Source organism: Anaerotruncus sp. 1XD42-93, assembly GCF_009917605.1.
Lineage (GTDB): Bacteria > Bacillota > Clostridia > Oscillospirales > Ruminococcaceae > Anaerotruncus.
Genome location: NZ_QZEG01000023.1, coordinates 1 through 43,147, shown reverse-complemented (window position 1 = coordinate 43,147; position 43,147 = coordinate 1). Strand labels below are relative to the sequence as shown.

General features: G+C 49.0%; 52 protein-coding genes and 5 pseudogenes. 49 read left to right on the top strand and 8 right to left on the bottom strand.

Features of this window, described 5'->3' with window-relative positions:
- A partial coding sequence (locus D5269_RS10000; protein WP_147407963.1) for a M23 family metallopeptidase occupies positions 1 to 441 on the top strand: 441 nt, incomplete at its 5' end.
- Between the two features lie 82 nt (positions 442 to 523).
- Here D5269_RS10000 and D5269_RS09995 read toward each other — a convergent pair.
- Complete coding sequence (locus D5269_RS09995) at positions 524 to 751, bottom strand: helix-turn-helix transcriptional regulator (protein ID WP_147407962.1); 228 nt, start codon at positions 749 to 751, stop codon at positions 524 to 526.
- A 737-nt stretch (positions 752 to 1,488) separates the two neighbouring features.
- Here D5269_RS09995 and D5269_RS09990 point away from each other — a divergent pair.
- The 21 genes and pseudogenes from D5269_RS09990 to D5269_RS09890 all read left to right on the top strand — a co-directional run.
- Positions 1,489 to 1,710: pseudogene (locus tag D5269_RS09990) on the top strand (IS3 family transposase); the annotation flags it as partial.
- 565 nt (positions 1,711 to 2,275) lie between these two features.
- The gene (locus tag D5269_RS09985) at positions 2,276 to 3,418 is read left to right on the top strand and encodes a hypothetical protein (RefSeq protein WP_120485244.1); all 1,143 of its coding nucleotides are present in this window, start codon (positions 2,276 to 2,278) and stop codon (positions 3,416 to 3,418) included.
- Positions 3,419 to 3,543: 125 nt separating this feature from the next.
- Positions 3,544 to 3,741, top strand: coding sequence for a hypothetical protein (locus D5269_RS09980; protein ID WP_120485243.1), 198 nt, complete (start codon positions 3,544 to 3,546; stop codon positions 3,739 to 3,741).
- A 389-nt stretch (positions 3,742 to 4,130) separates the two neighbouring features.
- Complete coding sequence (locus tag D5269_RS09975; RefSeq protein WP_147407961.1) at positions 4,131 to 4,688, top strand: hypothetical protein; 558 nt, start codon at positions 4,131 to 4,133, stop codon at positions 4,686 to 4,688.
- A gap of 30 nt (positions 4,689 to 4,718) precedes the next feature.
- The gene (locus D5269_RS09970; RefSeq protein ID WP_120485240.1) at positions 4,719 to 5,429 is read left to right on the top strand and encodes a hypothetical protein; all 711 of its coding nucleotides are present in this window, start codon (positions 4,719 to 4,721) and stop codon (positions 5,427 to 5,429) included.
- A 525-nt stretch (positions 5,430 to 5,954) separates the two neighbouring features.
- On the top strand, positions 5,955 to 6,890 hold the full coding sequence (locus D5269_RS09965) for a DUF932 domain-containing protein (protein WP_120485239.1): 936 nt from the start codon (positions 5,955 to 5,957) through the stop codon (positions 6,888 to 6,890).
- A gap of 83 nt (positions 6,891 to 6,973) precedes the next feature.
- Positions 6,974 to 7,918 carry a lambda-exonuclease family protein gene (locus D5269_RS09960; RefSeq protein WP_120485238.1) on the top strand — a complete coding sequence of 315 codons (945 nt, stop codon included), beginning with the start codon at positions 6,974 to 6,976 and terminating at the stop codon, positions 7,916 to 7,918.
- Positions 7,919 to 7,933: 15 nt separating this feature from the next.
- Positions 7,934 to 8,725, top strand: a complete 792-nt coding sequence (locus tag D5269_RS09955; RefSeq protein WP_120485237.1) for a hypothetical protein — start codon at positions 7,934 to 7,936, stop codon at positions 8,723 to 8,725.
- Positions 8,726 to 8,798: 73 nt separating this feature from the next.
- On the top strand, positions 8,799 to 9,338 hold the full coding sequence (locus D5269_RS09950) for a hypothetical protein (RefSeq protein ID WP_120485236.1): 540 nt from the start codon (positions 8,799 to 8,801) through the stop codon (positions 9,336 to 9,338).
- Between the two features lie 4 nt (positions 9,339 to 9,342).
- Positions 9,343 to 9,552, top strand: coding sequence for a hypothetical protein (locus D5269_RS09945; RefSeq protein ID WP_120485235.1), 210 nt, complete (start codon positions 9,343 to 9,345; stop codon positions 9,550 to 9,552).
- A complete protein-coding gene (locus D5269_RS09940) occupies positions 9,536 to 9,745 on the top strand; it encodes a hypothetical protein (RefSeq protein ID WP_120485234.1) in 210 nt (69 codons plus the stop codon). The genes D5269_RS09945 and D5269_RS09940 overlap by 17 nt, the downstream gene beginning before the upstream one ends.
- Positions 9,742 to 10,032, top strand: a complete 291-nt coding sequence (locus D5269_RS09935; RefSeq protein WP_120485233.1) for a hypothetical protein — start codon at positions 9,742 to 9,744, stop codon at positions 10,030 to 10,032. Before D5269_RS09940 ends, D5269_RS09935 begins: the two co-directional genes overlap by 4 nt.
- A gap of 16 nt (positions 10,033 to 10,048) precedes the next feature.
- Positions 10,049 to 10,420: a DUF3846 domain-containing protein gene (locus D5269_RS09930; RefSeq protein WP_243126765.1), complete on the top strand. Its 372-nt coding sequence runs from the start codon at positions 10,049 to 10,051 to the stop codon at positions 10,418 to 10,420.
- A gap of 75 nt (positions 10,421 to 10,495) precedes the next feature.
- On the top strand, positions 10,496 to 11,014 hold the full coding sequence (locus tag D5269_RS09925) for a hypothetical protein (RefSeq protein WP_120485231.1): 519 nt from the start codon (positions 10,496 to 10,498) through the stop codon (positions 11,012 to 11,014).
- A 16-nt stretch (positions 11,015 to 11,030) separates the two neighbouring features.
- A complete protein-coding gene (locus tag D5269_RS09920) occupies positions 11,031 to 11,261 on the top strand; it encodes a hypothetical protein (RefSeq protein ID WP_120485230.1) in 231 nt (76 codons plus the stop codon).
- 63 nt (positions 11,262 to 11,324) lie between these two features.
- Complete coding sequence (locus D5269_RS09915; RefSeq protein WP_120485229.1) at positions 11,325 to 11,528, top strand: hypothetical protein; 204 nt, start codon at positions 11,325 to 11,327, stop codon at positions 11,526 to 11,528.
- A 1-nt stretch (position 11,529) separates the two neighbouring features.
- Positions 11,530 to 12,774, top strand: coding sequence for a DUF3560 domain-containing protein (locus tag D5269_RS09910; RefSeq protein ID WP_243126764.1), 1,245 nt, complete (start codon positions 11,530 to 11,532; stop codon positions 12,772 to 12,774).
- A 1-nt stretch (position 12,775) separates the two neighbouring features.
- Positions 12,776 to 13,093, top strand: a complete 318-nt coding sequence (locus D5269_RS09905; RefSeq protein ID WP_120485227.1) for a hypothetical protein — start codon at positions 12,776 to 12,778, stop codon at positions 13,091 to 13,093.
- 14 nt (positions 13,094 to 13,107) lie between these two features.
- Positions 13,108 to 15,141, top strand: coding sequence for an NAD-dependent DNA ligase LigA (ligA, locus tag D5269_RS09900; protein WP_120485226.1), 2,034 nt, complete (start codon positions 13,108 to 13,110; stop codon positions 15,139 to 15,141).
- 37 nt (positions 15,142 to 15,178) lie between these two features.
- Positions 15,179 to 15,394: a hypothetical protein gene (locus D5269_RS09895; RefSeq protein WP_120485225.1), complete on the top strand. Its 216-nt coding sequence runs from the start codon at positions 15,179 to 15,181 to the stop codon at positions 15,392 to 15,394.
- A gap of 4 nt (positions 15,395 to 15,398) precedes the next feature.
- Positions 15,399 to 16,469: a DUF262 domain-containing protein gene (locus D5269_RS09890; RefSeq protein ID WP_158604930.1), complete on the top strand. Its 1,071-nt coding sequence runs from the start codon at positions 15,399 to 15,401 to the stop codon at positions 16,467 to 16,469.
- 137 nt (positions 16,470 to 16,606) lie between these two features.
- Here the strand turns inward: D5269_RS09890 and D5269_RS09885 are convergent, their stop codons facing one another.
- Positions 16,607 to 19,747 carry an InlB B-repeat-containing protein gene (locus D5269_RS09885; RefSeq protein ID WP_120485223.1) on the bottom strand — a complete coding sequence of 1,047 codons (3,141 nt, stop codon included), beginning with the start codon at positions 19,745 to 19,747 and terminating at the stop codon, positions 16,607 to 16,609.
- 143 nt (positions 19,748 to 19,890) lie between these two features.
- Here D5269_RS09885 and D5269_RS09880 point away from each other — a divergent pair, with 143 nt between their 5' ends.
- The 9 genes from D5269_RS09880 (at position 19,891) to D5269_RS09840 (ending at position 25,485) form a co-directional block, all read left to right on the top strand.
- Complete coding sequence (locus D5269_RS09880) at positions 19,891 to 20,250, top strand: hypothetical protein (RefSeq protein WP_120485222.1); 360 nt, start codon at positions 19,891 to 19,893, stop codon at positions 20,248 to 20,250.
- Positions 20,247 to 20,708: a hypothetical protein gene (locus D5269_RS09875; protein WP_243126763.1), complete on the top strand. Its 462-nt coding sequence runs from the start codon at positions 20,247 to 20,249 to the stop codon at positions 20,706 to 20,708. The genes D5269_RS09880 and D5269_RS09875 overlap by 4 nt, the downstream gene beginning before the upstream one ends.
- Before the next feature lie 15 nt (positions 20,709 to 20,723).
- On the top strand, positions 20,724 to 21,506 hold the full coding sequence (locus D5269_RS09870; RefSeq protein WP_147407960.1) for a hypothetical protein: 783 nt from the start codon (positions 20,724 to 20,726) through the stop codon (positions 21,504 to 21,506).
- Positions 21,506 to 21,901 carry a hypothetical protein gene (locus tag D5269_RS09865; RefSeq protein WP_120485220.1) on the top strand — a complete coding sequence of 132 codons (396 nt, stop codon included), beginning with the start codon at positions 21,506 to 21,508 and terminating at the stop codon, positions 21,899 to 21,901. Before D5269_RS09870 ends, D5269_RS09865 begins: the two co-directional genes overlap by 1 nt.
- A gap of 145 nt (positions 21,902 to 22,046) precedes the next feature.
- The gene (locus D5269_RS09860) at positions 22,047 to 22,610 is read left to right on the top strand and encodes a recombinase family protein (RefSeq protein WP_120485219.1); all 564 of its coding nucleotides are present in this window, start codon (positions 22,047 to 22,049) and stop codon (positions 22,608 to 22,610) included.
- Positions 22,607 to 22,864, top strand: coding sequence for a hypothetical protein (locus tag D5269_RS09855; protein ID WP_120485218.1), 258 nt, complete (start codon positions 22,607 to 22,609; stop codon positions 22,862 to 22,864). Before D5269_RS09860 ends, D5269_RS09855 begins: the two co-directional genes overlap by 4 nt.
- Positions 22,865 to 23,052: 188 nt before the next feature.
- Positions 23,053 to 24,021, top strand: coding sequence for a hypothetical protein (locus tag D5269_RS09850; RefSeq protein WP_120485217.1), 969 nt, complete (start codon positions 23,053 to 23,055; stop codon positions 24,019 to 24,021).
- A 12-nt stretch (positions 24,022 to 24,033) separates the two neighbouring features.
- A complete protein-coding gene (locus D5269_RS09845) occupies positions 24,034 to 24,705 on the top strand; it encodes a hypothetical protein (protein ID WP_120485216.1) in 672 nt (223 codons plus the stop codon).
- A gap of 12 nt (positions 24,706 to 24,717) precedes the next feature.
- The gene (locus D5269_RS09840; protein WP_120485215.1) at positions 24,718 to 25,485 is read left to right on the top strand and encodes a hypothetical protein; all 768 of its coding nucleotides are present in this window, start codon (positions 24,718 to 24,720) and stop codon (positions 25,483 to 25,485) included.
- A gap of 145 nt (positions 25,486 to 25,630) precedes the next feature.
- On the opposite strand, the gene D5269_RS09835 is transcribed toward D5269_RS09840, so the two are convergent.
- Positions 25,631 to 26,761, bottom strand: a complete 1,131-nt coding sequence (locus D5269_RS09835) for a hypothetical protein (RefSeq protein WP_166545167.1) — start codon at positions 26,759 to 26,761, stop codon at positions 25,631 to 25,633.
- An 820-nt stretch (positions 26,762 to 27,581) separates the two neighbouring features.
- On the opposite strand from D5269_RS09835, the gene D5269_RS09830 reads away from it, so the two are divergent.
- The 7 genes and pseudogenes from D5269_RS09830 to D5269_RS09800 all read left to right on the top strand — a co-directional run bounded on the left by D5269_RS09830 (position 27,582) and on the right by D5269_RS09800 (position 32,955).
- Positions 27,582 to 27,779: a hypothetical protein gene (locus D5269_RS09830; RefSeq protein WP_120485213.1), complete on the top strand. Its 198-nt coding sequence runs from the start codon at positions 27,582 to 27,584 to the stop codon at positions 27,777 to 27,779.
- Between the two features lie 180 nt (positions 27,780 to 27,959).
- Positions 27,960 to 28,469 (top strand): annotated as a pseudogene (locus tag D5269_RS09825) (hypothetical protein); the annotation flags it as partial.
- A 231-nt stretch (positions 28,470 to 28,700) separates the two neighbouring features.
- Positions 28,701 to 29,102: a hypothetical protein gene (locus D5269_RS09820; protein WP_120485212.1), complete on the top strand. Its 402-nt coding sequence runs from the start codon at positions 28,701 to 28,703 to the stop codon at positions 29,100 to 29,102.
- A gap of 9 nt (positions 29,103 to 29,111) precedes the next feature.
- On the top strand, positions 29,112 to 29,561 hold the full coding sequence (locus D5269_RS09815) for a MarR family transcriptional regulator (RefSeq protein WP_120485211.1): 450 nt from the start codon (positions 29,112 to 29,114) through the stop codon (positions 29,559 to 29,561).
- Between the two features lie 475 nt (positions 29,562 to 30,036).
- Positions 30,037 to 30,459, top strand: a complete 423-nt coding sequence (locus D5269_RS09810) for a sigma-70 family RNA polymerase sigma factor (protein ID WP_120485210.1) — start codon at positions 30,037 to 30,039, stop codon at positions 30,457 to 30,459.
- A 427-nt stretch (positions 30,460 to 30,886) separates the two neighbouring features.
- Entirely contained in the window at positions 30,887 to 31,153 is a 267-nt protein-coding gene (locus D5269_RS09805) for a DUF6870 family protein (protein WP_120485209.1), read from the top strand.
- A 116-nt stretch (positions 31,154 to 31,269) separates the two neighbouring features.
- On the top strand, positions 31,270 to 32,955 hold the full coding sequence (locus D5269_RS09800; RefSeq protein ID WP_120485208.1) for a recombinase family protein: 1,686 nt from the start codon (positions 31,270 to 31,272) through the stop codon (positions 32,953 to 32,955).
- Positions 32,956 to 33,166: 211 nt separating this feature from the next.
- Here D5269_RS09800 and D5269_RS09795 read toward each other — a convergent pair whose 3' ends face one another.
- Complete coding sequence (locus D5269_RS09795; RefSeq protein WP_120485207.1) at positions 33,167 to 33,508, bottom strand: helix-turn-helix transcriptional regulator; 342 nt, start codon at positions 33,506 to 33,508, stop codon at positions 33,167 to 33,169.
- A 144-nt stretch (positions 33,509 to 33,652) separates the two neighbouring features.
- Between D5269_RS09795 and D5269_RS09790 the strand changes: the two genes are divergently transcribed.
- The 11 genes and pseudogenes from D5269_RS09790 (at position 33,653) to D5269_RS09740 (ending at position 41,914) form a co-directional block, all read left to right on the top strand.
- Complete coding sequence (locus tag D5269_RS09790) at positions 33,653 to 33,841, top strand: transposase (RefSeq protein ID WP_066535524.1); 189 nt, start codon at positions 33,653 to 33,655, stop codon at positions 33,839 to 33,841.
- Positions 33,834 to 34,534, top strand: a pseudogene (locus D5269_RS09785) (response regulator transcription factor). Before D5269_RS09790 ends, D5269_RS09785 begins: the two are co-directional and overlap by 8 nt.
- Positions 34,531 to 35,454, top strand: a complete 924-nt coding sequence (locus tag D5269_RS09780; protein WP_120485206.1) for a HAMP domain-containing sensor histidine kinase — start codon at positions 34,531 to 34,533, stop codon at positions 35,452 to 35,454. The pseudogene D5269_RS09785 and the gene D5269_RS09780 overlap by 4 nt, the downstream one beginning before the upstream one ends.
- Positions 35,455 to 35,560: 106 nt before the next feature.
- Positions 35,561 to 36,484, top strand: a complete 924-nt coding sequence (locus tag D5269_RS09775; RefSeq protein ID WP_120485205.1) for an ABC transporter ATP-binding protein — start codon at positions 35,561 to 35,563, stop codon at positions 36,482 to 36,484.
- Positions 36,477 to 37,250, top strand: a complete 774-nt coding sequence (locus D5269_RS09770; RefSeq protein ID WP_120485204.1) for an ABC transporter permease — start codon at positions 36,477 to 36,479, stop codon at positions 37,248 to 37,250. Before D5269_RS09775 ends, D5269_RS09770 begins: the two co-directional genes overlap by 8 nt.
- Positions 37,251 to 37,263: 13 nt before the next feature.
- Complete coding sequence (locus D5269_RS09765) at positions 37,264 to 38,088, top strand: ABC transporter permease (RefSeq protein WP_120485203.1); 825 nt, start codon at positions 37,264 to 37,266, stop codon at positions 38,086 to 38,088.
- 24 nt (positions 38,089 to 38,112) lie between these two features.
- Positions 38,113 to 38,376 carry a hypothetical protein gene (locus D5269_RS09760; RefSeq protein WP_120485202.1) on the top strand — a complete coding sequence of 88 codons (264 nt, stop codon included), beginning with the start codon at positions 38,113 to 38,115 and terminating at the stop codon, positions 38,374 to 38,376.
- A 486-nt stretch (positions 38,377 to 38,862) separates the two neighbouring features.
- A complete protein-coding gene (locus tag D5269_RS09755; RefSeq protein WP_120485201.1) occupies positions 38,863 to 39,291 on the top strand; it encodes a sigma-70 family RNA polymerase sigma factor in 429 nt (142 codons plus the stop codon).
- Between the two features lie 6 nt (positions 39,292 to 39,297).
- Entirely contained in the window at positions 39,298 to 39,534 is a 237-nt protein-coding gene (locus tag D5269_RS09750) for a helix-turn-helix domain-containing protein (RefSeq protein ID WP_120485200.1), read from the top strand.
- A 437-nt stretch (positions 39,535 to 39,971) separates the two neighbouring features.
- Complete coding sequence (locus D5269_RS09745) at positions 39,972 to 40,136, top strand: transposon-encoded TnpW family protein (RefSeq protein WP_066535507.1); 165 nt, start codon at positions 39,972 to 39,974, stop codon at positions 40,134 to 40,136.
- A gap of 101 nt (positions 40,137 to 40,237) precedes the next feature.
- The gene (locus D5269_RS09740) at positions 40,238 to 41,914 is read left to right on the top strand and encodes a recombinase family protein (RefSeq protein ID WP_120485199.1); all 1,677 of its coding nucleotides are present in this window, start codon (positions 40,238 to 40,240) and stop codon (positions 41,912 to 41,914) included.
- 68 nt (positions 41,915 to 41,982) lie between these two features.
- Here the strand turns inward: D5269_RS09740 and D5269_RS09735 are convergent.
- The 4 genes and pseudogenes from D5269_RS09735 to D5269_RS18565 form a co-directional block, all read right to left on the bottom strand.
- A pseudogene (locus tag D5269_RS09735) lies at positions 41,983 to 42,162 on the bottom strand (recombinase family protein); the annotation flags it as partial.
- Positions 42,163 to 42,289: 127 nt separating this feature from the next.
- Positions 42,290 to 42,469 carry a hypothetical protein gene (locus tag D5269_RS09730; protein ID WP_120485198.1) on the bottom strand — a complete coding sequence of 60 codons (180 nt, stop codon included), beginning with the start codon at positions 42,467 to 42,469 and terminating at the stop codon, positions 42,290 to 42,292.
- A gap of 68 nt (positions 42,470 to 42,537) precedes the next feature.
- Positions 42,538 to 43,056 carry a DUF6551 family protein gene (locus tag D5269_RS09725; protein WP_199735720.1) on the bottom strand — a complete coding sequence of 173 codons (519 nt, stop codon included), beginning with the start codon at positions 43,054 to 43,056 and terminating at the stop codon, positions 42,538 to 42,540.
- Positions 43,043 to 43,147: pseudogene (locus tag D5269_RS18565) on the bottom strand (IS5/IS1182 family transposase); the annotation flags it as partial. The pseudogene D5269_RS18565 and the gene D5269_RS09725, both read right to left, overlap by 14 nt.

Genomic DNA, 43,147 nt, shown 5'->3' with positions numbered 1-43,147 from the left:
TTGACCGCCCGCACCTACCACCATGCAAGCGTCAAGATTAAGGCAGGAGACAAGGTGCGGCGCGGGCAGGTGATTGCCCAGTATGGCAACACCGGGGCCAACACCAGCGGCCCGCATCTGCATATTGAGCTGGACACCGACACTAAATACCCGACACTTGCGCCCGGTGTATCGGTGACGGCCAGCAACCGGATCATCAATACCCAAGCCGAGTATGCCAAGGCGGGAGGGCTGTCCGACAGCACAATCAACCCGGCAAAGGTCTGGTTTATCGGAGACGGGCAAAGTATCGCGGGCACATCGGGCGGTTGGTGTGCCCAGAGTGATCTGGCAGTTCCTAAGCTGCCCACAGAGACACCAGAGCAACCGGATTACAAGGCAAGGTATGACGCGCTGCGCGCAGAGCTTGTGGCGTTGGCCGCGAAGTATAAAGAAGGATAAACGACAAAATAAAGCCCCTCAGAAACGGAATCTTCTCCCGAAGACATACACGTTTCTGAGGGGCTTTTCCTATTTATGAACTTTATACTTCACCCTCCTCATCGAAGGTGAGAAAATATTCCATTGGCTTTTGAAATTCCTGACTGATGTTGTAAAGAAGAGAAGCAGAGATGGAAATATCTTCTTTTCTGAGGTTGCGTACATGCCGGACCGAGATGTCCAGATGCTCTGCAAGCTGTTCTTGCTTTATGCGTGATTCTTTGATTGAATTGTTGAATTTTTCATGATCCAATAATGCTTTTTTCGTCATAATATAACCCCCGTCTTTAAAGATCATGGTAGATGGAACGACTTTCCAGCTACCCTTGATATATAAAATACGGGAGATCAAACATGATAAAAAGGAATACAACTTCCGATTGTAGAATTTTGTCGTTTTTTCTGCAAAAATTATGCATATAGAACATAGTATGGCTGGCGTAATTCGTAAAAATAAAGAGCAGCCCGCATATGAACTGCCCCCCCATTTGTTAGACAGTATGGTATACTGAAAAACAAGAGGGGTGATATATTATGCCGAAGGGAGTCCCAAACAAGAAATACACACCAGAATTCAAGAGGCTGGTAATAGAACCCATGCGGGAAGAAGAGCTCCGTTATTGAGAAACCGCAGAGAGATTCGGGATCCGCCACAAGCGAGTACAGGACTGGGAGCGTATCTACCTGACAGAGGGGCCGGAAGGGTTTGCTATTGAGCGGCGAGGGGCCGTCCAAAGAAGCTGCCGAAAGCGGTGGAAGAGGATCTGCTGGCTGAAGTGCAGCGGCTGCGGGCGGAGAACGAATACCTAAAAAACTTGCAGGCCTTGGTTTTGGAAGACGAGCGACGCCAGCGCAGAAAACACAGGTAGTTCAAAAGCTGAGGCAAAAACACAAACTGGAACTTTTACTTTCAATCGCTCATCTGCCCCGGGCAACTTTCTACTACCATCTGAAACAAATGAGCAGTCCAGATAAGTGCGAACCCGAAAAAGCAGAGATCACGGCTATATACCACGAAAATAAGGAAACTGTCTGGACAATGCTGTGATCGAAAATTTCTTTGGGCTGCTCAAAAGTGAACTGCTTTATCTCCATGAGTTCAATTCGATGGAACACTTCATGCAGGAACTCCTGGTATATCTTGATTACTACAACAACCGCCGTATCAAGGCAAAGCTGAAGGACTTGCCGCCTGCGCTTCACAGACAACAAGCCCTTTCGGCTGCTTGAACAATTTTTACTTTAATCTTTGTCTAACTTTTGGGGGTCACTTCAACCGTGACGCTTTCCCTTGTTCGGAGCATCTGCGAGGCTCTTGACTGTGGTTCCGGAGATCTGATGACTGCCGGGAAGATTGAGTGCATCTCCCTGCCAAAAAAGAAAGCCCGGACGTCTGATGAGCGTCCGGGAGGGGAGAGCAGGGGCATATTCCATTTTAAGCAGGGAGGCCGTGCCGGGCCTCTCTGCTTTTTTTGTCCAAGTACAGCCCCCGCGCCCATCTAGGCCCGCCAAGCCCGATGGACATTGAATCCTAATCAAGCCGCTCTCCTTATGGCCGAAGTATAGCACGGGCAACTGGCTGGATTCTGTTGGAAGTTGGCGGTTTTGTTGTCGTTATCGCATTAAATGGCTGTATAAAAGTTGTATAGCCTATGTAACCTATGAGGACGCATTTACCGCTTTCTTTGGTACGCCACGTTGGAAGTATTTTGAGAGTGAAGACGGGCAGGATGTTGTAGAGTTTACAGGTGATTGCACCTATCAGGATGTTCCGGTAAAGGCCCGGATTCAATTTGTGGTTGATGAAGAAAACGGAACCTTTGAAGCGTCTTATCTTGCGTTCAACGAAGTCCCACAGGATGCCCTGACGCTGGCAGCGGTAATCTCAAAAGCGTTTGAAGAGTATGAAGCCGCTGGAACGGGAGGCGGACAAGGGCAGGAGCAATCCTCCAATACCACAGGACAAATTCTAATCCGTCAGATTCCCACTCAAGATGTACTTAAAATGACAGCGGACGAGGTTGTTACCGCCTTTGGCGAGCCAGAAATATATGCCGAAAATGATAGCATTGAGTATGGCGCTGATGCTCCGGAATGGATGTATTTTGATGTTTCCAATGGGAACACAGTGGCTAGTTTTAGTGCCAACGCAGAAGAATTTACACTTAATGGCCAGAGCTTGAAGCAGAATTTTGACGCACTTGTAAGTCTGATGGGAGATAACTACGATAGCCTCGGTGCAGGTGGGTATCAATGGATTCGGGAAGGCATTTGCTATACCTTTTATATCCCGGATGATACTGAGCCTTACAGCATCAATGTTTATCGAATTGATAATGATGATCCGATTGATAACGACGCATATCTGGGCGAAGAAGGCAATCATGGGACTTACGGCAATCTGGATTCTGCACTGGTCGGCAGATGGCGGTCATTTGACGGTGGTACACTCCAATTTGACGATAATGGGATGATAAGTTCTTGCGACTTCAACTGTTGGAGTTTAGTAGGAGAAAGCCCTAATCGTGTCTATTGGGAAACCTCAAACGGTAGAGTTAGCTGTTCCGCATATTTTGATAACAGTGATACATATACAATTACAAGTCCATCTAGCGAGCCAGGAACAGAGTACATTTCCTTTTCGAGAAATAGGAGGCATATGTACCAACGCACTACGGGTGAAAATGGCGATGGAATTATTGGGACGTGGACTAGTGTAGAGAATAGTATTTGGTCATTTCAGTTCAATGTGGATGGTACTGGGATGTATAATGGGAGATACCCGATTACTTGGAGTGCCTATACAGCGGATGATGGTGCCGATGCAGTGAGGTATAGCTTGATAGATATCACCTACTTTGACTATACAGTGGAAGGTGATTCGCTCGTAGTCTTTCTTTCTGACAGTAGCCGTGTATATACCAAAGTTGGAAACTAATTAATGATTTGCAACAGGAGGGCGGCCACGGTCGCCCTCCTGTTGTATCTATCAGCGGAGGGATAGCGGCACTACTCTTAATCTACATCCTTATGATTCCGAACACAAGAAGGAGACATCACGATATGAGTATGAAGGATTTGCTTTACAAAGTGAAACCGCCATGCGATAAATGCCCTTATAAGCTGGGGCTGGTACATACGGTAGCCAATCCCTGCCCTCAGTGTAAGGCGAATGGCTACAACGCCTATGAGCGGTTCATAAAGGAGTTGTCGGGCAAATATGCGAAAGGTATGCGATTGGGATGGATGTTGAAGAACTGAAAGCTATGATCCCCTCTGAAACCGTGCGGAAGTATGTCATAAAATCAGAGTGGACATTCACAGACAGAGAGAAGGCTGCACTTTTGTATCATGGAGACCTGTCACTGAAAGAGCAGTATTCTCGGCTGGGAACCTTGCGGGACACGACTGCTGATAAAAGATTGCAAAAGTAACTTACAGAATATCTGGAACGAGAAAAACAGGCTATCCGAGCGTTCAAAGAAAACGCTGCTAATCGTTGCGTCTATGTTCTGAAGGTGCAGGAAAATGGCAGCTTCCATGAAGGTGAATATCTTGCTTGTGGATATTTCTTCGATTGGAATGTGGCTTTTAAGTACGGAAAGGAGGAAAACGTCCCGTTTCAAATCGAATAATACTTGGTCAATGCTGTGTCGGAATTTGAGGATGGTACTTGCAGCCACTCTTCGATAGCCAACCTCCATTTTAACGAGAACAGTGAGGCAAGTTCTTTTTCGAGCCGTGAAATTCCAGATGATAACGAACAGACAGATTGGTATGAATGTTTTGAAAATACATTCTATGAGGCACCGAATCCGTTTGACAGAGGAGATATTGTCCGGTTTGTTGGTACAGAGAAATACGGTATTGTAGAAGTATCTCAAAAACATTGGAAAGAAAATTTGGAACGATATAAACAGCGGAGAAAGTTTCTGCCAGACTATTCCGATGTTCAAGTCAGGGTAATATTTCTGACTGAGGACGGAACATTTATCCACAGCCATATCAATCCCGTTAATCTGGAGCTGCACCAGCCAGAACATGAACCGCAAGACCCGGTTGCCAGCGCAAGGGATCAGCTTCTCCATGCCGCCAGTTTGCTCTATCGGAAAGACGACTCCAGCAATGTCATTGGTTCTTTGGACGATCTGTACGTCTATACCATGAAATATCGGAACGCAAAGGGGGCAGCTACATTGGGAACATAATGTTCCCGATTTTGAAAGGACAGTAATTGTATGAATATTGCAGAATCCGCCAAGACCCAAGAGAACATTTTACAGCAAATCAAACCTTTACGGTTGATGGACGATGTGCTGATGGTTAAATGTTTTGAAAACAACAAGGAATGCACAGAATTACTTCTACAGCCAATCTTGAAAATGTCCACTTTGCAGGTGAAAGAGGTGACCTCTGTTTGGCATGAAGCCTCTGTTGGACTTAATGTATTTGCAACAGACCGCCAAGGATGGACATTTCAAATCAAGGTATTTCAGGACAGCACAGCCGATAGAGACAAAAAAGTTGGGATGGACCTCTATTCAGCAGAATTATCGGCGGCTCATACAGATACAGATACAGATCGGAACATAGCAGGACATTACACCGTTTATATCGTTGAGCACGGCGTCGAGCGCAAGGCCCTTGCTCACTCGGGAATTATTCTTGATGGGGGAACCACAGACGCTTGGTGGGGATTCAAGCTCAATACAATTTATGTGAATGGAGATCGCAAGAACAGAAGTCCGCTCGGCAAGTTAATGTACGACTTTTCCTGCACAGACCCGTCCTATATGAACTATCCGCAGTTGGCAGATAGGGTACGCTACTTCAAGGAGGACAGGCAGGGGGTTCAAGATTTGTGTGAGATATTGGAAGATAAAAGGAAAAGAGTACAAAAATATGAGGCATCCCAATATGACCCAGAGATGGAAGAAGGCAGAAACTAATGAGGGTATCTAAACAAGGGGGCGGCTGGGGTCGCCCCCTTGTTTAGATATATCCATTGAACGGGAGGGCAGGGGAATGAAGATCGTGTCTTGGAATGTAAACGGACTGGCGAGATGCCGCAGGAACGGCTTTCTGAAATTTCTGTCGGATGCGATTGCCTAAAAGTTGGAAAAGCTGCTGAAACAGTTTGTTCAGGAGCATGGTCTTTAACTCTGGAGCTGCACATTGTAGCGTTCCTATCGTATGACACCGCATTTCAGCAATATATTCTTTTCTTGTAATCAAACCGGATTGGGGGTGATTCACATTGCCGTACCGCAGAACCCTTGAAGTGGTGCTAATCGTTCTTACTGCCTTGCTCGCAATGGCAAAAGCATTGAGCGAGATGGACGATTCACCGGATGCAGCTTAGACAATCGGATAAGCGGCGTGAGCAGAGGGCTTCCCTATATGGGAAGTCCTCTGTTTCTATGTTCGGCACAGGAAAAACCACAAATCCAAATCTATTTCAGGAGGTAAAAGTTATGCCCGCTAACGTCGAAACCATGTTCTATGTCCGCGAAAAGCCCTGGCACGGATTGGGAACCCGTGTCGAAACCGCGCCCACGTCCATTGACGCCCTGGTGCTTGCTGGCCTTGACTGGACGGTGGAGCAGAAGAACGTCTACGCTGAGGACGGCTCCCTGATCTCGGGCTACAAGGTCAACACCCGCAGCACCGACAACGCCGCCCTGGGCATTGTCTCTGACCGCTACAAGGTGGTGCAGAACGAGGACGCTTTCCAGTTCACCGATGACCTGCTGGGGGTTGGCGTGACCTATGAGACTGCCGGAGCCTTGCAGGGTGGCCGCAAGGTCTGGATGCTGGCCCGGATGCCCCACCGCTACATTATCGCCGGGGACGAGATCGCTCCCTATCTGGTGGTGATGAACAGTCACGATGGCAGCAGCGGAATCAAGGTCGCCATGACCCCCATCCGTGTTGTCTGCCAAAACACGCTCAATCTGGCATTCAACAGCGCAAAGCGTATCTGGACCACCAAGCACACCGAAAATGTGATGCTCCGTGTCCATGAGGCCGAGGAGACGTTGGGCCTTGCCGAGAAGTACATGGGCGAGTTGGGCCGAGGTATTGATACCCTGTCCAAGATCAGACTCACCGACAAGAAGGTGATGGAGTTCATGGCTGAGTTCTTCCCTGTCACTCTTGACCTGCCCGATGTGCAGCGCAAGAACAATCTGCGTATGCTGGACAACATGAAAGCCCGGTACTGGGATGCCCCCGACTTGTCCCATGTAGGCAAGAACGGCTACCGCTTCGTCAACGCCGTCAGTGACTTTGCCACCCATGCTGATCCCATCCGCAGGACGAAAAACTACGATGAAAACCTGTTCCTGCGTACCGTGGAGGGCAACCCCATGATCGACAAAGCCTACAAGATGGTGCTGGCGGCGGCGTGATAGGAAAAGCAAAATAGGGGGCGTGCGACCTGTGGCTGTACGTTCCCTATTCCTATTATATTTAGGGAAAGAGAGGTTTTCATATGTCGGCAAAAATCTTAGTATCCACCGAAAATATGCCCTACGCTGACTGGTTGGAGTACCGAAAGCAGGGCATCGGCGGTTCGGACGCATCCGTGGTCTGCGGCATCAACCGTTACAAATCCCCTGTGGAGCTGTGGTTGGATAAGACTGGCCAGCTCCCGCCCCAGGAGGCCGGAGAAGCTGCCTATTGGGGGACACAGTTGGAGCCGTTCGTCCGGGCCGAGTTCACCAAGCGTACCGGGATCGAGGTCATCCACAAGAGTGAACTGCTCCAGAGCGAGGAATATCCGTTCATGCTGGCGAATCTGGACGGTATCTGTGAAGTCCCGGACTACGGAACGTGCGTATTCGAGGCCAAGACCGCTTCGGCTTACAAGGCTGGCGAGTGGGAGGATACCATCCCTGACGAGTATATGTGCCAGATCCAACACTACATGGCGGTGACCGGATATGCCGGGACCTATATCGCCGTGCTGATTGGCGGCAATACCTTCCGCTGGAAGTTCGTGGAGCGTGACGAGGAATTGATTTCTATGCTCATTGAGCTGGAAACGGCGTTCTGGAACCATGTGCAGGATTGCACACCCCCGCCGCTGGACGGCTCCGATGCTTCGGCTAAGTTTCTGTCCCAGCAATTCCCCCGCAGTACGCCCATGTCCCACATCACCCTGCCGGACACTGCCGCCGCTCTGCTCTCCGAGTACGATGAAGCCTGTGCTCAGTTGGAGATTATCACTGAGAAAAAGCAGAAAGCCGAAAATCTGCTGAAGGAGATGATGGGCAATAACGAGGTGGGAACTGCCGGGGGCCGTGTCGTGACCTGGAAGAGCGTATTTCAGGAGCGGCTTGACAGCAAGACCTTGAAGGCCGAGCACCCTGTTCTCTACAAAAAGTATGCCAACAAGTCATCCTACCGCCGCTTTACCATCAAGGCGGCGAGTTAATTTAGGAGGTTCGTTATGGATAACACAAGTTTGAAAAGCCGCATGAGCGGCAAGGTGCAGGAGTTGAAGACCCCTGCCGGGGAGCAGACCAACATCACTGTTACCCCCGCTGCTGATACCTCGCTGGCTCCGACCGATTCCAGCTACATCGCCCTGACCAGCAACGCCCTTGACCTGATCCGGGCCAATTTGAAAAGCCAGCCCTTGTCCCTCGACCTGTTCGATGTGGTCAAGTCTCCCTCTGGCGGCTCTACTGTGTTTGAGGTGCCGGGGCTGGCGGGGAACGAGGCTGCTATGGAGCTGACGGGCATTGTACTGGACTACACCACGCCCCGGGCCTATTGGGATACGCCCGATCCGGTGGAGGGTACACCCCCTGTCTGCATGAGCCAGAACAGCATCATTTCCCACGATGGGAAAGCCTGCGCTCTCTGCCCCTACAATGACTTCGGTTCCAAGGACGGAGACAGTAACGCCAAGGCTTGCAAGGAGTCCGTGCTACTGTTCCTGCTGCGGCCCAACAACATCATCCCTCTGCTGGTGCGCGTCCCTGTCACCAGCAAGCCCAGGTTTCTCAAATACTCCACCCGCCTGTTGAGCAGCCTGACGCCGATCTCCAGCGTGGTCACGAAGATTACCTTAGAGAAGGCCACCAGCAAACAGGGCAAGCCCTACGCCCTGTTCAACTTCCAGGCGGTCAGCACCCTCAGCCCGGAGGAAGCGGCCCAGGCACGGGCCTTTGGGCAGCAGTTCATGGAGATTGTGAACGCCGCTACCTTGGTGCCGGAGTTGGCCCAGGCCAGCTAAAATACTCTACAATGGCCCGGTATCCCTGCCCTGCGGTGGGGATGCCGGGTCATTCCCTTTTGGAGGAGTCTTTATGAACTATAGCGAATTAAAACAGATCTTCCGGGAGCTGAAAGCTACTTCTCCCAGGGATGATCTGACGGCACACATTATTTTCACCGAGGATGGCTTTGCCACGAAGTATCCGTTGTTGAGCCGTACCTACCGCATTTCCAGTGACAACAAGGCGTTCTGGCCTAATATGGGCGGCTATTCTATCTTCGGTTACTGTCTGGATGTGACTTCCAATCAGGGTGTCCGTCTGGATTACTATATGGCCGAAGAACGGGACATCAACGGCTGGAAGGTCGAGGACTGCTATATTTTGGAGCAGATGCGGGATACTGCGGCCATCCCCAACTTGACCCGGATGGAACAGGACGATGGAACGGTTTGCTACTTCTTCGGTGATACCTGTATCCGGGTTCGTGAAAGCGAGGACAACGAGAAAATCAGGCTGGAGCCTGTAAGCGGAGATCAGACCGCTTGCGGTGAGTGGGTGGAACTGCCCATCGACCGGGTACACGGCTACTGTACGCTGCTGGAACGGCATCTGAACAAGCTGGGCGGGTGAGGACATGGCGAGGAAGGAAATCAAAGCCCCCAAGCCAAAGAGATTCTGTGATCCTGGCGTTTGCAACTGCTGTCAGTACATCGGCGAGGGCGATTTCCTGTGTGATAAGCACATGGAGATCGTAGTCTCTGACTGGGAGCCAACCGAAAACTACCTGATGTGTCAGAGCCAAAACAAAGCTGTTGGAGGTGGTGCGGATGGAAAAGAAACTTAAAATCCAGCGTGTCAGTTCGGAGCTTCTTGGGCGGATCATAGAACACCGTATTCCCTCTGGCCTTTTTCTGACGAAGGAAGGCCGCAAATGGGTAGCGGTGGACAACACCACCGGGGACGCATGGACAGAGGAATTTTCCCGCAAACATCAGGCTATTCGCTGGCTGCGTGGGAAATTTGAGGTGGGACTATGAAATACATTGTTACCCGTCCGGTAGGCGGCGTTACACTCAACGGCGAACGGGAATTTCTGCTGGATAATACTGGTGAAGTTCATATGTTCGACAGCGAGGAACAGACCCGGTCATTCCTGGCCGCCGCTGGTGTTGAGCCGGAGGAACTGCGCCACTTGACCATCATGGAGAGCTGCGGCACTTGCCGTAAATGCGGTAGTCCTCTATTCAAGAGCCTGTTACCTGGCTATGACTATCAGTGTTTCACTTGTGACGAGGACTTTTATAAATTTGAGCAAGACACATAAGGAAGGGAGCGTTGCTATGCGTGTCTTAGTAGTCGAACCGGAGCAGAGGCCAAAGGAGAAAGAAATCGACGATTCTCTGACAGCCATGCAGAACATCGTGGGCGGCTATATTCAGCCCGTCCATCTTGACGATTCTGTTGTGCTGGTCTGCAACGAGGAAGGAAAATTTATGGATATGCCGGCGAACCGGGGATTGCGGGATAAGGACGGCCAGTTATGCGATATTGTATTCGGCACGTTTTTCCTGTGCGGCTTTCCCGCAGACTGTGACCACTTTATCAGCCTGACCCCGGAGCAGATTCAGCAGTATCAGGAGCGATTCTATACCCCGGAAATGTTTTGGGGTATGGATGGCCATATCGTCTGCCTGCCGCTGGAAGTCGATTAAGCAAACCCATCTATGAGGGAATCCCTTGTGCCGCAGGGGTTCCTTCTATTTTACTAACTGATTGGAGTGATAAACATGAGGGCGTTGCGTCCTATGACCCAGGAGGAACGGGAGTTTGCGGAGCAGCACCACAATCTGGTGATTGACTTTCTCCGATACAGGCGTCTCCCGATGGATGATTTCTACGATATTGTAATTTTCGGGTATCTCTCCGCTGTGCAGCAGTATTTCCGCAATCCTCCGGCTGACGTGAAGTTCAAGGCTATGGCGTTCCGAGCCATGAAGGATGCCATTCTCCGGGATGGTGAATACAACGCCCGTGCCAAACGCTGCGGCTACACTGTAAGCCTGGATACTGCGGGAAACCACAGCACTATCCCTGACCAAACGCAGGATGTTGAACGGCAGACCGAGCGCAAGGCCCTTCTGGAACAGGCGGCAAAGGTAGCCACGCCAAGGGAAAATAGGATCATTGAATTGCTGATAGACGGCTTTGCGCTCCATGAGGCGGCACGGTTTTTGAAGATACCGAAATCTGCCGCCGTAAGCTATATGGAGAACTTCTACGGTCGGGTCAGAGCCGCTATTGGCTGAAATAGGAGGTCAGTTTATGAAAGAATTGTGGATTCGGATAGGGGCCGTTATCAGAATCACCGATGACGAGGAGCAGGACATCTTTGCGGATAATGAGGAAAAGATGCGGGATGTGCTGCGGCGTGTGATTGCGGAGGGCCGTTTCTGCCCGGATGGGGAAACTTACGTCCCCAGCGAGTCTGTGCAGGAGTTCAACCGCACCTATGGTACGGCCCACAAGGAAGAAAACTGGTGCTGTGATTTATGAAGGCATAACCTGGGGCTGGCGTTCGCTGGTCCCAGGTAATTTGAATTACGGAGGGATTTGACCGTGAAAGTCAAGGCATATATCCACAGTCTGAAAGACCACGAGCATGACCGCCATGTGATGGGCGAGGCTGAGATCATCCGGAAAATCGGTGACAATCTCTATCTGGCTGAGGTCAACGGCGTTCGGTGTACTGCTATTTTCAATTTCTTCACCGGGGCCTACTATGTGGATGATGTGTACGGCATCCAGAAGGAGGCTATCTGAAATGGAGAAAAAGTATATTTTCAATCTGGAAACGACCAAAATTGAACTTCACTTCGAGAAGTCCGAGTACAACGCCCTGACCGCCGAGCAGAAAACCGAATTGAAGGGGGCGTTTCTGTGGAGCCGTACCGGGGGCTGCTGGGTAAGTAGGGCCAAGGAACCGAACCTCTGGTGGGCGAAGCGGGTCGCTGCCAAGCTGGGCTTTACCGAAGAACAGCGTCAGGGCGAGCGTCTTTCTTTCTCCGAGCAGGTGGAGCGTCAAGCGGAGAGGGCCGAGAGACGGGCCGAGCGTTATGAGCAGTACGCCGAGAACGCAGAACGGAGGGGAGCCAACTTACAGAAGCCCCTTAACCATATGCACGGCGATATTGCGTTTTTCACCCAGCCCATCATTGCGGGTCACGCTGGCAGTCAGGCGTTTGCCCGCCGGCGGGAGCGGATGTTTGCACAGTATGAACGTGGTTTCGAGGAATACCGCAAAAGCGCATATTTTCAGGACAGGGCGCAGACCGCCAGAGAAACAGCAGACGGGGCCAAGTATCAGGATGTCGCTTATCTTGACCGCCGTATCAAGGAGTGCAAGAAGGAAATCAAAGCCCGTGAGAAGAACATCATCCATTATGAGCAGACCCTATTTGCCATTGAGAACGGCGAGAAGAAAAAGCGGTACGATGGCACTCCAATCACTGCCGAGATGGTCAACGGCTGGATTCAGCATGAGTTGGAACTTGTGGAGAAGGCCATGGACAAGCAAGCCTTTCTGGAAGCCTGTGTTGATGTGTGCGGCGGAATCCGGTTCAGCAGGGACAATGTGAAGATCGGCTACCACGTCAAAGTGAAGGGCAGCGGGGATGTTGAGGTCATCGGTGCCGGGCCGCAGAACATCACCTATCGTATCCTGACCGGGGGTGCGAAGGGCATGGTCCTGACCGCTGCCTATGCGGAGATCACCGAGATCGTCAAAGCGGAGGAAGATCGAGAGACACATCCCTTCACTGTTGGCGAACGGTTCACAGCGGAGCAGTACGTCCGGGATGGCGATTCCTACAAATGGAACCGTGTCCGCATCACCTATGAGATCGTCAAGGCCAGCAGCAAGACGATCCAGTTGAAGCCCATTGACGGCGATGGGAAGATCATCACCCGCAAGCCCAGGAAGTCCTACAATGGCAGATGGTGTTTCAGCATTGATGATTCAACCAACAATACCTTCTACAAATCAGCAAAGGTAAGCGAGGCTGGTTAAGATGGATCATTATGTACCTTACGCCCGTTCGGATGTTGGCAACAGTCAGGTTGAGTCCGTTGTTGAGTGGCTGGGGGTTAATGAGCTTTTGGAGAAGATGCGCCAACTTCCACCTGAGCAGGAGTTCTCTATCCTTTTGGATTTTCTGGTGGAGTTCTCTGGCGGCCTTGAGTTGGCCGAACATCGGATGTCCGAGACGTTGGCAGAACAATCGGCTGTCAGCTACAAAGCCCACACCGAGGTCGTAAAGATAGTTAAGTGCCGGCTGGCCGACCTTTACAATGATGCCGCCAAAAATAGCTCCACAAACGAACATTAAGGATGGTGAAGAAAATGCAGAAAAAACAGTCAAAATCTGATGGTGCCAGTGTTCAGCGTATCACCGAATTGACTGCAACGCTCAATCGCTATCGGCACGAATACTACAATCTCGCAAAGCCCAGCGTGTCCGATGCGGTTTACGACAGGCTCTTTGACGAACTGGCAGCGTTGGAGCAGAAAACGGGGATCGTCCTCAGCAATTCCCCCACGCAGACGGTAGGCTATGCTCCTGTGAGTGCGCTGCGGAAGGTTCAGCACACTATTCCGCTCCTTAGCCTGGACAAGACAAAACAGACTAATGATCTGGTTTCTATGCTTACTGTAGCTCCGGCTCTGCTGATGCTGAAGCTGGATGGTCTGACCGTCAAACTCTGTTATGAAAACGGCAAGCTGGTCGAGGCATCTACCCGTGGGAATGGCGAAACTGGCGAGGATGTTACCCACAATGTTCCTGCGTTCTGTAATGTGCCGCTGAAAATTCCCAATAAAAAGAGGCTTGTTATCACAGGAGAGGGCCTGATCCATACTAATGACTTTGAGCAGATGAAGGACTCCGAGGATAAGGAAATCAAAAATGCCCGAAATCTGGCTGCTGGCTCTATTCGGCTGCTTGACCCGTCCATCTGTAAGGATCGCCGCATCTACTTCTATGCCTTCAACGTCATTGAGGGTATGGATGCTCTTGGCGGCAACGTAGACAGCCGGGGATGGCTGCTGGAAGATTTGGAGCCTCTTGGCTTTGAGGTCTGTCCCTTTGTTCGTATGCCAAAAGGCACATCCCAGGCAGAAATGGAAAGCAAAATCCAACATCTGCGGTCTATCGCCAATATCGAAAAACTGCCTATTGATGGGATCGTGCTGCGCTATGACAGTATTTCCTTCTCCAAGACGCTGGGGAGGACAGGGCATCACTACAAGGATGGCATTGCGTTCAAGTTTGAGGACGATGTGACGGAGACAGTCTTCCGTTCCGTTGAGTGGACACCCAGCCGTTCCGGGGAAATTGCACCCGTAGCCCTGTTTGATCCTGTGGAGATTGACGGCTGCACTGTGTCGAGGGCCAGTCTGCACAACCTGTCCTTTATCAAGGAACTGGAACTGCACCCAGGCTGTCGTATCCTCGTTTCCAAGCGCAACATGATAATTCCCCACACTGAGGAAAACCTTGACCGTGGCCGTTATGCCCCCAGCCTGATTCCGAAACGGTGTCCCTGCTGTGGGAACCCCACGAGGATCTACGCTCGTTCTGGTGGCAAAGAGGGCCAAGTGGCAACGCTCCACTGTGATAATCCTGACTGCGGCAATCAAACATTGCGCAAGTTCGTCCACTTCGTCGGGAAAAAGGCCATGGACATTTCCGGTATCTCAGAAGCAATACTGGACAAGTTCATTTCTGCGGGATTCCTGACCACATATCAAGACCTCTACCATCTGGACAGATACCGCCATCAGATTATAGGCATAGAGGGCTTTGGCATCAAGTCTTACACAAAGCTCCAGAGGTCCATCAACGCCAGCAGAAAGACCACCTTTGCACGGTATCTGGTGGCTATGGACATTCCCATGATTGGAAGGACCGCAAGCCGAGTGTTGGATAACTACTTTGGCGGTAACTTGGATATGTTTGAGAAAGCGGCCACAAGCGGTTTTGACTTTACTGCGCTGCCAGACTTCGGCGCAACTCTGAGCGGAAATATCCACCAATGGTTTAGCATCCCTGACAATATGGATCTGTGGAAAACGCTCCAGAGAGAATTTACATTTGAAGATAGAAAGGAAAATATCACCATGGAAAACAAAAACAGCGTAACCTACAGCCCCTTCTACGGCTGCACCATCGTTGCTACGGGCAAGCTGGAGCACTTCACCCGTGACGGCATCAACAGCAAAATTGCCAGCCTTGGGGCCACCGCTGGCAGCTCTGTGACCCGCAAGACCAGCTACGTTATCTGCGGGGAGAAGCCCGGCAGTAAGCTCACCAAGGCCCAGGAGCTGGGCATCCCTGTTCTGACCGAGCAGGAGTTCCTTTCTATGATCCCCGCATAACTGTACGATTGGAGCAAACGGAGGGAGGGGCGCTGATATGAGCATGGATATTCTCTACGAAATTAACTTTCCAGATGGCCGCTGTTGGCTAACCACTCCGCTTTACTCTCAGGCGGTGGACGCTGCCAAGGCGAAGGCAAAGAAAGACGGTGTACCGATGGAAGTTACAAAACACAATTTGAGGACAGGAGAAGTCCGCAGAGATACCTATTTCCCGGATGGCACGGTTGAAAAACATTGGAAAAAGAGGTGATACTATGCAGCGATTCAACATTAACTGGACTGCCAAGGCCCTGGTGAATCAGATGGAGAAAGGCAAGGTCAACTACGACAACGCTGTGCAGCGCAGCCTTGTATGGGACGTAGACAAAAAATCCCTTCTGATCCACAGCATGATCTACGGCTATGCGATCCCTGCCATGTACTTTACCCGTGACGAGAACGGCGTATATGACAGCCTGGACGGAAAGCAGCGGTCAAACACCATCAGCGAATATCTCCATGATGAATTTGCGTTGACTCCCGACACCCCTACCGTCGTAGATGATAACGGGTGCGTGGAGGATGTCAGCGGATTATATTTCTCACAGTTGCCTGAGTGGGTGCGGGATCGGATCAAAGACTATAACCTCACGATTTACTATTATGAGGGAATGACAGAAACAGAGATCAGGGAGTTCTTTCGCAGGCTGAATAACGGCAAGCCATTGAGCGCCATTGAGCTGACCCGTGCCAACGTCCCCAGCTTGGCGATTTTTCAGCAGCTTGCCAAGCATAAGGCAATTCAGTTCGTAGTTTCGGAGGCTGGCAGGAAACGGTTCACCGATGAAATGATTGCCATGCAGCTCTACCAGCTTATCACAGAGGAATCCCCCGACTTCTCCACCAAGCCCTTCCGGGAGTGGGCCAGCAAGGTCGAGGTTGACAGTGAAATGCTAGACACAATTAACTCCGGGCTGAATGCCTATTCGGTGTTCGTCAGGAGCCTGATTGATGTCAACAACAAGGTTCTCCGCACTGTCAAGGGTAGGACGCACTTCATCAGTTGCGTATATTACTGCTGTCTGGCAGTAGAAAATGCTGTGAGCCAGGACGAGATCAACCGCACCCTGACCGAGTTCTTCAGCGGGCATCCCTCCACGTCATCAGAGTATAATCACACGGTATCCGCTGGCAGCGCAAAACCCACTTCGGTACAGACACGGCGGGGTGTTATACGGTCTTTGCTTTCGGCAACCGATGAAGCGGAGGAACCTGACCCGGAAGAAACTGATCCTGATAATGTGGGTGATTCAGAACAATTTGAAGAGGAAGGATATGCGGTATAAACATTGTGCGCAGAAATAATCCTTATCCATACCAGGGGAGACCCAGCGGTTTGCTGGGCCTCCCCTACTACCTATTGACCTGTACGAGATTATTTCATCTTTGCACCGTGCCGGGATGCCTGGTGAAAGGCAGGATCTTATCCGTTATTCCATCGAAAAACCGCTTGAATCAAATCGACCATTTCGCCAGTTGTTACGACACTTCCCGGATCAAATGGTTCCGTATATTCCAGCCATCCAAGAGCAAAGGCTTTGTTTATAGAGTCCTTCGCCCAGTGATTCCCAGTATAGTATTCTATAGGCGGTTCACCCTCGACAAACCGTGCAAACACCGTAAGCAATTCGCCCCATGTCAATGTGCGGTTCGGGCAGAATAGATCATCTCCACACCCCACCATTACCCCGGTGTTTTGCATGGTTCCAACTGCTGCTGCGTACCATGTCCCTGATTCTACATCACGAAAAGGGGCTTGGGTTACTCCGTAGGTTTTTACGCTTTTGCTGTCCATCATAAAATAAATGAGTTGTGCCAAGTCTGCCCGTGTGACAGTTTCAGCACCGTTATCCCGGCCTGTTTTATATCCTCCCCAAAACAAATTATCAGGTGCAACCAACGTAGCTTTTCCGTTAGTCAGCGTGTGTGTCTGAACTTCTTCATACGACATCACAGTTACGTTAGGCTGGGTAGCACTATCATCATTCGGTTTATGCGAGGTGGTCGGTGTTCCTGAACTGTGCGAAGGGCTATATGGCAAATTTGATGTGGACTGTGGAATCAAATCGAAAATAGCAGCCAGAGTCCGGTCTGCTTCTGCTGCAAAGGAATATCGGACCTCAGTAGAAACCTGTACGCCGTTTTCCTCCCAGCGCAGAAAACGATAGCTGTTGTCAGGCACAGCGTTCACAGTTATAAGTTTCCCTTCTTCGTACTGCCCGCCGCCTTCTACTGTCCCGCCTTGTGTAGCACTAACATGAATTGTATAGGTTGGCTTGGGAATGAGCGTGAAATTAGCAACAAGTGTTCGGTCTTGTTCTGCGATAAAAGTAAAATTTTCATCAGTGCTGACTTGTTCACCATTTTCTGTCCACCCCATGAAAAGGTAGTCGTTTCCCGGTGTTGCTATAAGTGTCACAGAGCTTCCTTGCTCATATTCTCCTCCACCGCTGACGGTCCCTCCTATGGTAGCAGATACATTGATAGTATAGAACGGCTTGGGAATTGGCGTGAAATTAGCGACAAGTGTTCGGTCACGATCTACTACGAAAGTGATGCTTTCATCGACGCTGACCTGCTCTCCATTTTCTGTCCACCCTGCAAAAAGATACCCGCTATCAGGGATGGCCGTATATGTCACAGAACTTCCCTTCAAAAATTCTCCTCCACAACCACCGCTGGTCCCTTCTGCGGTAGTACCTGTACTAATGGTCCCACCTACAGTAGCACCTACACTGATGGTACAAGTAGGCATGAAGTAAGCAATGATTGTTCGGTCACAATCCGCTATGAAGGTATAACTTTCATCAGAGCTAATCCGTTCGTTATTCTCTATCCACGCAATGAAACGATACCTGCTTTCGGGGGTGGCCGTAAGTGTTACGGAACTTCCCTGCTCATATTCCCCTGCACCATTGACGGTCCCACCTGCGGCAACAGAAGTACTGATGATATAGGTGGGTTTGAGGATAGGCCCAGGGGTAGGCTCGGTAATAGGCTCAAAGATTGCAGTCAGATTTCGGTTGCTAGTCACCGTAAAAGTTAAACTGGATTCTGTGCTGATTTGTGTATCGTTTTCTGTCCACGCCAGGAAACGGAAGCCCTCGTTGGGAACGGCTGTAACCGTTGCGGGAGAACCTTCTTCGTACTGCCCACCGCCGTTGACTACGCCGCCCTCTACAGGGCTGGTGTTGGTGTCAACGGAATAGGTTGTAGCTGGTACGTCTTGGACGCTTACACGGCATGATGCGGACGCTCCGCTAATCGTTTCTGTGGCAGTGACTAAAGTTGTCCCTGCCGTGTGCGCAGTTATAAACCCCATTTCGGTAACACTGGCAACAGAGGGATCATTGCTTGTCCATTGAACGTTGCCGCTTGTACCTTCGGGATGAATTGTGGCCGTCAAGGTATCTGTCTCGCCAACGTAAAGGGTCAGCTCTGATTTATCCAGCGTTATATAGGTGGGTGAAGGCGGGGGCGAAGGTTCGTTATCTGCAAAGGTCATGGAAAAGATCATATCCGCTTGATAAAGACCCATCCCACTATACACATCATAATAGCTGTCTACAGTCCATCTGTTGGGAATCATCCCATCAGGCTTATACAACTCTACCAAGGTGGAATGATTGTCCATCAACGACAAACGGCTATTGTAGCTCTTTGTAATATCATCTGCAACGCCGTTGGTTGTATTGCCATAAATCTTACATCCAATAATGATTACTTCTCCGTCTTGGATATAGAGACCACCGCTCCGCTTTCCTGCGGCATTTCCAGAAATGGTGCATCCCTTCAAAAAGACATTTTCCGTAATGCCTATATAAACTGAACCCATATTACGGGCAAAGCCGCCTGTAAACGTACAATTCTCAATGGTTATATCGTGACCACCAACATACAGATGTGCCCCCGTAGCCCCTATATTATTTGTAAAATGGCAGTCTGAAATAAGAGCATCGCCATATCCAACCGATAATGCAGGACTGCCGACTGCAATGCAGTTGACAAAATTACATTTCTCAATAATTTTCGCAGGGCCTTCGACATTGAGAATTGGCTGCTCTGCTTGAATCCCCGCACCATCGAACGTAATGTTTTGTACTTTGGTATTCCCTTTTCCTTCCCCTCGATCCCAGAGATAAATATGAGCCTCAGATGTAGCACGCCGAAGCGTTATCGGACAATCAGCGCGACCAAGCACCACGTCAGAAGAAGGCGCTTGGATGTAACCGTCAAATTCAATCACATCATTTGCATTGGCATGAGCAATAGCGTCAAGCAATTCCTCAATGGTTAATGCAGGGCCAGAGGGCGGTTCTGGTGTTACTTCGGAGTCGCCAGTTTCGTCAGTAAACGAACCATTTTCATCAGCGGGATTTTCAGCCAGATCAAGTGTCGAAATAGAGATTTCTGCATCAGGTTCGCTTGTGTTCGCCGTTGCTTCTACAGCAAAGGCTGGAACGGTTGAAATCATCACCATTACCGCAACAAATAGTGCGGTTGGGAAATGATTCCAGTGAGGATACCTGTTCTGTGATCCTCGGTTGCAGTGTTTGTAGTTCATGCTTGTACCTCCTGTGTTGTTTCGCCCGTGGACCACGGGCGAGTATTAGATTTCACATTATGACAGAATATCACAGCAAAATACATCGACACAGAGGGGTTATTAGATATTTTCATTGTAATTATAGAAAGGATGTCGAAACTATGAGCCACGAATGGGGAAACTACCCCGAAAACTTCACCCCAAAGATGTATTGGGGGGCCAGGGCCATACTTGAACGGGGGAGCGGCCACCCCGGAAAGGCATTGTGCCTTCTGCCGGATCGCCAGAGCTTTGAGCGGCTGGATGGATGCCAGAGGGATCAGGATGCGTTCTTTGACTGGATCAACACAAAGGTTCTGCCTGAGCTGAGACGCCTTGCCAGCGAAAACCGTTTCCACGAGTGGAATGATCTGGCAACGATCCAGTCCGAGGATGGCGCTTTCATGTGTCAGGCCACTCCGAAGGGCAGCTATGGGGAGTATCTTTACATCGGCTGCTGGGAGGTAGATTTGGAGAAATGAAATACTACAGTACACAGCATCCCATTGCGCCGGGTACGTTCCCGAAGCCGGATGGCAACAAGGTTATAGAAATCGTCAATTTTGATAAACGGCAGTATTGCAGGGAGGCTGGCTGTGATTGCTGGGGCTACATTAAATATGAACACCCTTTGAGCGAGAAACAGGCGGTGGAATATGAACTTGTCCGGGAGCAGCTTCTTGATTTCACACAGCGGTACATGGTAGGTGCGGGGACATCGGTTCTCCGCACCTTTGCCACGGCTACGGAAGTCAATGAGTGGTTTGATGCACAAATTGTAGAGGATCGCCACTTCTGCCGTCTCTATGACCGGGTAAGGATGGTGCATATTCTTGGATGCCGTTATATGTGGCTCAAACCGGAGGAACGGTGGACAGACAATCCGCAAAGCAGCTTTCCAAGTCCATCGTTGCTTTCCAGAGAAGAGCCTTGGAACTGAATGGAGGATGCAAGCGTGATTGAGTTCATAGAGAAGGAGCGGTACTACGATGATTCGACTTTTACGGGCCAATGTTGGATGTACCCCACGTTCATGGTGAAAGACGGTATTGAGTATTTCATGTGGAACCGCCGGGAGCCGGATGATAGCTGGAAGCTGAAGGAGCGTGAAAGTCAGAAAGCAGACCTGCTTGCCAATGATGGATCACATTTTCATTTCCACGGCATCTACGCAGACCCGTTTGAGATGCTGGCCGAGATAGAGCGTAGAGGACATACGTTCACAGAGCCGGATAACCTCTTTGTTGATTGCCGTGAAACAGGTGGGTTTGTGGACTTCCACGGGAACCGAAACGAGGTGTCGGCGGCTTTCCATTACCGAATTTATGATAAGGCCCTGATAGAGAGAATCCGCACGGCTGTTGCACTAATCATCGAAAGAAGCAGTGTAATGACAAAGCAGGAGCTGTGGTCACAGCTTCAACAGGGCCATGTGCTCAATGACCTTTTAGCATTTGGCCCCGGCCAGGACTGCGAGATCTTCAAGAACGACAGATTCTATCCTGGGGATGTGGTTATCTATGTGCCTGATGTGACCTTGAACCATATCCCTCTTGACCGCCCGATTACGGACCCGGAGGAATTTTCCGAGATCTTATCCAACTGCTACACAGGCCAGGATTTCATCAATGAGTGCCACGGTGATGCAGAGAAAGCCGAGCACCTGTTTTGGTACTGCGACTGGCAACATCCGTCCTCTGCCGTGGACGAGCTGGCCGATGACGGGGAGGAATCATAATGAAGTATACACTTATTGAAGAAAAAGGGCCGTATGCTCTTATCCTGCGGGGCGAGAGCATGACGCAATACGCCGTTGTGGGCGGTTTGGACAAAGAGACCGGGAGCTGGGACTGGACGTGCTGCTACTACGATTTCGGTAAGTTCTCTGGACTGACGAAGGCTGAGGCTCTTTTCCGTGCGCTGGACTACTACCTGATGCGGACAAATGAAAAGCATATTCCCTGGGACAGAATGAGCGAGATCGCCACGGTCCTGAAGGATGGGCTAATCGAGGACGGGGAGGACGAAGCCTACCGCTACATGGCCGATGTTGCCGAACTCTCGGAGAGCGAGGCTGAATACTTTGGGCTGGATATGGAGCAGTACAGAGACAGCGTTGCGGAGAGTCCTTAAAACGAACGTTATTGGGAACGATTTAGCAGGACTGAAGTACCCCCTCGGAATCGACTGGTTTCGAGGGGTATTTTCTCCCAAAACTCGTTCCAAAATCTACGTCCCTATTCTCATACGTTATTGGGACAGGAAAGCAGGGGTATGAATGAAAAACTACACTTTCGGATATGCGAGGGTCAGCACTGAGCAGCAGAATCTTGACCGTCAGCTTGACGCTCTCCAAAAATATGGTTGTGACACGATTTACAATGAGAAGATGACTGGGACGAAACGTGATCGGCCTGAGTTGGAGAAGATGCTTGACCGAATGACTGAGGGCGACACGGTGGTGATCGAATCCTTGTCCCGGTTAGGCCGCAGCACCAAAGACCTGATTGAGTTGACGGAGTTGTTTGAGCAAAAGGGCGTTCATCTGGTCAGCCTGAAAGAATCCATTGATACCAGCACGTCCACGGGCAAACTCTTGTTCACACTTATGTCGGCCATCGCCCAGTTTGAGCGTGATGTGATCGCTGACCGCACCCGTGAAGGATTGAAGTCAGCCAGAGCCAGAGGCCGGACAGGTGGTAGGCCGAAAGCGGACCCAACTGCAATCAAAAAAGCTATCCGCCTCTATAATACGAAGGAATACTCCATCAAAGAGATTGAAGAAATGACTGGAGTAAAAAAATCCACGCTCTACCGTGAGTTGAAGGAGGCAAAAAGTTGACTGTCAAGGAGTTCATGGACAAGTGCCGCAGTATGCCGCTCACTCCGATTACCCCCGGCGCGCCCAGTTATGCGGAACTGATGGAAACTGAAACCGAGATTTGGAGTAATGACGCTTGCCGTGGTTATGCAATGATGGCAATGCAGGACGCCGGACTAGATCAGCAGACGATTAACAAGGTTCTCCATGTCATGTATTATGTGTTCGATCAGGTGAGCGTGGCCGAAGCGGAGCAGCACTATCATAAGGGATAAATAATGGGGACGGCCACTTTAGGCCGTCCTCTCTTTTTCCAAATAGAGTTATTGCTATAATACTTTTGATGTACCACTGATAGCTACTGGATATGGGATAGATACACAACAACCTAGCAACAGGCCGATAGTATTGTCGTTTTCTCCAACTAATTTATAAGAAATAAATTCAGTTTGGAGGAAAAATTATGTATATAAATCAAATTTTTAAGCTGACGATGGTACTGGACACCAATAAGTTTAATCGCATTTTCAGCGATTATAACCTTTTGGAAACAGATGGAGACGAATATATAGACCCATCGCTGGCCCATAAAGGAATCACCATCTTATATCGTAACAGCCAGTACAAAAAGAAGGTAAGCCTGATTGTCAACTCAGCTCTCGTCCTGAAAGAGAAGAAGCCAGACGTTCATAAACTCATTCACAAATTAGAGAAAAGAATTGACGAATACTTCAGCGGCAAGTATAGTCTGAGGAACTTCATGTTAGCAGAACTAACATTAGTCGCAGATATTGACGTGGGCAGCCAGGATGCGGTAGACACCTATATCCGGGTAATACAGCGGATTGGAAAAGTGAAAGGGTTCTCGCCTGCTTGCTATGAAAATTTTGATGAAGATACCAGTTTCTGTCTGGAGGGGAACAGTAACGGGATCAGCTTTTTCCTCTATAATCTTCGAGAAGCAGCAGCAAATAATCTTAATAGTGGAAGCCCTCACAAAGCGTTCCTTAAAGATTCCAAAGGTATTTTAAGGTCAGAGGTACGTTTAACATCGAAGGCGATTCATGCTTATAGCGATACGGATAATGTTACCAGACAGATTTTAGAGCTAACAGGGAGAAGCGCAGAAATTTTTATGAACACATTTGTTCAGATTGTTCCCTATGGAGATTTCTACAAGAAAAAAGATGCCGATGATATTGTTCGGCAGAAGGTCAGTGATCTACCTCTGCGGCGAAAAATGTTGCGGCTGATTGGACTGATACCGGAGAAAAAGTCTCTACTGCTTGCACAGAAGGCAATGAGTTACAGAGAGCCGAATAAGCTCTTGATTACTTTCGCTGACATTGGGGTTTCCCCTATCACAATCAGCAAAAGGATGGACGTAAAATATCTGCCCTCTTTGTACTCCTATCTGGATAATACTCATTAGGAGGAAGAGAAAATGTTTTGCGAGGATAGCTACAATAGAGATTCCGTAAGTGTTTCGGAGGAACGAAGCCTTCTGCAACAAATAGTATCCCTTGGAGTGGGGTATCCTTATGGAAGATCAGGTCTTTCCAAAGCGGCCATTTCGGATACAGACACGCTCCACAGACAAATTTCAAGAATACTAAGTTTGCAGAAATATTCGGATGCAGGTAATATAATTTGTGATGCTAAAGACCGTATCCGAAACAGGGATGATGGGTATTACTTTTTTGATTTAGATAAAGGCCGCATACTGGCTGGAGGGCAGCATCCTATAGAGGACATTATCATTGACTTTACCTTGCCGGGTGCAGACGATGGGGTTCTACTCCGAAGGAGAAAAAGGGCCTGTCTACATAGCATAGGATTTTTGATTGCGCCGGATGCAGTAAATTTCTTATGGATGAACAGGGTTTATGTTCCCCTCAAGGAGTTCCACATGCTATCCTTTATCACCGTGGATGATTCCAGATCCGGCCTTGTGGTAGATTATGATGCAACACAACACAACAAGCCATTGGTACTTTTTCCCTGTGAAGAAAACATCGACATCATACAGACCCAGTTGGATCATGATGACCGCTACTGGACAGCGGAACGTGAATCTTTCATAGGAAGCATAGGCTTGTACCGGGAAAATATATAGGAGGAAGATGATATGCAGTTCAAGAAATATGTCCAAAAGACTGTTAGTTACGAAAAACAAATGCAAATTGCTGAGAATAAAACTAAAGTTGAAATGACACTTGACCCTATGCGCTCATATCTACAAGGTGTAAACATTTTTAATGTAGAGACTGACAGCCTATACAAACAAATTTCTTCCGTTGTTGACCTCTCCAGCAGGAGTAACTATTTTATTGACCAGCGGGAAGGTCCCCAAACGGAGGCCCAGAAGAAAATGATGTATAACATCGAACGAATCAGCGATTATGCACAAGAAGGAATCAAGATGCACTTCATCGTGGATATGGAGAAGAAAAAATACCTTTCGGCTGCTAAAGATGAAGGAATCGGGACTTGCCTTTGTTGCCTGCATCCCGTTAATGCGGCCAACTCTATCATGCTGCTGACAAAAGAAGACCAGCGGCTAGGAATGTACGCTTATGTTGGGACGCCATCCAAGGAGGGGGTAGCCTATCTCTTTGCCAAAGAGGCAGCAGGTTCATTCTTTATCCAACTACAGGAGTTCCACTTCTTATCACTAAAAAAAGACCCGGTACACAACTATGACCATGGCCTGCTTCTCAGCTATAATCCTGAGTGGGGGTGGAAAAATATCTCCTTCGGTATCATACTCAAAGAAAATCAGGATATGGTTCGGCAACTGTTTGATTCTGTCAGGAATCCAACGAGGCCCGTGGAGCTGCCTGACAGCAACAGAATGAAGGCAGAAGCTGTGAAGCATTCGTACCCATGGCAATAGGTTTGTACCATTTTTCCAAGGCTATTTTGCTCCATAGCCAATACCTACTTCTATGAAAATGCAAATAGGTGACGCACCTACCAGGGTGCGCCGCCTACTTGCCGTATGATTGGGCCAACACGGGCTATCCGCTCCGCACAATATTCTAAAGGCTGATAGGGTTATTTAAGGCCAATTTGTCAAGTGCTATCTTGCTATAGTAAGTCTCCAAAAGGTTCCAGATGCGATCAACTCCCCATTCTTGCGGAATCGTGACCGGGTTGATACCGAGATTGGATAACTCTTTCAAGGTGCGGTTGAAAGTATCCGAATCACCAGGGAACAGTTCCTTCGCCCTTGGTATACTGCGGCACTGGTTCACCCATTGTAGAGCCTGAATCAGTCGATCTTCTTTTTGCGCATTAAAATTATGGGACCTTATCAATGTGACGGCGTGCTGCAAAGAATACCAATGGCCTTTTCCGATGCTCTTATTCCAAAAAGAGTTGACTATCTCACGGCTCACTTCGGGAGAAAGGAGGTACTCGTACTTGTTTATGTTGCGATTCCCCGCCTCTTCAGCTTGTTTACTAAGTGCATACATTTTGTGATAGTCACATTGAATCTCAAAACGGATGATTCCTCGTGCGTCATCCAATATCGCTTGCGGGATTGGCGGGTATCCTTTTTCCACATTCTCTTTGGACTGCTCAATCAGCTTCATAAGTTTGCTGTAGCAGTTAATCCGAGCAGAATTACATTCCAAATAGAAGCTGCTGTCCCTGCTTTTCTTTCGATGTGCCTTATCATCATATTTCATCCATTCTCTATATTGAAATGGAATATCTGACTTTTTGAGTAGCTTCATTATCTGCATATCGGTACACGGTTTGCAACACTGATCGTACAACTCAGGCAGGTACAAATTGACGCAGTAATCTACACGGTTTAGGCTATAATCATCAAAGGTTCCGAGCAATGGAGAGATTGTTTTCGATATGGTATTGAATTGGGGAATGGCACGCTCCATATCGTCAAGAGTAGCCGCAGTAATATAGTCAGAGATACCTCCCAAAATTTTAGGATTGATTGTTACATCAATGATTGAGACAAATAGTCTGAATGTATTCAACCAAATATTTTGACGAATCGTCCATTCTATTCCACGGGTATTGGGATCGAATTTGTATATCCAATTTCCGTAATCATCCGGGTATTCTTTAACACCTCCCGTTTCTTGCTTATACTTCTTCAAATCGTCAAACAGTTGTGAGGTTTCTGGTTGTAGTAAGACCATAGATAGGGTCACCGTGTGAAACCCCAGTGAGGATCGCAACATAGTGTGTCTCCTTTCGTGAATAGGTTCTTGTCCAGATCATAGAAAATCCTCCTGTGAGGGGTTGTTCACAGAAGGATCTTCAAAGTGAGAAATATAGATTTTGAGTTCTCTGTTGTGCCTGAGTTTACCATAGGAGGAAGGCCAGAAATAGAAATTGCAACGAATTTTAGAAGTTCTTCTTCATAATAAAGAAGTAACGGAAATAAAGAATTGCAACACATCAGGATACTGCAAACAGTGTCTACAACAATCTCTTTGTGCAGCAGGTTCCTATTACACACATCCAGAGACTTCAACATCAAAAAATAGTGGACTTTCTCATGCTAATCTGGAATCTTCATCTGCAAAGAAACCTTCGGTGATCTACAGTGTTCCAAATTCTCAACATTGGCCTTATATGTTATTGAGATATAGCAATATTAGACGTTCACATACTGATCTTCTCTTGAAGTAATTCTTCTCATAACACTTTGCATAGTTCTCACTTTTATTATCATTGTAACACGCAATTTCTATAAGAATAAAAGTATATGAAAACCATGGTGGTGTACTGCAATGGATGTTGTAATGAAGTGTGACTATCAAGAAGATACAATATAGAAGTTATAGAGACGGTAACCCTTATATTATTGGAAAAGGATAATATCAGGAAACAAAAGCACAGGGCAGATGGCCGTGTGCCTTTGTTTAATCTCTTTGTTCAATGCAAAACACTGTTGACAACAGCCACCTTTTGCTTTATTATAAACTTGCATTTTTACAAAAGGAGGCCGTACAGATGGTCAGAAAAACAGTTGAGGAACGTGTTGCAGCGATTGACGAAAAGATCGCCAAGAAGCAAGCAGAGATTGATGCTCTGGAGGCCCAGAAGCAAAAGCTCTTGCATCCTGTCAATCTAAAGACAGTAATGGCAGCAGCGAAAGAAGCCGGGCTTACACCGGAAGAGATTGCAGAGAAGTTGGGTCTTGAGGTCTAAAGTACGGCAAATAATAAACAGCAAAACAGGAGTGTTCCCGAGCACGGGAACACTCCTGTTTCTATATGTGCCACTGTTCAATTTCGGTTTTAATCCCGATTCTGCTGTGCTATTCGGTTGCTTGCCGCCTGCAAAGTCTTGATATTCCTTGGTTTTTGGGTGTTTGTATAATTCACTTGCGCTAAAGTCTACAATCTGAAACAGATGGCCGCCGCCCTCCAGTTTCTGCAGGAGAACAATCTGACCGACTATGACGCGCTGGCGGCAAAGACCACGGCGGCGGTTGACCGGGCCCACGCGCTGGCCGGGGAGCTCCAGACCACCGAGGCCGCCCTCTCCAAAGTCTCCGGGCTGATGGGGGCCGTGGTGGACTATGCCAAGGCCCGGCCCGTGTTTGACGGCTACAAGGCGGCCCGGTACTCGAAAAAGTATCTTGCCGAGCATGAGGCGGAGCTTGCCACCTACCGGGCGGCCCGGGCCGCTATGAATGAATTGCTGGGCGGTGCAAAGCTCCCCAAAATGGACGCGCTGAAAAAACAGCGGCGGGAGCTGGCGGACAGAAAAAAGGCCCTCTATGCGGAGTATCGGCAGGCCCAGCGGGATATGCGGGAGGCTGTGGCGGTCAAGGCCAACATCGACCATCTGCTCGGCCTTACGGACGGGCGCACCGATAAGGAACAGACGCGATAGCGGCGGTGACGCAGCCAACCTCTTTGGGACATTTTGTCCCAAAGAGCCGGGTTTGGGGATGCTCCCCAACAAGCATTTTTGCGGGCCTGCGGCCCAGCAAAAATTTCGGAGTGTGGCCACACCCGAATTGCTTGCCGTTTGTGCGCTCCCCTATATATGTGCAGAAAATTGTACTTGACTTTTATTATAATATCACTTATAATAAGTATACTTATAAAGGAGGAATAAATAATGTTCATCTACGAAAAATCTGTTACAGGTAAAGCTGACATCAAAAAAATCTGGAAACTTTACTCTGATGTATCCAAGTGGAGCCTGTGGGACGAAAGCGTAAAATCTGTCCAGTTTTCTGGTCCTTTTTGCGCTGGTACTCATGGTGTTATGGAAATGGTTCACGGATCGAGTTTGCCCATTGTACTAACTGAATGTTCGGATGAGCGAAGTTTTACCACAGAATCCAAACTTGGTCCTATCACAGTCACTTTTGGGCATCTCTTGAAAGAGGATGCAAATGGTGTTACTATTACCCATACCGTTACCATTGAGGGCGGTGAAGAAAATCAGATGAAAGGTATGGGGGAAGGTATTACAGCGGGAATACCCGATTGCTTGCAAAAACTCCTTTCCGCATAGTAGAGTATCATGAAATTTGCAGAATGTAAAAACCATAAAGAAAGTATTGGGCTACTTTTTTGGCAATCATCTATGCTTTGGCAGAGAAAAATTAAACAGATACTACAGTCATACAATTTAACGCATACACAGTTTGTGATTTTAGCTGTAATTGAGGAACTTACTGAGCAAGATGTATGTATCACACAAAAAAAAATCTCCGATTTTTCTATGATTGATGTTATGACTGTATCTTCTACTGTTAGACTGCTTGAGAAAAAAGGGCTGATTTATCGTTTGCCACATAAGACGGATACAAGGGCAAATTCCATCTCTAATACTGAAGAAGGAAAAAGTTGCTTGAAACAAGCGGTTATAGATGTTGAAAGTGTTGATAAAACTTTTTTCTTTAACAGTAATGAAGAAAATGCTCAATTTCAAAATATGTTGTCACAATTATTGAGCAAAAATTTGGAATGAACATAAATCGCCCAACGGGATAATAAAAAACCGTTGTTTTGGTGGCTGACTAATTATGCGCCCAAACAGAATACAGTGGCTTAACGGCGGTTTTGAAATAGTAAATTTCAAACCGCCGTTTTCTTTTGAAAATGAGATTACGGTGGGTGTATTAAAGTCACCCATTTTTAAGGACATGGCGGTATCCAAGAGGTATCGTTATGTCCTTTTCGATTTCTGCACTATCTAATTTATCAAAAAAAGCCCGGGCCCCGGACAAGGATATTCCGCCTTACTCTGCGAAAATTGTTGCAATATAGTTTATTCTCTCGCTTTATGCGCTTGCGTGGTATTTTTCCGCGCAGGCGTTTTTTGTTTGCCCGACTTTGGGACAAACAGTCCCAAGGTGCGGGGCGGCTCCCCCGGGTGCCGCTCCCCGCCGCCCCCATATCGTTTCCCGCAACCCGACCACAAAAACGATATGGAGGTACATACCATGACAAGTATCAACTTGCGCGACTTTTACTACTGGCATACCCAGGATGAATATATGGAAGTTTCTGACGAAGTGGCCGAGACGCTCCGGGCCAGCGTCCGCTCCGAGGCGGCCTATACCGAGCGGGCCCGCTACAACAAGGCGTACTATTCCTTGGACGCGGATGACGGCATCGAGTATTCCGCCTGCCTGCACGAGCTCACCCCGGACGAGGTGCTGGAGCTCAAGGAGCGGTTCTGCCGTCTGTGGAACGCGCTGAACAGTCTGCCCCCGGCCCAGGGCCGCCGGGTGGATGCCTGCATCATCCTCGGCAAGAGCTTTTCCGAGGTGGCGCTGGCCGAGGGCGTTGACGAAAGCGCGGTGCGGCGGGCCGTGGAGCGCGGGCTGGAGAACATGAAAAAGTTTTTGAAAAATTCCCGCTGAACCAGTCCGAAAACCATCCAAAAATGTCTCGGTATATGAGAGGAAGTTTTTTCTTCTCCACAACTGAATAGCGGGCGGCCCCGAGTGAACGCGGGGAGCCGGGCGGCGGGTGCGCGGTGACTTCTCCCACGGGAGGACGAGCGACCAACACCACCGCCGCGAGTGGGGAGCTTGCCAGCCCCACGGCCACGATCCGCGAGGGACAAGCTGGCTGCTTGCCACTTGAGGCCGCCGCACAAAACAAGGGAACGCCGGGCCGCTACTCGCTGTCTTTTGACGGGCCAAACATACGGGCCCGGCGCTCCCCATTTCAAACAAGTTCGAGACAAATTGTCCCAAGGTGAGGACAGGCTAAAGGGCGGCACTTTTCGGAGTGCTGCCTTTTCGCGTTTCCCCACCAACCAAAAACGCAAAAGGAGGTTTTGCCGTGAAACTGACCGCACAAGAGCTGGAACAAATGAAAAACGTGGACATCGGCGCGGTGAGCGCGGATGCGCTGGCTGACGTGAGCGGTATGGCCTTTGACCGCACCCTCCCCCGGGAGGAGCGGCTGGCCCGGTTCGTGAAGCGGGCCGTCAATCCCTACTGCTTTAGCGTGGGCGGCGTGGGCGTGAAAATCGAGTTTGCCGAGGGCGGCCCCTCCCTCCAGGAGACGCTGGCGGCCTTTCTTATCCGGCAAAAGAGCGGGCTGTGACTGCTGTTGCGGCCTGCTCCCACTTCGAGACAAAATGTCCCGAGGCATCGACATCCTTGTTGATTGCCCCGGGCAGAGTTATAATATAAGTGTAATGTGATAGGGAAGGAGGAACAATGGCACGAACAAAAAACAGAGGGTATCAGCAGACTTTGGCCCCTACCTATACAGCCCGGCTTTGGAAAATGGGCGGCTACATCCGGCTTTCCCGAGAGGATTTACAGAAAATCAACCGTGGCCTTGACGATAGCAACAGCGTGAAAAACCAGCGCGACATCCTCAACGATTTTCATTTTAATCATGCGGAAGAATTTGAAAGCTACACCGAGTACGTTGATGACGGCCACACGGGAACCGATACGGAGCGCGAAAGTTTCCAGCGGCTTTTAGGGGATGTGATGAGCGGGAAAATCAACTGCGTTGTGGTGAAAGACCTTTCCCGTTTTGCCCGGAATTACAGCGATGCTGGCAGTCTGATTGACAACCTTTTTGTGCAGATGGGCGTCCGCTTTATCAGCTTGGCCGAGGGCGTGGATAGCTACCTAAACCCGGACAGCGTGAACAGCATCATCGTTCCGATAACAAACGTGATGAATGACCAGTATTGTTATCAGACCTCAAAGAAAATCCGGCAGGTTTTTGATTACAAGCGGCGCAACGGCCAGTACATCGGCTCTTTTGCTCCCTACGGCTACATAAAAGACCCCAAAGACAAGCACCAGCTAATCGTTGACCCGGAAGCCGCTGAAATCGTCAAGAAGATTTACGAGATATGCCTGCAAGGTACGTCCAAACTTCAAATTGTGATGTATCTGAACGACCACGGCATACCCAGCCCCACGGCATACAGAAAGCTAAAGGGCCTGCCCTACTTCCCGGCTATATCGGACGCTCCCATGTGGGGGAACAAGATTATAACGGATATTCTCAGAAATCCTATTTACACTGGGGATTTGGTGCAGGGCCGCCGCCGGGTGAAAAGCTACAAAGTACACCAGATTGAGGCTGTGCCGGAGGAGGAATGGGTGCGCGTCCCCGATACCCACGAGGCCATCATCACCCACGAAACCTTTGACCGGGTACAGGAACTTCTGAAACGTGACACCCGGACAGCCCCTAAAAAGCGGGAGCTCCATTTATTCAGCGGTTTTCTGAGGTGCGCGGACTGCGGCAAGGCCGTGACCCGGAGCCAGAGCGGGAAGAATGTTTATTATTCCTGCTCCACTTACAAGAAACGCTCCCGTACAGCCTGCACCATGCACTCTATCAAGCACAACCGTCTGGAGGCCGCCGTTCTGTTCGCTATCCAGTATCAAGTGAGTACCGCCGTTTCCTATTCGGAAATAGTAGCCCATATCAATGCGGCTCCACTGAAAAAAAGTCAATCCCACCGCCTTAACGACCAGATTGCCGCAAAGGAAAAGGAATTGACGAAAATCACCCGCTACAAGCAGTCGCTGTATCAAGACTGGAAAGACGGGGAAATCACCCAGCAGGAGTACCGGGAAATGAAAGCCGATTATGAACGGCAGGCCGCTGGGCTTTCGGATTTGCTGGCCCGGCTGACGGCTGAACGGAAAGAGCTCTCAAACGGTGTTGACCAGCAGCATCCCGCGCTGGTAGCTTTTGCAAAATATCAGAACATCGAGAAGCTGACCCGCGAAATTCTGATTGAATTGGTAGACCATATCAAGGTTTACGAAAACGGCAATATCAGTGTTCACTTTAAGTTTGCGGATGAGTTCCGCCGGATTGCCGAGTACATTGAAATCAACACCACTGACACCGCCAAGGCGGGCTGACCCCCGCCAAAGCACAAAATCCTTTTGGCAGTGTGTTTTCCTAATAAAACGCAATCTTATGCTTGCTACGTTACCCCTCCCCCCGTTCCGCTTCCTCTGTCCTCCGTACTAATAAAGCGAATTGGAACACCCAAACTGTGCGCCAACGGCTGGAAATTTCCGAAAAAGCGCAAAAAAATAGAAGCCGCTCTGCGTTCTCGCAAAGCGACCTCTATTTGCTTTCGATAGCCCCGTCTAATGCTCCCTCAATGACCGGCAGATGTTCTTCTGGACACATCATCACCTTGCGGCTGATGCGCTGGCGCTGGTCGTGTTCCTCCCCTGCGGTAAGCTGGTTGAAATACTTTGCGGCGGGAAGATTAAAAATTTGAATGAGCTGTATTATGACTGGCAGCGCCGGTATGATGTGGTTATTCTCAATGTTGATAAGATAGACCGTTGAAATGCCCGCCATTTCAGCGGCCTTTTGCCTTGACAGCCGCAACTTTTTTCTCGCCGCCTTGACATCCTCCCCAAAGGGTTCAAAACCAGGACAATCCTGAATATTAGCCATATTGTATCACCCATCTATATTGTATACTTTACTTTTTGACTTGAAAACAAAGTATACAGAGCAGGTTCTAATCTTTATTGTTTATATTTTGACGCTTGTTTTATTCGAGCAAAAGAAGTAAAATACCAATATCGGAGGTGCAGCATGGACTATATGACTTTGAAAGAAGCGAGCGAAAAATGGGGTGTCACCCCACGACGGATAAACTATTACTGCGTTGCGGGGCGCATCCCTGGTGCTTTGAAAGTAGCAACGATCTGGCTTTTGCCAAAGGATGCAGCGAAGCCGATTGACGGTCGTACAAAACAAGGGAGGGCTTTGAAGCATGAATAGCGTTTTAATTATAGACGATGACAAGGAACTATGTGCCTTAATGAAAAATGCGTGGAGCAGGAAAACTTGTCTGCGGTGGTGGCGCATGGCGGCTTAGAGGGTCTGCGGCTGCTGGAAGAAAACAAAGATGCCTGTTCCCTGATTATTCTGGATGTGATGATGCCGGATATGGACGGTTTTCAGGTATTGCAGAAAATCCGGGAGAAAAATAATGTGCCGGTGCTGATGCTGACCGCCAAAAGTGACGAGGAAGATAAGGTTTCCGGTCTACGGCTTGGGGCAGACGATTACCTGACAAAGCCTTTCAGCATTAACGAGCTGATGGCCCGCATCCATTCCCTGGTTCGGCGCTATACCACCTTAAACCCCATAGCTGGGAATGTGGCCGCCACAATGCTGCTGAAAGATATGGTGATTGATAAAGTCAATCGGACGGTCACTGTCCAAAATCTCCCGGTAGAGCTAACCGGCAAGGAATTTGATCTGCTTGTGTTTCTGGCATCCAATAAGGGCCGGGTATTCACCAAAAAGCAGATATACACACAGGTATGGGCAGAGGAATACGCCTTTGACGACAGCAATATCATGTCCTTTATCAGCAAATTGAGGAAGAAAATCGAGCCAAATCCAGAGCATCCGTTTTACATCCAGACCGTCCGGGGCGTGGGGTATCGGTTCAACAAGGAGGCATGAGCATGAACCTTTATCTGTTGCTGTCCCTATTGGTTGCCCTGCTGGTAATTACCTGCCTTTGGGCCAGACTTCACCGTGTCCGGGGTCAGCTTTCTCTTATCAAAGATGCCCTGACGGATATAAAGAACGGGAACCTGAACCGCCGTGTATTGTCGCGGGAGAGCGACCTGACGAAGCAAATCTGTTATGACATCAACGAGATCGCTATGAGCAGCCAATCCCAGCTTATCCAACAAAAGCAATCCGAGCAGGCATATAAACGGCTCATGACAAGCCTTTCCCATGATGTAAAGACCCCTCTCGCCTCTCTGGTGGGGTATTTGGAGGCCGTGGAAAGCAAAATGGTGACAGGAGCCGAACAGGAAGAATACATTCAGGTTGCTACGGAAAAAGCCCATCATCTGAAAGACTTTGTGACCGCCTTGTTTGAATGGGTGAAGCTGGACGCAGGGGAACAAGTTTTTCATTTTGAGTTTTGCGATCTGAACGAGCTTTCCCGCAACATTATGGCTGACTGGGTGCTGTTGCTGGAAAACCACAGTTTTACCTATGAGATAGAGATACCTGAAGCAGAATACATGACAAGAGTTGACCCCACCGCCTACACCCGTATTCTCAATAATCTGCTGCAAAATATCCTGACGCATAGTGCCGCAAGCCAAGTGTCCCTTACTGTAACCGAAACGGAGCAGCAGGCAAAAATCGTTGTTGCCGATAATGGGAAAGGAATTTCTGCCTCTGATCTCCCCCATATCTTTGAACGGATGTATCAATGCGATCACTCCCGATCTGCCAAAGGGAACGGGCTGGGCCTCTCCATTACAAAAGAGCTGGTGAGCATTCATAAAGGAACCATCACGGTAGCCAGTGTTCCCGGAACCGGTACAACCTTTACCATCATACTTCCGAAAGCCCTGTGACTGTGCAGGGCTTTCTTTCGTTCAAAGCAAGGTTAAAACAAGATTTCGGCAAGGTTATGGCAAGGTTAGCGTGATAGAATAGCAGATATGAAAAGGAGGTTTCGGAATGAGCAAATATGTAATTGAAACAAAAAATCTTACTAAACAGTACGGAACACAGAAAAGCGTTGCAGATCTGAATATCCATGTCCAGCAAGGGCGTATCTATGGTCTACTTGGCAGGAATGGAGCCGGAAAGACAACGACAATGAAAATGCTTCTTGGATTGACTCAGCCCACTTCCGGGGAAGTGACCATTTGGGGAAAGCCCATGCGGACAAATGAAAAGAAATTGCTGCCCCGGATTGGCTGTCTGATTGAATCCCCCGGATTTTATCCGAATCTGACTGCCACAGAAAATCTGCGTATTTTTGCTACCCTGCGGGGAGTGCCGAACCGCAATGCAATTAAAAATGCACTTGATTTAGTGGGGCTTCCCTATAAAGACAAAAAGCTATTTTCCCAATATTCGCTTGGAATGAAGCAGCGATTGGCGATTGCCCTTGCTGTTATGCACGATCCGGAGCTTTTGATCTTGGACGAACCGATTAACGGCCTTGACCCGATTGGGATTGCAGAAGTACGTTCTTTTATCCGTGACCTCTGTACTGAAAAAGGGAAAACAATATTGATTTCCAGCCATATTCTTCCCGAGATTGCATTGCTGGCTGATGATATAGGAATTATCGACCACGGCGCATTATTGGAGGAAGAAAGCCTTGCAGAACTGGAAGCAAAGAGCAGCAGACATATCCGTTTTACCGTTTCCAGTACAACACAAGCGGCAAGGATTTTAGAACGCAATTTCCATGAAACGGAGTTTACCATACAGGATGACAACAAGATGCGTTTGCACAATTTAGATACGCCTATTGGGGCAATTGTTAACGCCTTTGTCGAAAACGGACTTACCGTATCAGAAGCCTACATCTGCGAAGAAAGCCTTGAAGATTATTTCAAGCGTGTAACAGGGGGTGAGGGGATTGCTTGACCTTGTAAAGTGTGAATTTTGGAAGTTAAAGCGGAAAGGCCTGTTTAAGATCGCTCTCTTTACGGCTGTTTTATTCCCTGTTTTTAATATCATGCTTTTATCGGAGGGAAGTCTGGCAGACGTTATGAGCAGCGTGCGTGAGGAAAGCGGTTTCTTGCTTCTGATCCCGATACTGGTAATTATAGCTGCTAACCTGTTTTTTGAAGAACATGATAACGACACCTTAAAAAATCTTCTTTGCGTTCCAATTTCAAAAAATCACTTAGTCATAGCAAAGGTTACTGTACTTTTTCTGTTTTCAGTTGCTTATGAACTGTTAGGATTTTGTGTTGGTATCTTAATTGCTTTTGCACAGGGTATTCCTTTAAACGGGTGGGCTTTACAGTTATTCCTTACGTTTTGTACTGGCATTTTGCTTTGGGCGGCAGCTCTGCCATGTACTATCCTTGTGGTCTGGTGCAATAAGTCCTATATTATTTCTGTCATAATCGCTTTCTTCTATACACTGCTTGGATTTGCATTGCACCTAAGTGATGCCATTATGATGAAACCATTAGGGCTGAATATCAGCACATTTATTCCTGTACCTATGGTCTTTCGGTGGCTGTATCAGTTTAAGGTGCCGGAAGGGGAGATTATGACAGACTTTTACAACCGTCTAAGCCCGTACTTTGTATCAACGCCTGTCATATTTGCGGTACTGATTGCGGAAGCGATTGTATGTATTATATTGGTTACACGGGTTTATCAAAAACAGGAAGCATAACAGGAGGTTTTACATGTTATCTATTGTCTTAACAGAATTACAAAAGATAAAGCGGTATCATATTCTGCTGATCGGCATTATAGGAATGGCTCTCTCGCCTGTTCTTGGGCTTATTACACAGAATGTTGCGATCGAAGAGGCAAAAAATCCGAATTTTGACCTTGGCGCATTAGTAGACAGCACAATCTGGAACAATGCAACCGTATTTATGCCTATTATTTTTACTTTGATTGGTGGTTATCTGATAAACAGGGAGTATACGGACGACACATTGAAAAATGTCTTAGTTGTTCCTGTTTCATTCCCTAAATTATTAATAGGGAAATTGACTGCTATCGGCATTTTATCCCTTATATTGGGAATGTATAGTTTCATAATCACAATTATTGTCGGCATTTTTGCGGGGCTTCCCGGTTTGGATATTTTTACTCTGACAAAAGGTATGTTTTATATGTTGGGGATTTCCATTTGCATTTATATTGCTGTTCTTCCGATTATCGCCTTTTGTGGAAGAACACCGGGATTTTTTATGGGCGGTTCGGTAATTGCCTTTGTATTGGGCTATTGCAGTATGTTTTTTAAAAGTGGTCTGCTTAGAAATATTTATCCTTTTTTAGCTTCTTTTACGGTGATTGGTTTTGACACCACATCATATATCAGCGCAAAAAGTAAGACAAGTGTTCCACTGGGACTTGCGTCGCTTGGCGCAATGCTGTTGATCTCAGCTTTTATTATCGCAATCTCTAAAACACCGGGTGAAGCTAAAACAAAGCAGAAGAAAAATAATATTTCCCTGCGACCTGCGCAGAGAGAACGTATAAAGACAAACAGCTATTGATTGAAGAAAGCGAGGAGTTTTTAAATGAAAGAAAAAGTATTAAGTACGATTGCGCTTATTACCGTCTTTGTATCATTGACAGCAGCCTTTGTATGGAAGTCGGATTCCCCTGCCGCAACAGCTATCATCATAGGATATTGTATTTTTGCCGCAGTTAGTTTTGCATACGCCCTCTTCCTTTTTGTAAAAATGAAACTTAGGGATAATAACACCAAAATTGCGCTTGGTGTTAATGCGGTTTATGTTGTAGGGATTTTAATTACCGTAGTTATACCCCACTTGCTTTAAATAAAAAGTAGAAAAACATGAATCTGCCGCACGACGGCAAAAGAAAAAAGCCGTCGTACAGCAGTCTATAGTCATGCCCATTTGGAGAACGGTGGCTTTTGAAATCGAAGCCGCCGTTCTTTTTATCCCTAAAAGAATGACGCGGTAACGCTGACAAATATGGCGGCTGACAGGAGGCAGCTGCCATGAAGTACATAGCCATTCGACACGATTTGACAGCGTTTGAACCGTCAAAAAAAGCCCGTTCCCCACCTGGGAGAATTGCGGCTACGAGGTTATACTATACAGCGCAGATAAAGTAAATTATACTATGCAACTCGCCCGGTGGGTCTGTGACCTGCCGGGCGAGTTTTGTCGTTTCCTGACCGGCCCGAAAAAAATTTTTGCAAATTGGGCCATTTACCGCGCAGTTTGGCACAATCACTTCGCTCTGTTAGCGGAAAGGGAGAGAACCACCACCATCCCCCGACGAAAGGGGGTGAGAAGATGGGAACTATCCCCCGCTTTAGCAGACCGGGCCAGTTTGACCGCTATTGCAAGCTGGTACTGGAACATGAGGCCATTGACTATCTGCGGAAAATGGACAGCCTGCGCGACCGTCATATATCGTTGAGCATCCTGCCGCAGAAAGAAATGGACAAGCTCTCCACGGTAGACCGCTATCCCAGCGACAGCCATGTTTTTACGTCGCATGGATGTGACCTGCCGATTGAGAACGAGCTTGTGGCCGACGCCTTTGCCGCCCTGACGGAGCAGGAACAAAGTATTCTGATACTGCACTGTGTCCTGGGAATGTCGGACGGCAAGATCGGTGAGATCATGGAGCTGTCCCGCTATGCCGTCCAGCGGCGCAGACGGAAAGCACTGGACGAACTGCGGAACAAGTTGGCGGCGATGATGCCGAAAGGAGGTTGAACGCGAATGTCGGAACCTGACTACAAGGGCCGGGCGCTTCTCCCCATGCCGGTGATCGAAGCCGCCCGCGCCGGGGACGCCGGAGCCGTGGAACAGGTCTTGCGGTACTACGAGGGCTACATAAACAAGCTCTGTACCCGGACGCTGTATGACGAGTACGGCTATCCCCATGTGTGCGTAGACGAGTACATGAAGCATCTCCTGGAGATCAAGCTCATCTATGCCATTGTTGCCGTAGACTGACGGCAACCGGCCCGGCAGGGCAGGCGGAACACCCTTACCCTTTCCATGTTCCCCTGCCTCCGGCCCGGCGCTGCACCTTGACAAAGAAAGCCCGCAAGATAACGGCGGCGCAGCATAGGGCAACGGACACATTCTGTATGCGTCGCATCGGTGGGTGCGCCATAACCCCGCATCCTGCGGGAGAGCGAGAACCGCCTACACCGAAAAGCTGGCAGCTTATAATCAGCGGCGCATACGCTAACGATACTCCCTTACAGCCACAGTCCGAGCGTTCAAAGCGTCGCAGGCAATGGGTAGGGCCGCGTGAGAACCACGCGGGGGTGAAAGTCCCGTGGTGCTGGTCGCCGCCAGCCGTCCGATTTATGCCCTTTTATCAGAATAGTGGACAAGCCGCTATTCATAAACTGTACTATTTATTTGCGAAAGGGGGAAGTCCTTTGCCGCAAAATCAGATCAGCGCCACAACGACGCATAAAATTGGCAAAACGACTTACTTTGTCTGTGCGTCGGCCAGCGAGAAAGCGACCGACACCATAGACAAGAAGATCAAGAAACTTATCCGCAAGGATATGGAGCAGAACGCCGGAAGCGTCCAGAAATAGGGCGCTCTTTTTATATTTTTTGAGCTGACAAGGACAGCGGTTGATGGTATAATGTAATCAGTACATATGCCATGCTTGTCTGCTGTCGGAAAGGAGGAACAATGTTACAGGCAGACAAGATAACCGCTTTATATTGCCGGTTAAGTCAAGAGGATATGCAGGCAGGCGAGAGCGAGAGCATCCAAAATCAAAAGTTGATCTTACAACGATATGCGGATGAACATTTCTTTTTGAATACCCGCTTTTTCGTCGATGATGGCTTTTCCGGGGTGAGCTTCGAGCGTGAGGGGCTGCAAGCTATGTTGCGTGAGGTTGAGGCCGGGAACGTGGCGACGGTCATAACGAAAGACCTTTCCCGCCTGGGCCGGAACTACCTGAAAACCGGGGAGCTTATCGAAATCGTATTCCCGGAATATGAGGTGCGCTACATTGCCATTAACGACGGCGTGGACACAGCGCGGGAAGATAACGAGTTTACCCCCCTGCGGAATTGGTTTAATGAGTTTTACGCCCGCGATACGTCCAAGAAAATCCGGGCGGTGAAGCAGGCCAAGGCCCAGCGGGGCGAACGTGTCAACGGAGAAGTCCCCTATGGGTATATCGCAGACCCGAACGACCGCAATCATCTCATTCCTGACCCCGAAATGGCCCATGTTGTCAAGCAGATTTTCGCCATGTATGTGCGGGGCGACCGTATCTGTGAAATTCAAAACTGGCTGCGGGACAACGAGATTTTGACTGTTGGAGAACTCCGCTACCGCCGAACAGGAAGAACCCAGCATCCCCGCCCCCAACTGAACGCCTGGTACAACTGGCCTGAAAAGACGCTGTATGACATTCTCGCCCGGCAGGAATATTTGGGCCATACCATCACGGCGAAAACCTACAAGGTGTCCTATAAGTCCAAAAAGACACGGAAAAATGCGGAGGACAAGCGGTATTTCTTCCCCAACACGCATGAACCGCTGATTGACGAGAAAACCTTTGCCCTTGCCCAAAAGCGCATCGCTACCCGCCACCGCCCTACCAAGTCTGATGAAATCGACCTGTTTTCCGGGTTGCTATTCTGCGGAGATTGCGGCTACAAAATGTATCTCCAAAAAGGAGCCGGAACGCCGGAGCGGAAACACGCTTACACCTGCGGCAACTACCGCAACCGGGCCAGAAATGATTTTCTTTGCACGACACATTACATCCGCAAAAGTGTCTTGAAAGAACTTGTTTTGGCTGACTTGCAGCGTATTATGTCCTATGTGAAAGGACATGAGCAGGAGTTTATTCAGACCGCTACCGAGTGCAGTGAACAGGCCATGAAAAAGGCGCTGGGCCACCAGCGCAAGGAACTTGACAAGGCGGAGGCCCGGCTGGGCGAGATCAACCTTTTATTCCGCAAACTGTACGAGGACAACGCATTGGGCCGGTTATCGAATGAACAGTTTGTGTTTCTGACCTCCGGCTATGAGGACGAGAAAGCGGCGTTGACGAAACGGGTGGCGGAACTGCGGAAAGAGCTTGACACCGCCGCTGAGCGTAGTGCCGATGTGAAGCGGTTTGTCGCCCTGGTACGCCGGTACACGGAGATCAGCGAATTGACCTATGAAAATGTCCATGAGTTTATCGACCGCATTTTGGTCTACGAATTGGACAAGAACACCAACACCCGCAAAATCGAAATCTTTTACAGCTTCGTGGGCAAGGTAGACACCGGCGACCAGCCCACCGAAAGCGTTTCTTATTTCAGGCAGATCGGCGCTGATGTCAAAAGCGTTGTCGTTTAGGGCCAAAAGCAAAATGATGGGGCAAGATAGCGTACCATTCAAAAACGGTTACGTTATCTCACCCCAGCAAAATTCGTACCTGAGAATCCGTCGTCGATATAGGTATCGACAACCTCCCAGCCCTGTTTCTGCACATACTCGGCCAGCAATGCCCGCTGGTTCCCAATGCTCATAGATTCGTGGTCGGCCCCATCTTCGGAAGAAAGCCGGCAATAGATAGCGGCTCTGTAATTCTGTTGTTCTCTCATAAAACTGCCTCCTTATCAGTCCGAGAAACAACAGGGTTTATGCTCGTCTGTCATCTATACTACATCACGTTAAATCGTTAAAGTCAAGCTGACAGCCTGCTGCTTCTGACGATATTACACACAAGTTTCAACTGCTTGTATCGTAAAGGATTTTCTTCACGGCGGCTTCGTGGATGGCTTCACTTGCCGTCCTTGTGCCGCTGAAAACGCTGACCACCCGAATGGTGTCGCGCCCGATGGTAAGCTGGTAGCCCTGCTCGGACGGCTCCACAGCGGGGGATTTTTGCTCTTTCGTTACTGTGTCCATACAAACCTCCCTTGCAATGAAAAGGGCCGCAGACGGGATAGTCTGCGGCTCCTATGTACGTTTTCCCATCAGCCCTTGAAGCGGTAGGGCAGCTTGCGCCCGCCGCGCTGCTGGCTGTTATACTTTTCCAGAATGACGCGGGCGAACCGGAGGGAGGCTTTATTGGTGGAGAAGTCCATCTTGCCGCGCCGGATGATTTCCTCCGGGTCAACCGCAGACAGCTGCTTGATGAAAGAGCGGTCGTCCAGTTCGGTTTCATAGGTTTTCAGAAACAATGCCATACCAGAAAGCATAGAAGCGCGGGGAGAGATTGACGCGCCGTGCCATGTGCTGTCCAGTAATACCAGCAGGCGGGAAAAAGCCGCTCCGCCCAGCAGCCGGTAGGCGTTGATGATGGCGCGGGTAGAGAGGATTTCATAAGCATCGCCGCTTTTCTTATCCAGCACCCACACAAAGCCCGCCGCCTCCACAAGCCGCTTGATTTCCAGCGCCTCGGCATCCGTGCCGGACTCCAGCAGGGCTTTTGTAGCGTGGGAGAGCCGCAGCCGGCCTTTGGACTGATCTAGGTAGTGTTCACATAAGCACATCGACAATGAGAGCAAAAAAAACAAAAGCCAAAAAGATAATATCCAGTTTGTCATAGCGGGTAAAAATGCGACGAAATCGCTTGATACGGCG

Excerpts from the sequence above, each read along its gene's own strand:
- D5269_RS09815 (WP_120485211.1), top strand. The coding sequence starts at position 29,112 with ATGAAATTTGCAGAATGTAAAAACCATAAAGAAAGTATTGGGCTACTT.
- D5269_RS09730 (WP_120485198.1), bottom strand. The coding sequence starts at position 42,469 with ATGGACACAGTAACGAAAGAGCAAAAATCCCCCGCTGTGGAGCCGTCC.
- D5269_RS09865 (WP_120485220.1), top strand. The coding sequence starts at position 21,506 with ATGAAGTATACACTTATTGAAGAAAAAGGGCCGTATGCTCTTATCCTG.
- D5269_RS09885 (WP_120485223.1), bottom strand. The coding sequence starts at position 19,747 with ATGAACTACAAACACTGCAACCGAGGATCACAGAACAGGTATCCTCAC.
- D5269_RS09880 (WP_120485222.1), top strand. The coding sequence starts at position 19,891 with ATGAGCCACGAATGGGGAAACTACCCCGAAAACTTCACCCCAAAGATG.
- D5269_RS09950 (WP_120485236.1), top strand. The coding sequence starts at position 8,799 with ATGAACTATAGCGAATTAAAACAGATCTTCCGGGAGCTGAAAGCTACT.
- D5269_RS09775 (WP_120485205.1), top strand. The coding sequence starts at position 35,561 with ATGAGCAAATATGTAATTGAAACAAAAAATCTTACTAAACAGTACGGA.
- D5269_RS09750 (WP_120485200.1), top strand. The coding sequence starts at position 39,298 with ATGTCGGAACCTGACTACAAGGGCCGGGCGCTTCTCCCCATGCCGGTG.
- D5269_RS09920 (WP_120485230.1), top strand. The coding sequence starts at position 11,031 with ATGAAAGAATTGTGGATTCGGATAGGGGCCGTTATCAGAATCACCGAT.
- D5269_RS09780 (WP_120485206.1), top strand. The coding sequence starts at position 34,531 with ATGAGCATGAACCTTTATCTGTTGCTGTCCCTATTGGTTGCCCTGCTG.
- D5269_RS09835 (WP_166545167.1), bottom strand. The coding sequence starts at position 26,761 with ATGGTCTTACTACAACCAGAAACCTCACAACTGTTTGACGATTTGAAG.
- D5269_RS09905 (WP_120485227.1), top strand. The coding sequence starts at position 12,776 with ATGGATCATTATGTACCTTACGCCCGTTCGGATGTTGGCAACAGTCAG.
- D5269_RS09955 (WP_120485237.1), top strand. The coding sequence starts at position 7,934 with ATGGATAACACAAGTTTGAAAAGCCGCATGAGCGGCAAGGTGCAGGAG.
- D5269_RS09965 (WP_120485239.1), top strand. The coding sequence starts at position 5,955 with ATGCCCGCTAACGTCGAAACCATGTTCTATGTCCGCGAAAAGCCCTGG.
- D5269_RS09725 (WP_199735720.1), bottom strand. The coding sequence starts at position 43,056 with ATGTGCTTATGTGAACACTACCTAGATCAGTCCAAAGGCCGGCTGCGG.
- D5269_RS09995 (WP_147407962.1), bottom strand. The coding sequence starts at position 751 with ATGACGAAAAAAGCATTATTGGATCATGAAAAATTCAACAATTCAATC.
- D5269_RS09790 (WP_066535524.1), top strand. The coding sequence starts at position 33,653 with ATGGACTATATGACTTTGAAAGAAGCGAGCGAAAAATGGGGTGTCACC.
- D5269_RS09795 (WP_120485207.1), bottom strand. The coding sequence starts at position 33,508 with ATGGCTAATATTCAGGATTGTCCTGGTTTTGAACCCTTTGGGGAGGAT.
- D5269_RS09740 (WP_120485199.1), top strand. The coding sequence starts at position 40,238 with ATGTTACAGGCAGACAAGATAACCGCTTTATATTGCCGGTTAAGTCAA.
- D5269_RS09820 (WP_120485212.1), top strand. The coding sequence starts at position 28,701 with ATGTTCATCTACGAAAAATCTGTTACAGGTAAAGCTGACATCAAAAAA.
- D5269_RS09925 (WP_120485231.1), top strand. The coding sequence starts at position 10,496 with ATGAGGGCGTTGCGTCCTATGACCCAGGAGGAACGGGAGTTTGCGGAG.
- D5269_RS09845 (WP_120485216.1), top strand. The coding sequence starts at position 24,034 with ATGTTTTGCGAGGATAGCTACAATAGAGATTCCGTAAGTGTTTCGGAG.
- D5269_RS09930 (WP_243126765.1), top strand. The coding sequence starts at position 10,049 with ATGCGTGTCTTAGTAGTCGAACCGGAGCAGAGGCCAAAGGAGAAAGAA.
- ligA (WP_120485226.1), top strand. The coding sequence starts at position 13,108 with ATGCAGAAAAAACAGTCAAAATCTGATGGTGCCAGTGTTCAGCGTATC.
- D5269_RS09800 (WP_120485208.1), top strand. The coding sequence starts at position 31,270 with ATGGCACGAACAAAAAACAGAGGGTATCAGCAGACTTTGGCCCCTACC.
- D5269_RS09755 (WP_120485201.1), top strand. The coding sequence starts at position 38,863 with ATGGGAACTATCCCCCGCTTTAGCAGACCGGGCCAGTTTGACCGCTAT.
- D5269_RS09980 (WP_120485243.1), top strand. The coding sequence starts at position 3,544 with ATGAGTATGAAGGATTTGCTTTACAAAGTGAAACCGCCATGCGATAAA.
- D5269_RS09960 (WP_120485238.1), top strand. The coding sequence starts at position 6,974 with ATGTCGGCAAAAATCTTAGTATCCACCGAAAATATGCCCTACGCTGAC.
- D5269_RS09810 (WP_120485210.1), top strand. The coding sequence starts at position 30,037 with ATGACAAGTATCAACTTGCGCGACTTTTACTACTGGCATACCCAGGAT.
- D5269_RS09760 (WP_120485202.1), top strand. The coding sequence starts at position 38,113 with ATGAAAGAAAAAGTATTAAGTACGATTGCGCTTATTACCGTCTTTGTA.
- D5269_RS09830 (WP_120485213.1), top strand. The coding sequence starts at position 27,582 with ATGGTCAGAAAAACAGTTGAGGAACGTGTTGCAGCGATTGACGAAAAG.
- D5269_RS09840 (WP_120485215.1), top strand. The coding sequence starts at position 24,718 with ATGCAGTTCAAGAAATATGTCCAAAAGACTGTTAGTTACGAAAAACAA.
- D5269_RS09850 (WP_120485217.1), top strand. The coding sequence starts at position 23,053 with ATGTATATAAATCAAATTTTTAAGCTGACGATGGTACTGGACACCAAT.
- D5269_RS09895 (WP_120485225.1), top strand. The coding sequence starts at position 15,179 with ATGAGCATGGATATTCTCTACGAAATTAACTTTCCAGATGGCCGCTGT.
- D5269_RS09860 (WP_120485219.1), top strand. The coding sequence starts at position 22,047 with ATGAAAAACTACACTTTCGGATATGCGAGGGTCAGCACTGAGCAGCAG.
- D5269_RS09890 (WP_158604930.1), top strand. The coding sequence starts at position 15,399 with ATGCAGCGATTCAACATTAACTGGACTGCCAAGGCCCTGGTGAATCAG.
- D5269_RS09945 (WP_120485235.1), top strand. The coding sequence starts at position 9,343 with ATGGCGAGGAAGGAAATCAAAGCCCCCAAGCCAAAGAGATTCTGTGAT.
- D5269_RS09765 (WP_120485203.1), top strand. The coding sequence starts at position 37,264 with ATGTTATCTATTGTCTTAACAGAATTACAAAAGATAAAGCGGTATCAT.
- D5269_RS09875 (WP_243126763.1), top strand. The coding sequence starts at position 20,247 with ATGAAATACTACAGTACACAGCATCCCATTGCGCCGGGTACGTTCCCG.
- D5269_RS09940 (WP_120485234.1), top strand. The coding sequence starts at position 9,536 with ATGGAAAAGAAACTTAAAATCCAGCGTGTCAGTTCGGAGCTTCTTGGG.
- D5269_RS09935 (WP_120485233.1), top strand. The coding sequence starts at position 9,742 with ATGAAATACATTGTTACCCGTCCGGTAGGCGGCGTTACACTCAACGGC.
- D5269_RS09910 (WP_243126764.1), top strand. The coding sequence starts at position 11,530 with ATGGAGAAAAAGTATATTTTCAATCTGGAAACGACCAAAATTGAACTT.
- D5269_RS09970 (WP_120485240.1), top strand. The coding sequence starts at position 4,719 with ATGAATATTGCAGAATCCGCCAAGACCCAAGAGAACATTTTACAGCAA.